Genomic DNA, 43,626 nt, shown 5'->3' with positions numbered 1-43,626 from the left:
CCGGTTTTTAGGGAAGATTACATTCATTGAATAATTACAGCTAACGTTTTTAGGATTTGCGAAGAACAGTGGAGAATTTGAACGATAGTTCAATTTCGTACGTTAAAGCAAATTGCTTTGTTATAACGAAATTAGTTGATTGTTATTGTAAAAGCAATTTTGCGGGAGGAAAAAACACAGGTTGAAAGTTTACTTTCAGCCCGTTTTTTGCAAAACACATTTTAACGGAAGTTGTAATTAATCTTTGAATAATGATATATCATTAATTAGTTTGTGTAAAATGACAAACATTTTCATTTCTTGATCTATATTATTTTTTGGATATATTTTTTTAGTAAAAAGGATATATTTACCTAAAAAATTAAAGGAAACATAAGCTTGGAATTTATAAGATTGCAGACTATCAATACTAAAAAATGGAAAGATGTTTGCTCTTGCTATTTTTTCATTTTCGTCTATAATTGTTATTAAGTTAGCTACATCTAAACTTCCTGTGTGTGCAATTTCAGATAGAGTCGAATATAATTCTTTTGTAACTCCTTTAGATTCGTTATTAACGTTTGGTGTTTTTTTTGTTAACTTGATAATTTCTTTTTTCTCAAGTTCTGAAAATCTCGTAGATGCTTCTAATTGCTTTCTTATTAATGTAGTTGCTTCAATTATATCACCATCCATTATTAATTTATTAATTAAAAAATGTGTCCTTAAAAAAGAAGCACAAATACTTATTTGATAAGATATATTATCATTTATTTCTTTGGTTGGAGTATAAAAATTTCTTGAAATTTTAAGAAATAAACCATCTATCAACATTCTAAAATCTGAAAGTTTATCAATTTTTGATTCTTCAGTTTTATATTTTTTATTTGAATTAAATCTAGAAGTATTAGATTTAGTAATAAAGTCCTCAATTTCTTCAAAATAACTAATAATAATTTCTTCAAATTCTTCTATTGAGTTTTCCATAAAATTTCTGCTAACATATTTTTTTACGAAACAATTATAGCTTTAGCTTCGTATAAATAACAAATATACAAACAAAACTAATTTATAACCATTATTGTGTAAATAAACAAAGGGTTCTATATAGAACCCTTATATTAATCTGGTATATTATGTATAAAAAAAGCCTCAGATAATATCTAAGGCTGTTTATTTTTTTTAAGTGCACCACGAATGCAAATGATTAATGGGACACTATTATATTACAAATATACAATTATTCTTTTATTAAATAACTATATCCTAATTTTTTTTCAATAATTTGTTTTATAACATCATTGTTTTCAAACTTATTGAATAATTCATGTAATCTAATTTCAAGTTCATTCTTTCTAGAAATTGAAATATTATTAAGCAGATATATTAACGCTTTTATTGCAGAATCTAAACTATGACTGTATTCATTGTTAAAAGGAGTATTAGGAATACCACTTACTCCTTCATCTATATGTAAATCATAAATAACTCCGCTATGTGCACAACTATTGCGAACAAAGACTAAAGTATCTAAAAAGTTCTGAAGTTTTTCAGGTTTCTTGAGCGAATACCGTAAAGAAATTTTTTTTCTAACATCCTGATCGATAATATGCTCATATACTTTAACTATTGATCCAAATGTATAGTATTCAAATGTTTTCCAACACGGTGCATATTTATCTTCTGGATATTTTTGATGATGTTTGCAAATTTGAATATTTTTTTTCTTAAAATTATTATTATAATGTGATTTTATATCTTTCAAATATTCTTCTGACATTATAGCAGGATCTGTGTACCAAATCGAGTTATTATTATAATGCATCGAAACCCAGTAAATTAGGTTAGTTCTAAAATTTAATTCTAGTCTGTTTATATATTTTATTAGCAAATATCTTAAATCTACGTCTAAATAATACAAGTCAATTACAGTCGAAAATTTAGTCCCTTCTACGAAATTATGATTTTCATCTATTTCGAATGGATACCAATAAAACCCTAATCTATAGTAACCAATATCTAATAAAATTTCTTTGATCTTATCATTCTCTAAGTCAAAAAACATACCTCTATCAATCAGCTTAGTAATTTGATTTTCTATACTCGTAAATGTATCAGCCATTTATTTTCAATATTTGTATTGATTAAGATTTAAAATATAAATTGCCTTTCTACCAGTTGTTTCTTCTGAACTGATCAACTCATCGTTTTTTAAGTTCCTCATAACACCAGCGATAGCAACAGAAGTTATTTCTTTTGGTACTAATTTCAACCGAACTAACTCCTCTTTTATTTCAGCAACAGTTTTACCTTTATTAAGAAAGTTAGTATTTACTATATGCTCTCTAATTTTTGATGTCAATTTTAAAGATTCTATCCTATCTTTTGGTAATTCATTGAGAGGTTTAAGAGGAATTTTAAAGTCTAATAATGTTTCTAATGGGTACTGAACGGCTTTTGCATATTCAACGTAATAATCTATATTGGTAGTTATACCTTTTTCAATACTATTGATTGTGTTTTCTGTTATAGTTGTTAATATAGAAATATCTTTTCTGGTATAGTTTAATTCTATACGCTTATTTAATAAAGACTTACCTAACTTTTCTCTATAAGCAGGTGAAACTAATCTATCTTTTCTATTATTATCACTCAACTCTAATGTTATTTTAAATTAATTAGATATAAATTTGCATGTAACAAAATATTTATCTATATTTGACTATAATTAATTAAGCGACAGTTATTAAACTCGAGTCTTGTTATCGAAAACGGCTAATTTAAGATGACGCAAGACCAATAGGGTTGTCGCTACCTCATATTTTGTATATTTGCATTCTATGGGGTGGTTTTCTCTATCGGATATTTCGTCAAAGGTTCTTAGCCGTACCTCGATTTAAATTGAAGATAGGAAATCGCCCCTCTTCATATCTCGACTCGTTCCATAAAACCCAACACAAAATGAGAACGAAACAATTTCCATTCATCCGTAAAAAACCACCAGACAAAGTCTGTTTGTTTTTTCCATTCTTTTAAAGAACAATACCCCGTATTTATAGCATTTTTAAAACACGGATCGTAAAGTAAAGGGCTGACCTTTCTTTACACGCTCTCTATCAGAGCCTCGGTAAGGAGACTTTGAAAGCATTCGTTTTATCTTTTTTATTCGCACAATAAATTTAAAACGTTTAATATCATTTTCCAAATTTATTGGGGCTACTACCTGTTTTAAGTTGTAAGTAATGAGTTATAAGTAATAAGTTGAATGTATGATGTACAGATTAGATGTTAGTTGTTTGAGTTGAGTCTAAATCAAATATATAGGATGCGATTCTGAGACAAGTCAAGAATGACAAAACTCATTGTAGAAAGTGAATTTGAATATTGAAAAAGGAATTAAAAAAATGTCATATGATTTGGAGGCGAGTGTCAAAAAGCTGAGATGCATGATTAAGATTATTCATTTTTTTTCTTGATAAAAAACACATTTGAGATTAAGAGGAGAANNAAAGTAATCAAAAAATCAAGACCGCGATTTTCGACGTTCAATTAACATTTTACGCACTAAAAAGATTAAATGATTCGCATACGCTCACTAATCTTTTTTACGCTTGTTTCAATGGATTGAAGCTCGTCTGCAAATCGTATGTCAACTCTAAAATTCGTTATTAAAAAGTGGATTTGAGTATTAATAAGTATAAAAACGTAAAACGTTAAGCGTAAAACTTATAACGTAAAAACAAACCCCTTTCCCAAAACAAAGTTGGCGCGATGTACAGGAAAAGGAGTGGTTTTTAAAACGAATGTTGAATTTTAAAAAACTATTGTAAAATTATGAAAGAGTAAACAGATTCACACTCTATCCCCCGAAGACACCATAAGAAGAAAGTAAATGATCTTCATAAAGTAATTAGTGTTAAATTTTAGTTTTCATTTATTAATGTATTTTTTAAAACTTGTCTATCGGGGGAATTTCTTTTTAAGAGGAATATATTATAAACAGGCACGCGCGCGCGAAAAAATAGAGATGAAATTCTAAATTGAATTTACGATAATAAGAAAATGATTATATGTTCATTTTTACCTTGACGCAAAAACGAACCAAAAGTTATTCATATGATTTATTATTATTTTTAAGGTATTCATGAATGCAAAGCATTACAAGACCGCGATTTTCGACGTTCAATTCTCATCTCACGCACTAAAAAGATTAAATGATTCGCATACGCTCACTAATCTTTTTTACGCTTGTTTCAATGGATTGAAGCTCGTCTGCAAATCGTATGTCAACTCTAAAATTCGTTGTTATAAGTGAATTAGAATATTGATAATAAAAAACACGTAAAACGTTAAGCGTACAACGTAAAACTTGATAAAAAACATTGTGGTTAGATAAATTAAGTGTTAAAAAGTGTTAAAATCCTGTATCGGTGTATATCGAAAATGACACTTTTCTGTATCGGTTGTGTATCCGCGCTGTATCCATTCTGTATCCATTGTATATCCGTTCCGTATGGTTTGTTCGGTGTTCGTGTATCGATGTTTAATTGTAAAATGTAGTATGTATTAAGTAAAATGTACAGATTAGATGTTAGATATTAGTATGGAGGGATTGTAGAATGTAGTATGTAAAAAGTATTAAGTATTAAAAATCCAATTGTCAAGCTGAATTACCCTTCGGTTTCGCTCAGGGTACTAGATTCGTCAGTCAGAGTGACGTTTGCAAAACGTTGTATCGAAGACTTAGACAATAAAAAAATAAATCACCTCTGTAATTCCCCTCTTGAGAGGGGTAAGGGGAGTGTGTAATTGAGATTAAGAATGAGGTTCTGAAAATAATTTACGATAATAAGAAAATGATTATTTATTCATTTTTGTCTTGACACAAAAACGAACCAAAAAGTTATTCATATGGTTTATTATTATTTTATGGTATTCATGAATGCAAAGCATTACAAGTCCGTGCTTACAAGTCGGTCAATAATGGCTACTCGCTAAATGCTTTAAATCATTCGCATATGAAATGCGAACAGTAAATCATTTTTAACGCTCTTTACGCCGAATTGACACTCGACTTTTCAGCAATGACGATTTATAAATTCATTGTTATAAACGAATTCGAATGTTTAAATAGGAATTAAAAAAATCCGACGATTTAGAATCGAAATGTAATTCAACTCTAAATTATTGGAATAAAAAAAGTTGGAGTGTCTGAGTGGAGCGAGTTGCCAACTTTATGGAAATAATTTAGTTAGTTGAATCATTGAGAGACTACTGTCGGCATCTTTTTTTGTTTCGTTTTTTTAGATGAGTAAAAAAATGAAAGGAAGAGCTTTTTCGACAAGCTAAGAATACCAACAAGATGAGATTCTGATACAAGCCCAGAATGACAAAATCTGTTTTTAAAAATGAATTTGAATATTAATAAGAAAAAAGACGTTGAGCGTATAACGTAATGCATCACGTAAAACATAATTAAAACCACCTTTATTATGCTAGAAAAAGAATATGAATTATTGAAAAAAGGCGAACCCAAAGCCTTAGAGCAAATTTATTCACGACATAAAAGACTACTTTTTTGGATTGGTAAACAAATAGTTGATGATGAATTTGTTGTAGAATGTTTGGTACAAGATGCGTTTCTGAAATTATGGGAATATCGTGAGAAAATTGAAAAACCTGAACATATCTTTTTTTTCACGCGACTTGTTTTGAAACACAGCTGTTATTCGCATTATAGAAGTTCTAAAAATAAATTTTTTAGGTCAGTGCATTCATTAGAGAGTTACGAGAATTATGAGAATTATTTGACTGTATACGATCCTTTAGAGGCTGCAGAAAACATAAAGGATAAACTAATACATGACCAACATTATGAAGAAATTAGAAAAATATTACCCTTATTAAGCGCTGAAAGAAAACATTTGATTGAACTCTGCTTGAAATATGGATTTAGATACAAAGCAATTGCCAATGCAATGGGAAAAAGAGTTTCAGAAACGAGCAAGGAGATTAAAAGTGCAATAGAGGATGTTAAGAACCTTATAAATAGTCATGATGTATTCGTGTCTAAAAAAGAAATAATTTCCGAGGAAAAGGCACCAAATCAAATGACCGAAAAACAATCGTTGATTTTAAAGCTTCGATTCGAAATGAAACAATCGTTTACAACCATTGCCAAGACATTAGAACTTTCTCAGAAAGAAGTGCACAATGAATTTGTCGTCGCTTATAAATTGACTCAACAAAACAAGTTTAAACCCCTAAATAACTAAATATGGAAAATTCTACAGTTTTTTTAACACGTAAAATACAGTTAATTGCTGATTTACCAACCCAAGAAGAACGAAAAGAAGTTGTGAGTACGCTTTATAAATGGCAAAATAGATGTTTTATAGCGGCTAATATGATTGTTTCTCATTTGTATGTGCAAGAAATGGTGAAAGATTTTTTTTATTTCTCTGAAGGAATCAAATATAAATTAGCAGACGAAAACAAAGATGATTCTGGAATACTCAAATGGTCACGGTCGACTACAATTTATCGTGTGCTCTCAAAACGTTTTAAGGACGAAGTTCCGATGTATATATTGTCTAGTTTGATCAATACGTTATACCTGTCCTTCAAGAAGGATTGTGTCAAGTATTGGAAAGGGGAACTTTCATTAAAAATTTTTAAACGAGATATAGCAATTCCTTTTAACATAGCGAGGATAAGTAAATTCTCGTATGATACAGATAAAAAATACATTTATTTTAAACTTTATAAAATTCCTTTTAAAACGTATCTTGGAAGAGACTATATTGATAATTATAAGCTATTGGAGCAAATAGTAAGTAAAGAAATTAGAATTTGTAGATCACATATTAAATTAGAAAAAAATAAAATATTTTGGGTATTCACGGTAGAAATTGAAAAAGAAAAAAATCAATTACAACCAGATATTATTGCAGAAGTTTCTTTGTCATTAGAATATCCGTTGGTTGTAAAAATAGGTAGATCTCAGCTTACCATTGGTAGCAAAGAAGAATTTCTATATAGAAGATTAGCCATACAAGCTTCTCGTAAAAGAATACTAGAAGGAGTGCCCTTTTGCAAAGGAGGGAAAGGAAAAGCAAGAAAATTAAAAATAGCAAAAAAATTAAAAAATACAGAGAGTAAATATATTCATCATCGGCTACATGTCTACAGTAGAATGTTAATTGATTTTTGTGTGGAAAAAAAAGCAGGAACGATAGTTATTGTAGATCAAGAAGAAAAAATACAAATTGCCAAAGAAGAAAGATTTGTCTTAAGAAACTGGAGCTATTATGAGCTCATACATAAAATAAAATACAAAGCTGATAAAGCAGGTATTGAGCTTATAACAGCTTAAACCATAATTTTGGAGGGTGATTTGTACACCCGTAGGGTGGGGTGATTGTTAACGCTCATCAAATGTGAAAAACATATACAAAGGGGGATTTTTAGGTTTTATTGAAACACGTTAGATGGTCCCAAGATAAAGGCAGGATAAAGGCAGGATAAAGGCAACATAGTGGCAGTAGGGTGGCAGTAGAATATTTGTAAAAGGTTTTTGATATGGGATTTACGATGTAAAATGTTTTTATGAACAATTAGATATGAGATTCTTTGAAAGTTCTGAATGACAAGGAATTTGAATATTGGAAAAGAATGACGAAAACGGTATTAAAACACACACGTTAAGAAAATGTTTGAATGAAACTTAAAAAGGTATTAGCCCGTAGGGTTTTTAAAATCTTTAGAGAAATGAGAACATATTTAGTAGAGAGTTTTACAGCCAAGTCTTTTTTCGTTAGTTTTTTTGACTATTCCCCGAAGGGCATCTGAATACCTATAATTAAAATAGATAAGCTATGAATAAAAAAATGAAAGTAATAGATTTCTCGATACCTCAAATTAACAACGAGTTGAGGTTCTGAACATAATTACGTGAATAAGAGAATAATTAGTAGTTCTTTATTTATTACTTTTTGCTTGATCAAAAAGTAATCAAAAAATCAAGTCCGTGCTTACAAGTCGGTCAATAATGGCTATTCGCTAAATGCTTTAAATCATTCACATAAAAATGTGAACTGTAAATCATTTTTAACGCTCTTTACGCCGAATTGACGCTCGACTTTTCAGCAATAACAGTTTATAAATTCTTTGTTGAAAGTGGATTTGAATATTGAAAAAGGATGAAAACCCGGCATTAAAACTCACACGTTAAGAAAATGGTTGAATAAAACGTAAAAAAGGTTTTAGCCCGTAGGGTTTTTAAAATCTTTAGTGAAATGAGAACATTTTTAGTAGAGAGGTTTACGGCCAAGTCTTTTTTCGTTAGTTTTTTTGACGAAAAAAAGTGACATAAAAGAAAAGGAATACCTGAGCCATACCATGGCTCCTCCTCTTAATCTCAAATTCTTTATTTCAAATATTTTTTTAAATGACAACGATTCGTCAAGTTGAATTTATTTCAGCTTCTCAGTATCGCGTCAGTCTGAGTGACGTTTGTAAAACGTTGTATCGAAGAATTAGACGATGATAACGAATTATTAAAAAGTATTTGAGATTTTTGAATTACGAATTAAATAGTTACTTATTTATTACAACTACTAAAAAGTCCAATAAACATATTGTCTATCGGACTTTTTAGTGGAAGTTAGTTAGGGGAGTGTATTTGAATTGTTTTAATGTCCGTGATCTCCGGAATTACTTAATTTAGCATTAACGAAAAAGGCTCCTTTTACAACAATCTGTGTAGTTGGATCAATTTCATTTACGGTTGTAATAGCTGTGTAACCCATATCTGAAGAACCTTTTACAACTTCGATTTTTTCAAAGTTCATCAATTTTTCATTTTTATGTTCTTTGTTCTTTTCGTTCGGATCTTTACTTTCTTCGTCTGTATGCTCTTCTACTTTTTTGTTTGTTTTGACAAAGATGTAAAATTTACCATCCGCTTCTACAATTGCTTCATTGGGAACAGCAGGTGTAGAGGAATTACTTAAGCTTACGGCTCCTGTAATATTCATTCCATTTATCAATCCAGATTTATTTCCTCGTACTTTGCTATGTACTGCAATGGTTTTACTTTCATTTTCGAAAGAAGAACCAATACTGTACACGACTGCTTCGTAACTGTTTCCTGGATTGTTTGTTAATTCAAATTGAATGACTTGACCAACTTTCATTTTAGGTAAATCTTTCTCGAAAACTTGCAAATCTAAGTGAATAGAACTATTATCAATGATTTCAGCGACGGGAGATGAGACATCTACATAACTTCCTATTTGCGCAATAATTTTACTTACTGTTCCACTAATTGGTGCTGTAATTACCATTCCATTTCTCAAATTTGCATTGGTTACTTTAGAAGGATTAATTCCCATCATTTGAAGTTGACGAGATAAAGATGCTTTTTGAGAACGTAATGTTTTCAATTCGGCAGAAGAGTTCTGAAGATTCTTTTTTGCACCAGCATCGTTATCAAACAATTCTTTTTGTCGTCTAAATTCTTGCTCTGCATAGGTAATTCGACTCAAAACAGTTAAGTATTGCTCTTGTGTAATAATAAATTCTGGGTTTGAAATTGTCGCAATTACTTGTCCTTTTTTGACATACGAACCTTCCTGAATTGGCAATGTTTGTATTACTCCACCAAACATAGATGCAACACTTGCCATATTGCTATTCGGAACATTCAAAAGTCCATTTGCTTTAATCATAGCCGTTAGCTCCTTTACTTCAATAGTTCCCAGTTTTACACCAACAGCCTTCATTTGTTCTTCTGTTAGCGTAGCAACTGTTTGTGGCGCTTCTTCGTGCTCAGCTTTTTTTTCCTCGATTGGTTGTTCCGTTTTTGTTTCTTTGGTACAACTACTTAGAAATAATATGGCTAACACGCTATAGATAATGATCTTTATTTTTTTCATTTTATTGATTGATGATAGAATTAATATTGACAACAGTTTGATTGACTTGTTGTATCGATTCAAGATATTTTAATTGAATATCCGTTGCGGTTTGTAAGGCAAAAAGATATTCGACATACGAAATTTCACCAGTTTTATAACCCAATTGAGCTGCTTTTACAATTTTTTCTGCATTTGGAATGGCTTGGTTTACATAATACTCATATTGTTCCCAATCTTGTTGATATTGATTAATTGAATTATCAAGTTGAATCGTTAACTGTTGTTTTTGAAAATTGGCTGTTTCTTGAATGGCTTGTTTATCATATTCCAAAGCTTTGATTTTTGCCTTTGTAGCACCAAACGTTAATGGAATTGCAACACCAAGGTTTACAGAAGTAAAACGATCAAGGCCATTGTAATACCTTTGTACTCCATTTTTTTCGTGCATTCCAATCATCGATAAACTGTTTACACCAAGTGAAAATTCTGGTAAACCTTCGGCTTTTACGACTTCTTTGTTTCGTTCTGTAATTTCCATCTGTTGGTAAAAAGCTTTGAGAGTAGGATTATTATCAATTGTAGAACCGTCTAAAATTCCACTCAATTTTAATGGAATATAATTTGTCTCTTTGGTAATTGTAAAATTCTCTTCGGTATTCAATAATACGTTTAGATTTTTGTACGCATTTGCTAAATACACTTTGTTTTGTTTCAGCAACAAATTGATTTCTCCTTGTTGTGTTTCTGCTGTATTAATTTCGATTTTCTTAATATCACCTGCATTAAATCGAACCGAAGCAATTCGAATAAATTCTAAATAAAGTTTATTTAATTGTTCGAGTTGATCATGGTTATATTCTAAATATTCGATCTGATAGAAATAGGTTCTCACTTGTTTCAACAATTCGTTTGTTGTCACTTCCTTTTGTATCTTCTTGTTATTCACTTCTGATTCTAACACTGCCTTTCGGTGTTTAAAAATCGTTGGAAATGGAATACTTTGAGAAATAGATAAACCATAATCAAATTTTGGACTCGCATATTGCCCAAGTTGTGCTTCCACATTTAATTTTGGTAATTCATTTGCGGTTCCTTTTAAAGCTTCACTTGATGAAATACTTCGTTCATTTGCTTTGATTAATGGATTATTTTCAATTGCAATTTGTTGAGCTTCTTGAATATTAATTGAACGAGTTTGCGCTTGAATAGATTGTCCCATCAAAAACATTCCGATGACAAGGAATGGAAGTGAATTTTTTGAATTCAATTTTATTTTCGGAAGTTTTGAATTAAATATTAAATATAACATTGGTAATACAAATAAGGTTAAAAAAGTAGCTGTGATTAATCCTCCAATGACAACTGTTGCTAAAGGTTTTTGAACCTCGGCACCAGCGCCTGTGGAAATTGCCATCGGTAAAAATCCTAACGATGCAACTGTCGCTGTCATTAATACTGGTCGTAATCGGATATTGGTTCCTTCCATTATTCGTTTTAGAATATTTTTTTCTCCTTCTTTTTCTAATTGATTGAATGTTCCAATTAAAACAATCCCGTTTAAAACAGCTACTCCGAACAAAGCAATAAAACCAATTCCGGCACTAATACTAAATGGCATGTCGCGAATAATTAATGCAAAAATACCTCCGATTGCACTCATTGGAATTGCTGTGAAAATTAATGCTGCTTGTTTGAATGAATGAAATGTGAAATACAATAACATAAAAATTAATAATAAGGAGATTGGTACAGCAATCATCAAACGTTGACTAGCTGCTTGCAGATTTTCGAACTGCCCTCCATAGGTGAAATAATAGCCAGAAGGTAATTTGAGTTCATTGTCTAATTTTGTCTGAATATCTTTTACAACCGATTGTACATCGCGATCTTTTACGTTGAAACCAATTACAATTCTTCGTTTTCCTTCTTCGCGACTAATTTGTGAAGCGCCTAATTTATAACTCACATTTGCCACCTGAGAGATCGGAATTTGATTACCAGAACTTGTAGGAATCATTAAATTGTTAATGTCATCAATGCTTTTTCGATGCGCACTATCCAATCGAACAACCAAATCAAAGCGTCGTTCATTCTCGAAAACTTGTCCAGCTGTTTTTCCAGCAAATGCTGTACTCAACATATCATTTACATCTTGAATGTTTAATCCATAATTTGCCATTCGGATTCGGTCATATTCAACATTAATCTGAGGCAAACCACTTACGCGTTCTACTTGGGGTGCTGTAACACCTTCAACAGATTGAATTGCTTTTGAGGTTTTATCTGCATAATAAGAGAGAGAATCTAAATTTTCGCCAAAAATTTTGACAGCTACATCTTGTCGAATTCCTGTCATCAATTCATTAAAACGCATTTGGATTGGTTGATTTTTTTCAAAGAAAACACCAGGAATAACCTCTAGTTTTTCCATCATTTCATCACCTAATTCTTCATAAGAAATGTTACGTTTCCATTCGTCCTTTGGTTTTAGAACCACAATCATATCTGTTGCTTCAGGAGGCATAGGATCTGTAGGAACCTCAGCGGAACCTGTTTTACCAACGACCATTTTTACTTCATCAAATTCTTTTAAAATTCGAGAAGCTTGCATGGATGTTTCTAAACTTTGGGTTAAGGAACTTCCTTGTGGTAAAATACAGTGAAAAGCAAAATCACCTTCTTGTAATTGTGGAATAAATTCGCCACCCATATTTCTGAATTGAATAATTGATACTGCAAAAATTGCAACAGTAATACCAACTAACCAATATTTGATTCGGATTGCTTTTTCTAATAATGGTTCATAAACTTTATGGATTTTCACCATCATTTTATCTGAAAAAGAAGCTTTGAGAGTAGGCTTTTTTGATAAAAATAAAGCACTCATCATTGGGATGTACGTTAACGAAAGAATCAATGCGCCTAGAATTGCAAAGCCAACTGTTTTAGCCATTGGTGTAAACATTTTTCCTTCTACACCAACCAAAGTAAGAATAGGAATGTAGACAATAAGTATGATGATTTCCCCGAATGCGGCTGAATTTCTAATTTTTGAAGCTGAAAGAAAAACCTCTTCATCCATTTCTTTTTGGGTTAATCGATGCGTTGATTTTCTAAGCCCTAGATGATGTAAAGTCGCTTCTACAATAATAACTGCTCCATCGACTATCAATCCAAAATCAATAGCTCCTAAACTCATTAAATTCGCACTCACACCAAAAACATTCATCATTCCTAATGCAAATAATAAGGATAGAGGAATGGCAGATGCAACGATTAAACCAGCTCTTAGATTACCAAGAAAAATAACCAATACAAAAATGACAATTAATGCACCTTCGATCAGATTTTTTTCTACTGTTTTAATTGCACGATTTACTAAATTCGTTCGATCAAGGAAAGGCTCGATGACGATATCATCTGGTAACGATTTTTGAATTGTTGGTATTTTTTCTTTAATTAGATTAACTACTTCATTAGAATTCGCACCTTTTAACATCATCACAACACCACCAACAGCATCTACTTCACCATTGTAAGTCATTGCTCCGTATCGTATGGCATGTCCTAGTCTTACATCAGCTACATCTTTTATAAAAATAGGAACAGTTCCCGTCGCATTTTTTATAGGAATTAATTTTACATCATCTAAAGAAGTTACCATTCCAATTCCTCGAATAAAGTAAGCATTTGGCTTCTTATCGATGTAAGCTCCTCCAGTATTTTGATTATTTTTTTCTAAGGCATCAAAAATATCCGATACACTAATTCCCATTGCGCGCAATCTATTCGGATCTAAAGCAACTTCGTATTCCTTCAATTCTCCACCGAAACTATTGATCTCAGCAACACCAGGCGTTCCGTTTAATTGTCTACGAACAATCCAATCTTGCATTTCGCGCAATTGTTTTGAATTGTATTTTTTCTCACTTCCCTTTTTAGGATGTAAAATATATTGATAGACTTCTCCAAGACCAGTACTCACAGGTGATAATTCGGGAATGCCAACACCTTGCGGAATGTCTTCTTGTGCTTCTTTTAATTTTTCGTTGACTAATTGACGCGCAAAATAAATATCTACATCTTCTTTAAACACTACCGTAATCACAGATAAACCAAAACGAGAAATACTTCTTGTTTCTTCGATATCAGGAATATTCGCAATACTTTGCTCAATTGGAAAAGTGACCAATTGTTCTACTTCTTGACCAGCTAGAGTAGGGCTGACCGTAATAATTTGGACTTGATTGTTGGTAATATCGGGTACCGCATCTATTGGCAATTTTGTTGCGCTCCATACGCCCCAGATAATCCACAATACAGTCATAATTCCAATAACAATTTTGTTTTGGATACTAAATTTTATGATTTTATCTAACACAGATAATTTGATTAATTGCATTAACATTACCCACTTATTATCAAAATAAATGAGCACAGAAAAGTGTTGACTTCAATTTTATATCAATTGAAATCAATGTGTAGACGAAAAAAGAAATCGTCTCGTTAAGCAATATTTATTTTAGGAGGTTGCCAGATATCGGCATACAATTGGTTTTGAATTGTATTCTTTTTGAATTGTATTTTCTTGGAAGTATTTGGTTCAAAAACTTTAGGAGTTTTTAGTAATCGTGTAAATTTCATTGATGAAATTGTAATTTGACAACAATTACAAACGCACAAAGGACTACATTGATCTTTATGATCTGAATTATCTTTCTCACTATGCACCATAGAAACTTGCGTTCTATTAGTATTTGTGTCTTGACATGGCACAAATGATAGAACATTAACATATAATGCAATTATGAGAATTATAAATTTCATTGTTACAAATGTATAAATATTTTTTTGACTATAATAATTTTACGATGTTAAGATATATTGAAGTTAAGATTGAAAATTTCTATGCATTGATATTATGTGAAATGTAGTTTTATCTTGATACAGATATAAACTTAAAAGCTAGAGGATTCTCGAAATCTCTTTACTCATTAAAAATAAACGAATCAATTTTTATAATATAATTAATAACTATTTAATTTACATTCTATATAAAATAAATTGATTGATTGATAAAACAATTTGATTTTTAATTGATAAGACAAATTACTATATTTATGATATTTACAAAACAAAAATTATTAAACATAAAAAAATAGTATTCATGGAGAATCAAGGAGGTGATATTTCAAAATGCCCTTTCCACAATGGTACAATGTCAAAACCAGTGGCAGGAGAAGGAACACAAAATCAAGATTGGTGGCCAAATCAATTAAAAGTTGATATTTTACGTCAACATTCAAATAAATCGAACCCAATGGGGGAAGATTTTAATTACGCCGAAGAATTTAAAAAATTAGATTTAGAAGCTGTTAAAGCTGATTTAAAAGCTTTGATGACTGATTCTCAAGATTGGTGGCCAGCAGATTTTGGGCATTATGGTCCATTTTTCATTCGTATGGCGTGGCATAGTGCGGGTACATACCGTGTGCAAGATGGTCGTGGTGGAGCAGGTGAAGGACAGCAACGTTTTGCGCCGCTTAACTCATGGCCAGACAACGTTTCGTTGGACAAAGCGCGTCGTTTAATTTGGCCTATCAAACAAAAATATGGTAATAAAATTTCGTGGGCAGATTTAATTATCTTAACAGGAAATGTAGCATTAGAGTCGATGGGATTCAAAACGTTAGGTTTTGCTGGTGGTCGTGCTGATGTTTGGGAACCAAATATGGATGTTTATTGGGGTTCTGAAAAAATATGGTTAGAAGAGAGTGGTGGTGCAAATAGCCGTTATTCTGGTGATCGCGATTTAGAAAATCCGTTGGCTGCGGTACAAATGGGATTAATTTACGTGAATCCAGAAGGACCAGATGGTAATCCAGACCCTTTGGCTTCTGCACGCGATATTCGTGATACGTTTGCGCGTATGGCGATGAATGATGAAGAAACATTGGCGTTGATTGCCGGTGGTCACACTTTCGGAAAAACACATGGTGCGGCTTCGGCTGATCATGTAGGACCAGACCCTGAAGCTTCTGATTTGGAAATGCAAGGTTTGGGTTGGAAAAACTCGTACGGAACAGGAAATGCAGGTGATACAATTACATCTGGTATTGAAGTAACTTGGACAAGTAAACCAACAGAATGGTCAAATTTATTTTTAAGTTATTTATTTGGTTTCGAATGGGAATTAACAAAATCTCCTGCAGGTGCTCATCAATGGGTAGCAAAAGATGTAGGCGAAATTATTCCACATGCGCATGATGCTTCAAAAAAATTAAGACCAACGATGTTGACTTCGGATATTGCGTTACGCATGGATCCAGCTTACGAAAAAATTGGACGTCGTTTCTTGGAACATCCAGAAGAATTTGAAGATGCTTTCCGTAAAGCGTGGTTCAAGTTAACTCACCGTGATATGGGACCACTTTCTCGTTATTTAGGTGCAGATGTACCGAATGAAGTATTCACTTGGCAAGATCCAATTCCAGCTGTTACGCATGAATTAATTGACGAGGCTGATATCGCTGATTTGAAAGCGAAAATTTTAGCTTCAGGATTATCTGTTTCAGAATTGGTTTCTACAGCTTGGGCTTCGGCTTCTTCTTTCCGTGGATCGGATAAACGTGGAGGAGCGAATGGTGCGCGTATTCGTTTGGAACCAATGAAAAATTGGGAAGCAAATAATCCAATTCAATTGAATAAAGTCTTAACAGCTTTAGAAAATATTCAACAAGAATTTAATTCAGCGAATTCGTCAAAACAAGTTTCGATTGCCGATTTAATTGTCTTAGGAGGAAATGCAGCGATTGAAAAAGCAGCAAAAGATGCTGGAAAAACAATTACAGTTCCGTTTGCAGCAGGTCGTGGAGATGCAACGCAAGAGGAAACAGAGGTTGAATCTGTAGCGTACTTAGAAACAATTGCAGATGGGGTTAAAAACTACCGCAAAAACACAAGAAGATCTGTTTCGACAGAAGAATTGGTGATTGATAAAGCACAATTGTTAACGTTGACTGCTCCAGAATTGACAGTTTTAGTTGGTGGAATGCGTGCGATGAATGCGAATTATGATGGTTCGAAACATGGTATTTTCACTGATCGTCCAGGTCAATTGACAAATGATTTCTTTGTGAATTTATTGGATATGGGTACTGTTTGGAAAGCGACAGATGAAACGAAAGAAATCTACATGGGATCTGATCGTAAAACTGGAGCACCAAAATGGACAGGAACTCGTGCGGATTTAGTATTCGGTTCAAATTCTGAATTACGTGCCGTAGCAGAAGTTTATGCACAAGCTGATGCGCAAGATAAATTTGTACATGATTTCGTTGCCGCTTGGAATAAAGTGATGAATGCAGATCGTTTTGATTTGAAATAAATATATGATTAAATAAAAAAAATGAGCGTCCATTGTGACGCTCATTTTTTTTATTTTTGCTTTACGCTTTGCTTAGAACGGATATCCAATGGCAATATTCAAAATTAAATTATCTTTTCGCCATGCTTTATCTCCGAAATCAATCTTATCAAATGTCCATCGATCATTTTTTTCATAATATGGGACACGAAGCGGTGTTGCTAAATCTAATCTTAAAATTAAGATATTAAAATCTAGACGTAGTCCTAAACCAGCTCCAACTGCAATTTCATTCATAAACTCTTTTGAAAACTTAGCACCTGGACGTGTTTCATCTTCGTTAATTAACCAAATGTTTCCAGCATCAACAAACAAGGCAAGGTTAAGAAAACTGAATAATTTTTGTCTAAATTCTGCATTTACTTCTAATTTAATATCACCCGATTGATCATAAAAGAAATTTGCATTTTGGTTACGTGGATCATAACTTCCTGGTCCTAATGTTCGCGCTCTAAATGCGCGAATACTGTTGCTTCCTCCGACAAAGAATTGTTTCGAGTAGGGAACAAATTCTGAATTTCCGTACGGATAAGCGATGCCACCAATAAATCGTGTGGCAATTGATGATTTATCTGAAAATTTGTGATAAAAACGGAAGTCATGTTCTATTTTTGCATATTGACTAAATGGTATTTTGAAAATTTCTTTTTCCTTGTCTTTTTTCGCATTTGCACCTGTTATTAATCCTGTTAAATTTCCAGCCAAATCAACTAATCCTCGGTAATAGAATGTACTTTTTCGAGGTAACATTGTTGTGGTATAGGTATAGGAATATTGTGGTCCAAAAATTAATTGTTTGTCGACAACGCGTTTCAAACTTGGGTTGATGATATTTCCAATTGAATCGTAAATCTTGCTGTTGTATTCATCTGTCACTTTTTCTGGAAACAATAAAGTTGCACTAAAAATCTTTAAATTATGTTCTTTTTGCGCATTCTCTTTCCAAACGTAACCAAAAGAAGTATTGAAGTTATGAAGCGTATATAATTTCGATCTGTTTTGATATTCGTAACCAATCTCAATATTGGTTCTCGGTACAAACGCACTCGATGAGTGAAATTTGAAAGGCGCAACAATTCTTGGAATAGAAAGCTGCGTATTGAAACCAGCTCTAAAAATATTATTAGCATCTTTTTGTCCGCCCAATTGCATATCAAATGCTCCATATAAAGCCATTTTAAGCTGTTCTGCACCTTTGAAAATATTTCGATGTGTCCAGTTTAAATTTAATTCACCACCGCCGTAATTCGCCGAATTTGTTCGTCCTAAAACTTCTAATCTCAACGACTGAAATTCACGTGGTGTTAAGGTATAATACACATCAAATTTATGGTTAACCGAATCAGAAATCACGAAATCATTTTTCACAAATTTGAATACCCCCAAATTAATTAATCGATTAAGGGTTAAATTATGATCTGCTCGGTTGTAAATATCTCCCGTTTTAAAATATAAGACACGATCAAAAACTTTTGGTTTGAAAATCTTTTTAGAATCGACCATGTAAAATCCATTTTGCTCATATTTCGATAACGAATCGTTGTTCATGGGCATTTTATAGATTCCTTTTCGCGCTTCTCGAATGTTATAATCAGGGAAAACAATTACTTTATCAATGCTATATTGTTGTTTGGCTTGCTCTGGTGTCTTATCTTTTAACTTTACAAAAAGTTCGACATCTTGCTTATTCGTAACTGTACTATCCGCTTGAACAATGATGTTATCGGGATGAAAATAATAGTAACCATTTTCTTTCAAACGATCATCTATTCGTTCTCGTTCAGCTTTGATCACATCCAAATCGAAAGGTTGTTTATCTTTCAGTAAGGTATTTGCTTGCGTTTTTTTAATTTCTTTGTTGACGGCTAAAGTGGTATCTTTTGGGAAATTAACTTGGTTGATGTAATAACGTTTGCGCGTTTGCAAGACATAATGTACTTCCGCTTTTTTGTTTTTACCTATTGTATCATCTTGTGCTTTGGCATTGAAATATCCTTTGTTTTCTGAATAATTAATCAGAATTTTTTTATTGAATTCGATGTCTACATCACCCAATAAAACAGGTTTTTGTCCTACTTTATATTTTAACCAATATTTCAATCCTTTTTGTTTTTTCGGTTCACTTGTGATGTTGTAAATGTACAAGCGAGGGCGAAGTCCCAAAAAGCTCGAATTAGGTTTTGGAATAATATTTTTTTCGAGATTATCTTTTAATTCAGCTTTATCAGTTTTACTCAACGAATCGCCTTCTATTGTTAATTTAGAGCCCGTGTAAAGCATTTCACCTTCTTCCAGAAAACGTGTATTGCTACAAGAAGAAATACCTAAAATAGAAATTGAACAAGTTATAAATTTGATATAGGTTAAAATTGATTTTTTCATGGTTTCACTTCTTGATTTTGTGTATTTCTATTTGCTCTGTTCGTTCTATTTTTTCTTCTTTTCTCGAAAATCTCTTTGAATTTGTCATAATCTAATGTGATGATAAATCCAACGCCTGTTTCTACAATTTGTCCTTGTAATACGACTTGGTATTCATCTTTTCGATAAGCTCTCAACATGTATCTACCATCACGCGATAAACTATAATCAATTGTAATATCACCCGCAATATTAGTCATGTTTTCATTTTCTCGCGCATCACCATCTAAACCAAAATTACTTCCAACCGAAACTTTCAATCGGTCATTTAGCAATCGTTTGCTTACTGCAACATTCAGGTCTGTTCGTGTATTTTTAGATCCCGAAGAATAATCGTCTTGTGTATCTAATCCCAAATCGATATCAATTCCTTGGATTAAATCATCCGCCAAATTATTCAACTGTTGCGACAAAATATTACTCACACTTTGTAACGCCATTGTTTCTGCTGAAACACTTGTTTTACTTTCGAACGGATTCTCGCCAATAAAACGATTCAGTAACAATAATGCAAACACTTGTTTGTTCATTTCAGCTTCATCATTTTTCAACTGATCCAATTTAGATTGTGTATTTTCAATCACCGCAGTTGCAATGGATGGATTGTCTTTATCCATTGAAATATTGAATTTAATATCAGGTTTTAATAATTCACCTTTCAAAATTAACTCGGTATTGAACGGGATTCGTTGTTTGTACATGTTCATTTCAGAAGAAGAATAGCCCGAAATTTGTTGTTCGACCAAATCAATAGGAGCGGCTTTTGTTTTGTAAATTGCCATGATGTCTAAATTGGCTGTAGTTGGCTCGCCTGTCCATGTAATGGTACTTCCTTTTTGGATATCAAAACGACGTTTCAATAAACTCACTGAAAGTTCGTACGCACCTTTTTCTACTTGATAAACGCCAACCAAAGTCATTTTCCCTGAAGGATCCATTCCGCCCGTCAACTCACCTTCCCCTTGTATTTCGACAAAATCTCCGTTTGCTTTGTCGATGATAATAGACGTTTTGGCTTCTTTGCTAATTTCAATATTGACACTTACATCCAAACCTTTTATTTTAGATTCGGCTTTTAATTCATTTGTTTTAATCGTTTCTTGAAGCGCCACTTGATCTTGATCGATGAACTCGACAATTCCTTCGCGTTCTTGTAAAGAAGGTGAGGATTGAGGTAAAACAAATGTGAAATTTGTATCATCAGTCACGGTTAAGCTTCCGTTTACTTTCGGTAAATCTAAGTCACCTTTTATCGTTAAGTTTGCATTAACAGCTAACTTTCCGTACATGATGGCGTCGTTTGATTTTTCTGAATTTACCACATTGAAATCTCGTGCATTTGCTGTTAAATTGAAGGCAAAGTCACGATACGTTTCGGTTAAAATTTCTCCTCTTATCGTTAATGAATTACCATCGTTGTCATTAATTTTGAATTTATTGAACTCAATTCCTTTGTTCGTGAAATCAATCGCGTCATCAATTTTTCTGAAATTACTTCCCGTTTCAGCAATCGTTAAACCAACTTGATTAAATTTGACTTGACCTAAAATGTTCGGCTTATCCATTGTTCCAGCGATTTTTAGATTTCCAGAAATATAACCTTCTGTGTCTTTGATTTGATTCATTGTAAATCCTTGCACCGATTTCATTTCTAATCGATTGATATCTAAAGCTAAATCAAACGCACTTTCTTTGGTGTTATAATCTCCAAAAATCTTCATGTTGTTGCTGTTTCCATCTAAGGTAATGTCAGCGTTAATCGTGGTTGGAGAAGTGTTTTTTACTTTTGCGATAATATTTCCAATAGGATTTCCGAAAGCTTTTAAATCTGAAACGGCCAAATCAGCATTGAATGTCATTTCTTTGTTTAAATCTCTAATTTGAGCCGTTCCGTTGATTGTTCCTTCGGCAGGTAAATCATCTTTTTTAATGATTTCTGCAATGGTTTCAATTTTGAAATCTTTGATGGTAATATTCAGTGGGCTTGTTCCTTTTTCCGATTCAGATTGCAATAAAATTTGACTTCCATTGTTCATCAAACTGAAATTATGCGCGACAATTCCGTCTTTTCTCAACTGAATTAAATTTCCTTCACCAACTTGCCATTGATCGTAGTTTAAAACTAATCCATTCGGATTTAGACTAATTTCCGTTATATCATTCAGTGTTTTTAGATTTCCACCCACCAAAAATTGCGTCGCATCTTTCGCATCCTTTGTTGAAACATTATAATTGATGACATTATTTGTAATATCACCATTCAAATCAATTTTTTGCAATTGAAAACTTTCACTTTTTAACGCATCCACATTCAACGAATACAACAAGGCTTCATTTTGGTTGGATAGTTTTAAAACTCCGTTGTTAATTGTATTTGTTCCGTACGTTAAATTCGGGATTTTTCCATCTACATTAAGTCGTTTTGAATCGGCATCATAAGTTGCGTCAAGTGTTATGGTTTCGAAACTTTTCAAATCTGGAACAAATCTTCGAATTAACTCATCATCTTTAATTTTTGCATTCAAAGTAAAGAATTGATGAGATTCTATTTTTTCGTCTTTATTTGGTTTCTGAAATTCATAATATTGGTTAATAGTTGAAGTTAGCGAACCAAAAATTTGTGTCAATTTAAATTTTCCTTTCATATCCAAATCGGCCAATTGCGAAGTCAAATTAATTTGATTCGAATCAGCAGTTGAAGTCGCAATTAAGCTTACTTCTTGCATTGGAAAAATATCTTTTGTATTGGATAATGCAAAGTTTTTTAGATACAAAGAACCATTTAAATTATCTGGATTTAGATCAGCAAAATTGGCATCAATTTCTCCTGCAACAATCATTGGTTCGTTGTAAAAACCAAGTTTTTGAACATCTAATTTGACAATATTTCCGTTCAATTTTACATCAGATAAATCTTTTTTGTACACGCCAGAAGCTGTCAAATTAAGATTCGCTTTTGGATCTTTTGAGAAAACATGCGCATCAAACGCTCCATGATTCACTTTTGCATCGAGTGCAATATTTTGATAAGTATAGTTGTTGTAATAAGCTGATGAAACGGTTCCTGAAAGCTTTGTAACCATTTTTTCTGGGTTGAAACTTGTTCCAATAGCGTTAATTTTTCCTGTTATTTTACCTAAATCTTTGTTGCTAATAAGCGTTCCTATATCCAAATTTTGTAGATCTGCTTTGACATTATATTTCTCGGCATCCTTTTTTTGCATGTCCACAATTGCATCAATTTTCGCATTTCCCAACGTAGAATTGATTGCCAATTGTGTATTGATGATTTCGGTTGTTCCTTTCGCTTTTCCTTTGACAGAAAGCTTTGAAGGGATTCTAATGTTATTTGGAATAGTATTTTTCGGAACTAAATTGTAAATGGTTTTAGATGATGTCGAGAAGTTTTTGATGTTCAAATCATAAAATAAATTCTTCGGATTCATCGCATTTTTCACTCTTCCAGAAGCCGAAAGTTGTAAATCATCTAAACCAGAAACTTGGAGATTATTAATCAATAAATCGTTTATTTTTCCCTTTACATTGGTATTAACACTCAGAATGGCGTTTGGATATTTGTCGAAAGGCTTCGTATTTCTAAGCGTTGGAACAAGATTTAGAATATCTGCAAAACCAATTTTTGAGTTTTTGATATTCGCATTTACCAAAACATTTTCTGGATGAGAAGTTAACTCATTAATCGTATTGTAACGCAAAATAACTTCGTCACGAAGAACAGTTCTTGGTGTTTGTAAATAAAGGTTTTTCAGATAGGCTTGTGTATCTGCGTACAAGAAATTTGTTGTCAATTTCTGAATATTCAATCCTCTTGATTCCTTTATTTCAGCACTTTTTACTTGTCCAACAAATGTGTTATTTTTCATTTCGAAATCGCGCAAATCAAGATTTAATTTAGAAAAATCCAAATGATTAAAATCCATTCCTTGTGCTGTTCGACGTTCAGCAGTATTGTTGTATTTTACTTTTACATTTTCTAATTTCGTTTCATTCAAAACCAAATTCATTGGGGTTGAAGAAGTGGATGAAGTGGAAGTAGAATTGTTCGAAGAAAGGAATAAATTTGCTTCGATATCAGCGTCTTTTAATAAGATATTTTCGATGTCGAAAATTGAATTTTCAAGATCAAGTTTATTGACTTTCGTTTCGAATTTGTTTAGGTTAATTTTGGCAAAAGTCTTCGAATTTTCGTCACCATAATAAACTTTGATATCATTCAAATTAATCTTATTCAACCCAATTTGCAATGGAGTTTGTTTTGCATTTGGATCAATTTTATCAACATTATTTTCTTTGATTTTATTAACCATTTTTTGATTAAAATCAACCAACAAACCATTCACCAAAATATCATCAACCGCATAAGAATTTTGTTGTAAATCAAGCTTTTTAACCCTGGTTTTGAAATCTTTGAATTTTACTTTTGCAAACATTCCAGAAATATTATCGCCATAATCGATATCAAAATTGGTTAAATTAATTCCTTTCAATTCAATTTTCATCGGCTTTTGATCATTCAAAGAATCTACTTTTTCTTCTACTTTTTTCGCAACTTCTTTTACAATATCTTGTTTCAATTTTAGCTTTAAACCGTCTAAATTGATATCGCCAATTCCATACGAATTTTGCTCTAAATCGAATTTTTTGACACGCGTATCAAACGAATTTAGATGAACTTTGATGTTATTTGCCGCTTGATGATCATTGAACGAAACATTAATATCATTCAGTTTTATTTTATCTAACGAAATGATAAATGGCTTTGAAGGACTTTCGTCTTTTTCGTCTGTTACAAAAGCATTGATAATATAATCGAAATTGAATTTCCCATCTGGTTTACGGATAACATTGGCATGAACGCCACTCAAATCAATAGATTTTATATCTGCTTTACTTTTGGTTAATTGCCAAATATCTAAACCAACGTCAAACTTTTTGACCGATAAAAGCGTGTCAACATCTTGTCCTTGTAAGTAGAGATTTTCCATCACTAAACTGTTTGGAAAATCGACATAAACACGATCTAATTGTACTTTTGTATGTATTTTATTTTCGAGGTAATTAACTAATTTATTTTTTACAAAATTTTGTACAGCAGGAAACTGTAAACTAAAAATTGCAATTGTTAATAACAAAATTATTGACAATATAGAAATTGAAAAATATTTGAGTATTTTCTTTAAGTTGAATCTCAATTGGTTAGATTTTATTCGTTTTGGATCGTGATTATATAACAATTTTCCTACAAGGATAATACCAAAAATATTGTTTTATAATTACTTAATAAATGTTTTGAAGATAAATATTTTTACCTAACTAAATTGCTTTCGAGTAAACTATTTTTGAATTGTTTTTCGTAGAAATAATAATCTTCCGAAGTATTTGGCATTATATTTTGCAAAACAACCAAACTAACTTTTGATTTCGGGAAATAGATATTTATCGCAGAAAAACCATCTCCTAATCCCGTATGTCCAATGTAATTGATGTTGTTTTCGGTTATATTTCTGATGTTATAGGCATAACCTTGCGGTATTTTCCCAAAAACATCGTGTTGCGAAAGAGTAGAAGGTGTGATCAAAAGTTGATATGTTTCGGGTTGTAGAATTTTACCATTGTGTAATAAATTATTCCATTTTACTAAATCATTAGCAGTAGAAATTATTCCATCTGCAGGTAAATCTTCTTCCGTAATCACTGTTTGATAATTTGGAAGAAGAGAATCATTTCGATAAAAGTATCCTTGTACTAATTGATGCTTTTCGGTTTTGGAATAAACAAAAGTTTCATTCAATCCAATTTCTTTGAACAAATTTGTAGCCAATTCTCGGAAAGTTTTATGTGTTACTTTTGTCAAAATTTTACCTAAAAGAACACACGAATAATTTCCATATTTAAACTCTGTTCCAGGTTTGAACAACAAAGGTTTGTTGATATCTTGGATTCCATGCGTATGATTAAGCAATTGATGTACAGTAACAGAATCTGCCCACGATTGAGTGATTTCTGGTAAATATGTTTTAATCGATTTTTGCAAATTGATATTCCCTTTTTCGACTTCTTTCAAAATTAAAACTGACGTAAACAATTTTGAATTTGACATAATTTCAAATTGATTTGATTTATTTAGTGCAATTTTCTCTTCAAAATTCTTAAATCCGTGTACTTTTTCATAAATCGTTTTACCATTTTTGGAAACGATCACAACTCCATTAAAAGGAAATGAATGTTTTGAAAGGATAATTTTTTCGAAGTCGAGTTTTAATTGTGCGTTTTTTTGCGCGAAAATTGGTTCACAAATAAGGCAAATTAATCCTAAAGTCAAGATTTTTAGAAGAGTTTTCATTTTTGTGTTTTGGTTGATGTAAAAGTAAAATATAATCTGTTTTGAAATTGATAATATTTTAAAATTCTCTTAAAACTTTTTAATTTTCATTGGTGAAACAAATATTCTTTTATTAAATTTGAGTCAAACAATTGAAGCTATGAGAAGAATTTTTTTTGAAAAAGATAGCCACAAAGACTACTTATTTGTTATAATTGATCACGAAAGAGAATTGGATCAAATTTATAAAGTGGATAATTTTACTGACGAAACTGGACGTGAATATGTGTACACCTTGATTGGAGAACGCAAAAAACTGAATGCAGATTTGTTAAAACCGCATGTTGTTGCGCTAGAGAATGGAAGTTATACAAATTACAATGGAGAGGGAATTGTAACAGATTGTCACGCTTGTTTAGAAAGTATTGTGGATAATAGAGGATTGAATCGAGAACAGGAAATATTTGTTTATGTTCGAAATAAATAGAAATTAGAAAAGGCTTTGAAATTTTACTCAAAGCCTTTTTTTATGAGATTTCAACTTGATTGAAAATTAATTTTTGAACCACTTCGTCCAAATGTTCTTTGTGTTTTGCTACATAATCATTGGCAACATCCAATAACGTTTTAATATTGCTGTTGGAAACATTTCCTAAATCCAATGCAGATTCTGGAATTTCAGGATTAAATCGATAATAATTTTGTTGATATTTTGGTTTCAATAAAGCGAACATGCTTCTCATTTCCTGATCGACCATATCAACGCCGGTTGAAATAAAAATGTCTACCAAAGGATCTACCCATTTCGATTTTGAAATTCCTGTTAAATGTTCGTGTTTATAAGATTTTGCACGCGAACCATTTCCGAGAGAAATGATAATAAATTCTTGTAAAGGTGCTGTTCCATTATACTTTAATTCATCTTTGAAGTATTTATTGAAATTTATTTTTTGCGTTTCGATAAAACCAACAAAAGTCGGATTGTTTGCAAAAACTCCACCATCAATACAACTAAATTCTTGATCAGCGAATGATTTTATTTTTGCAGGTTCAAAATAAGTTGGTGCAGCTGATGAAGCACGACAAATATCTTTTACATAAAAATTTCGGAAAGGAGAAATTCCATCAATTGAATTGAAAATTTTTGGTTTTTGATGCTCAGTATCATAAGAAACTATCGCGCAAGGACGAATCAAATCTTTTAACTCTGCCTCTCCAAAAACGATTTTTAATTGCTCTTCCAATACAAGCGTTGGTAAATTATCTTTCAGCACACTCAACGGATTATTGAGAATTGTCCAGAATGTTTTTGAGAAAATATTTTTCCCTTCGCCTAAATAAATATTCAACGCATCTGTAATCGAGTGTTTTGCTCTTTTTGGATTTTCGATAGAAGGAGATAATAACAAAGAAGCGATTAAAGCACCAGTACTTGTACCTGCAATAAAATCGACATAATCGCCTATTTTAGCATTTTCGTCATGAATTTCCTTTAATTTATCTTCGATGTATTTTAAAATGACACACGATATAATTCCTCTAATTCCTCCGCCATCCAAAGAAAGTAAGACAATTTTTTTCTCTTTAAATTCCATTTTTGATGTTCTATTGTTTAAAGTTAAACTTTTCCTTTCAAATATTCTTTATTTTTACACTTGATAATTTGTTTCAAAATGACCAAAAAACTTTTCCCAACATACGATATCTGTAACCTGAATACCGAAAAAAATAGTAATGAGTTGTTTTCCATCGATCGTTTTAGAGGTTATGTTGATAGTAATCCACATTTGCAGGAAGTTCACAGTCATAATTATTACCATTTGGTTTATTTTACAGAAGGTAGTGGAGAACATTTGATCGATTTTGAGAAGTTTGAGGCTAAATCTAGGACAATGTATTTTATGAAACCTGGACAAGTACACCAATGGTATTTTAAGGAAAAATATGATGGGTTTGTCGTGAATTTTTCTGATAATTTTTTTGATTGGATTGGAATTAATTCTTCTATTTTACAAAAGTTTCGATTTTTACAATCTATTTTGGTAAAAGATCATGTAGTCGAAATTTTGCCAGATTTACAAGAAAAAATTGCAAATTATTTTGAAGAAATGATTCAAGAAAATCATCAGGATAACCAATTCTCGAATTTAAAAATTGGTTTTCATTTGATGAATTTATTCATTGATATCGAACGTAGTTTGGAATCTGTAAATGTCAAAACAAATGATTATCAATCTGTATTGTTGCATAATTTTCAGTCGCTTATCGATCAAAATTTCAAGACTAAAAAATTGCCAAAAGAGTATGCTGAATTGTTGTACATCACACCCAATCATTTGAACGCGTTGTGCAAAGATATTTTGGGAACATCGGCAGGTGAATTAATAAGAAGTCGCATTGTTTTAGAAGCAAAACGATTACTTGTTAATAAAGAGATTTCTGTTACTGAAATTGCTTATTTACTCAATTTTCAGGATGCTTCTTATTTTGTAAAATTCTTCAAAAAATATACTGAGTTTACGCCAGAACAATTCAGAAAACAATATTATTTTTAACTTTTGACATTCTTTTATTTGTTGGTATAGTGAACTGAAATATTAAAATACACTTTTACGGGATTTCCATTAACCAAAGCAGGTTTTATCTTTGTTGACTTTTCTTCTTGTTCTCTGTTTATTCTATAAAGGATTTGAGTAGAAATTCGAGCTAATGTTTCGTTTCCTTGGGACGTTATATTGGTAAAATATCCATTTTCGTCAATAATAAAATTCAATTTTGCAAAATAATCACTAGATCCGCGTAATATTTTATCCAATGTCATTTTTGATAATTTATCAGAAACCTCTTCGTTAAGTTTATTTTTAAAGCATTCTAAATAACTACCTGATTCATCTTTACAATCTGGATAAACAGCAAATTTATCTACATTATTAGAATTGTAGATGTTTTGAGAAAAAGTGAAAACAGTAATCAATAAAGTAAAGAAGGTTAATAATTTTTTCATAAGTAGGTAGTTTAGATGTATATTAGTAAATCTTTATGAATTAATGATTTATATCAATCCGTAAATACTACCATAAATACCATAAATAGTGCCAGATTCTAGAGGTGTTCTGGTGGTAAATTTGTATACTAATATCAAGAGTAATATGAACGAGTTGAACAAAACTGATTTTGAGAATAATTTAGCTGCCGAAAATGAGAAATTTAGAACTGAAGTAGCGACGTTTACAAAGTCAGGAACACGAAAATGGGTGTATGCAAAGAAACCTTCGGGAAAATTTACAAATTATAGAACAGTTGTATACTCTATATTGCTGATTCTGTTAGTTGTTATTCCTTTTATAAAACTACCAAATGGTAACCCCATCTTTAAATTTGATGTTTTTAATACAAATTTTATCTTATTTGGTTATCCATTTTTTACAACAGATTTTTTCTTACTTGCTTTTGGTATGATTGTAAGTGTGGTTTTTGTCATACTTTTTACTTCTGTTTATGGAAGACTTTTCTGTGGGTGGGTTTGTCCTCAAACTATTTTTTTAGAAGGAGTATTTAGAAGAATAGAATTTTGGATAGAAGGAGATCGAAATAAACAAATACGATTAGATAAACAAGATTGGAATGAAGAGAAAATTCTGAAAAGAGGAGGCAAATGGTTTGTCTTTTATATTGTTTCGTTTTTAGCAACAAACATTCTTTTTTCTTATATAATAGGAATGGATGTCTTGATACAAATGTATAAAGAAGGTCCTACTGAACATGGTGGGAAGTTTTTAGGATTATTTATTTTTAGTGTATTATTTTATTTCGTATTTGCGTGGTTTCGTGAACAAGTATGTACATTGGTTTGTCCTTATGGGCGTTTACAAGGGGTTTTACTTGATAAAAAAACAATGCAGGTTTCTTATGATTATCTTCGAGGAGAAGGAAAAAATGGTCGAAGTAAATTTAGAAAAGGTGAAGATCGCGTTGCTGTTGGAAAAGGAGATTGTATCGACTGTGGACAATGTATCGCGGTTTGTCCTACAGGAATTGACATCAGAAATGGTTCTCAATTAGAATGTATCAACTGTACAGCATGTATGGATGCTTGTGATGAAATAATGGTAAAAATTAATTTACCTACAGGTTTAATAAAATATGCATCAGAAGAAAATATTGCACAAGGAAAACCATTTAGAATAAACGGACGATCAATTGTTTTTTCACTCATTTTAGTCGCAATGATTTCTGCTATGACAATTTTTATGTTGAATAGAAGTGATGTTGAAGTGAAATTTCTACAAGTTCCAGGAAAAGATTATGTCGTAGAAGGAGATTATATCATCAATACAATGCAATATAGTTTGATGAATAAAACGAACAAGCCTTATAAATTGGTGGTGAACGTAAATGGTTTTAAAGGTGGAAAAACGGTGTTATTGGTAGAACCTGATAAATTTATAAAGATAGACGAAGGTGAATTAAAACAAGGTTTAATCGATATTAAAATACCAAAAAGTGAACTTAAATCTTATAAAGTACCAGTTATTTTAGAATTGAAAGATTTGAATGGAGAAACCATCGATCATTATACGATTAGTTTTATGGCGCCTTTTTAGTTAAATAAGACACTATCTAAAATTTTGTGTAAATAGATTTCAGATGGGTTTGACTATTTTATAGTTGAACCCTTTTTTCAAAAATAGTTAAAAATTGATTTAAAATTATCCCCCAATTATGAATAGGTTGTGTCCACTTTTTAGAAATTTGCATTAAGGATAGATAAACCGACTTTTTCAGCGCGTCGTCCGTTGGGAATACCATCTTATTTTTGGTGTATTTACGCACTTTTCCGTTCAAATTTTCGATAAGATTGGTGGTGTAAATAATTTTTCTGATTTCAATGGGAAAGTCAAAAAATACAGTCAATTCGTCCCAGTTATTTCTCCAAGATTGTATCGCGTAAGGATATTTTTGATTCCATTTTTCGGCGAATCGGTCTAATTCATGAGCTGCCATTTCTCTATTTGTCGCATTATAAATCAATTTCATATCTGAGGTAAACTCTTTTTTATCTTTCCAAACCACATATCGAGCCGAGTTTCTAATTTGATGAACTACACAAATTTGTGTGTTCGCTTGAGGGAAAATATTGGTGATTGCCTGAGTAAATCCGTTCAAATTATCGGTTAAAGTAATCAAAATATCTTCAACTCCACGAACTTTCAAATCAGTCAGCACACCTTGCCAAAAAGCAGCAGATTCGTTCTCTCCAAGCCACATTCCAAGGATTTCTTTGTGACCTTCACGATTTAAACCAACGGCTAAATAAATCGTTTTATTGATTACTTTTCCACCTTGACGTACTTTGAATACAATACCATCCATCCAAACAATGCAATAAATCGATTCAAGAGGACGATTTTGCCAATCCAATACTTGACTATTCACTTTATCAGTAATGATGGAGATCGCTGATGTAGAGAGTTTGTAGCCATATAATTCGTAAAGTTCCTGCTCAATATCCGAAACACTCAGACCTTTTGCGTAAAGCGAAATCACCATGTTTTCAACGGAAACGGATTTGGATTGATGTTTTGGAACGATAATGGGCTCGAAACTACCTTCACGATCCCGAGGAACCTCTATTGTCGTTTCTCCATATTCACTTTTTAAACGTTTTGAAGTAGTGCCATTTCGCGCATTTGGATTGTCACTTTTCTCATTTTTGGAATAGCCTAAATGAGCTTCAAGCTCCCCATGAAGCATGGCTTCTAATAAGTCTGAATGTAATTCTTTTAATAATTTACTTAGGTCTTCTTGGGTTTTGATCCCCTCTAAATGACCTTGATCTTGAATGAATTGTGCTACAGTTTTTTTCATAATAAACTGTGTTTTATAAATTTAATAAAATAAATAAGGTGAGTTACTAAAAACCACCTTATTTTATATTTACACAGTTTTTGGGATACTGCCTTAAATTAACAAAAAACGTCTTACATTATGTAAGACGTTTTTTGTTTATTCTAATTATTCTTATCGAGATTATTTCTTTCTCAATACTTCGTTTTCAAATTTGACACCATTCCAACCGTTCTTCATAAATTGACGAATGTTGTTGTGGTCTGTTCCTTCTGGCGTATCTAAAACCGCTTGATAATGTTCTGCAAATAATTTTAAGGTATCATCTTCCGAAAAATTATTCAATTTTGCGAACGCAAAAACTTTTGCACTTCCTTGGTTTTGATCAACAGCATTTTCCTGATTTCCATTTACAAATGCAGAAGCTGTATAAGTATAATTTTCTTCGATATGTGCGATAACATCAGCAAAATTTGCTTCGTTTTGGTTTAATTTTTCTAAAATCATTGTATCTTTTTGTCAAAAATAAGAACTTATTTCGAATACAATAAATCATTAAGTATGTTAAATTTTTTATGTCATCAAATTGTTAACGTATGTTTAACAACTTTCTGTCTATTAATTAATTAGATTTATAATTATTAACAAAATAAAAATAAATTTTATGTTCGAAAGAAGGCAATTTAATTATGAAACGTCAAGTGTTGCGCTAAGCGAGCTTGCCAAAAAAGGATATCAAGAAGATTTTAATTTATTAGAAAGTTATTTGATTGATCATCCGCATGATTTTAAGATTATTTACATCTATCGTTACGAAGGAAATTCGAGTCCAGAAGATGAATCGAGTGTTTATGGAATCGAAAAAATATCGACTGGAGAAAAAGGTGTTTTAGTTGCAGGTAATTTAGGATTTGTACAAACTAATTTAGCATCGATACTTATCCAATTAGAAATTGAGGGCAGAGTTAGAATTCTGAACAACTAAAAACAAAAGCATGAATCAACTACTAAATATTACCATTAAAATATAAAAAAGCGTTACCAAGATTATTGATAACGATTTTTTTATGTTTTCGAATAAATTTTAAATCTCTAAAAGAAGTTAATCGTTTTCTATTTTTAGTAATTGTCTATATTCAGAAAAACGATGCTCGCGAATATGTCTTATAAAAGGTTCTGTTTTGAAATATAAAACTAAACATGGAGAAATATTTTTATATTTTTCTACAAACTCAAACGAAACTAATTCGCCATTATTTATTCGTTGTTTTATTTTGTTGTGATAAGGATACATTTTCCTTTTTATAAACTATTACTTCGCTTTTCTACACAAAACCTTGAACGGAATAGAAAAAGCACTGTTATATTTTGATTTTAAACGACGAATATCTCTCGAAGCTGATGCTCTTGTGAAATAATCTCCAACCAAAACACGATAATCTGGCGAGAAATAAGCAGTCTGAGCCGATAAATGTGGATAAGAATTAGAAAATTCATTTCTTACTTTCTCCGCATCTTTTCTATCTTTTGAATAATAAATCTGAATTTTGAAACCACTTACTTGTGGCGTTCCCGCACAAGGATCATTAGATTGTATAACTGTTTTTTTCTCTGTCGGTTTCTTTACAGTAGTGGTATAACTACAAACAGCATCTTCTTTTGCTTTTAATACATTATTTATTCTACTATCAATTTCCATATTCAATGTACCATTATTGATGATTTGAACAGTATCAATTTTATCTTGAGCAAAAACACAAGAAGAAAAAGTAATAAGGAATAAAAAGATAAATTTTTTCATAAGATGAAATTAATTTGTGCAAATATACTTTTTACAATTAAGTTATTAAATTTTATAGACTTTTATTTTCTTACAACGAATATTGTTCCAATTTTTTTATGAATACTAATTAATGATGATAAAACTATAAAATTGATTGGCAGATTCTAATAAAAAGAACTTTGATTATTTTTAAAATTATGTTAAATAGCAATTTTTCTTGTTCTAAATCTTTTCTACAAAACCAAATAGATAATATTTATAGACCCATATTTTTTAACAATTAATTTAGAAACGTTTTAAATTAAGCTCAATGACAAAGTTCAGTATGTAAACTTTATGATTTTATTAAGTATTGAAGCTATTTTTGCTGTTAGTTAAGTGTTCAAATAAAAACGAGTTAAAAGAAACAACGAACTGAGATTATTTAAGTAAATGAAGGCAAGATTTCTAAAAAGAATACGTTTATGGAGCTGCGCGATAATACTATCGACGTTCTCCTTAGCAAATGCCCAAGATGCAGGTAAAGGTTACGAATTATTCGAAGCCAACTGTACTGCATGTCACCAGATTGATGGTAAATTAATTGGGCCGGAATTACGTAATGTTGAGAAACGCGTACAAGAACAAGCTGGACTTGGAAAAGAGTGGTTACACGCTTGGATTAAGGACAACAAAGCTTTACGTGCGTCTGGAGATGCGTATGCAAACAAAATTTTCGCTGAGTACAATAACACTGAAATGTTAGCTTTTCCTAACTTATCTGACGGTGATATTGATAATATTCTAGCGTATACTGCCGATCCTGATGGTGGTAAAAAGGCTTTTGATGATGCAAAAGCTGCAAAAAAGAAAGAAGCTGCTGCTGCTAAAGCTGCTGCTGCCGGAAACGGAGGCGGTGCTGGAACAGGAGTTATCGCAGTTGGATTTGTTGTATTAGCAGCATTATTATTGTGGATTTTGGTTCGCGTTAATGCATTAGTTAAAGCAACTGCAACTGATGATTTAGATTCTAAAGAAGAAAAAGCTGCTTTTTCTTTCGCAAACTTCTTCCAAAAATACCAAAAAGTTGGTGGTGTGTTAATCGCAGTATTAGCATTCTTTGCATTGTACAACGTGTATTGGGGATTAATGGGAATTGGTGTTGATAAAGGTTACGAGCCAGAACAACCAATCTATTTCTCTCACAAAGTTCACGCAGGTGTACAAGGTATCGACTGTCAGTACTGTCACAGTTCTGCTAAATACGGTAAAGTGTCTGGAATTCCTTCACCAAACGTATGTATGAACTGTCACAAAACAATCAAAGAATACAAAGGAGATTACTTCGAAGAAGAATTAATCACTTCTGGTAAATTCGCTGATGAGGAGGCGGTTAAGAACTTCTATACAGGAGAAATCCAAAAAATGTATAAAGCGATTGGATGGAATCCAGAAACGAACAAATACGATGGTCCACAAAAACCAATCGAATGGGTACGTATCCACAATATGCCAGATTTCGTATTCTTTAGCCACGCGCAACACGTTGTAGCAGGAGAGAAAGCGATTAAGAAAGCAATTAAAGATGGAACTATTCCAAATGCTAAAGAATTGAACATTGGATCAGGAGACCAAGTTTGTTTCGCATGTCACGGACGTGTTGATGAAATGAACGAAGTAAAAATGGCGAATGATTTCACAATGGGATGGTGTATCGAGTGTCACAGAACTACTGAGGTAGATATGGACAACGAGTATAACAAAGAATATTACGCAGAACTACACGAAAAACTGAAAAAACAGTACGGTGACGCAACTAAGATTACAGTTGATGCTATCGGAGGTTTAGAGTGTGGTAAATGTCATTATTAATATAAAAAAGAGAGGAGTATAAATGGCTTCGAAGAAAAATTACTGGAAAAGTTTTGAGGAGTTAACTGACAATACATTAAATGAAAAGTTAACTACCAACGAATTTGCAGAAGAAATTCCTGTAGATAATTTCTTAGGGAATGATAACGCCATGGAGAATAGTCAAACTTCACGACGTGACTTTTTGAAGATTTTAGGGTTCAGTACAGCTGCTGTTACTTTAGCAGCCTGTGAAGCTCCAATCGTAAAATCTGTTCCTTATGTAGTGAAACCAGAAAACATTATGCCTGGTGTACCTACTTATTATGCATCAACAGTTTTTGATGGATACGATTACGCGAACGTATTAGTACGTACAAGAGAAGGTCGTCCTATTAGAATTGATGCAAACAAAGGCGCAAAATATTATGGTTCTACAAATGCACGTGTTCAGGCATCTGTATTATCATTATACGATTCTGATAAAATAAAATCACCTTTAACAAACGCAGGTGATAACTTCAAAGCAACATCTTGGAAAGAGCTTGATGCACGTGTAACAAAAGCATTAGCATCAGTAGGAGGGAAAAAAGTAGTTATTTTAACTTCTTCTTTACCTTCACCAACAACTAAAAAGTTGATTGCTGAGTTTGCAACAAAATATCCAACAACTCAACACGTTGTTTATGATGCAATTTCTTCTACGAATGCATTAGACGCAGCGCAAGAAGTTTACGGAAAAAGAGAATTGCCATTCTATGATCTTAAGAATGCTGAATTAGTTGTTTCTTTCAACGCAGATTTCTTAGGTGATTACAATGGTGGTGGAATGGAAGGTGATTATGGTGTTGCTCGTAAACCAGGAGCAAACATGATGCGTCACATCCAAGTAGAATCTGTTTTATCTTTAACAGGAGCAAATGCTGATACACGTTATCCATTAAAACCAACTGATACTGAAAAAGTATTGGCTGAAGTTTATAATAAATTAGCAGGTGGTTCAGCTTCTTCTAAAGAAGCATTAGCTATTGCTGCTGAATTAACAGCAAAAGGTTCTAAAGCTGTAGTAATGGCAGATGGTTCGAAAGAAGCATACGCAATTGCATTTGCAATTAACCAATTATTAGGATCAGCTGCAGTTTCTGATAAAGCTGTTTTATTAAAAGAGTCTAACGACGCTGTATTTAATCAATTTGTTGCTGAAGCTAAAGCTGGACAAGTTGGAGTTTTATTAAACTTCCAAACAAATCCAATTTACAATGCTAAAAATGCAAAAGAAATTGAAGGAGCTTTTAAAAACATTGGACTTAAAGTTGGTTTAGATGAAAAATTAGACGAAACTGCATCAGTAATGGACGTTATTGCTCCAGTTACTCACGGTTTAGAGTCTTGGAATGATTTCAACCCATTAACAGGTGTATATTCATTACAACAACCAACAATTCCACGTATTTTTGATTCTCGTCAATTCCAAGATTCATTAATCGCATGGATGACAGGAGTTACTAAAGTTACAGAAGTAGAAGATCCAAATGATCCAATTATGGTGATGGCGGTTTCTGCAACAAGACAAAAAGTTTCTCCATATTACTTATATGTAAAACAAAACTGGGAATCAGCTATTTTACCAAAATTAGGTGTAGATTTCAACAAAGCATTATACAATGGTTATAATGAAGCGACTGAAACTTCTGCATTTAATGCTAACACTGGTGTTGCTGCTGCGGCTGCTACAAAATTAGCTGGAGCTAAAGCAACAGAATGGGAAATTCAATTCTATTCTAAAGCTGGTTTAGGAGATGGTACACAAGCAAATAATCCTTGGTTACAAGAATTACCAGATCCAATTACACGTAACTCTTGGGATAACTATTTAACAGTTAATCCAAATGATGCGGAAAAATTAGGAATCAAAATTCAAGATAACTATAACGTTACAAACGGAAGAATGCAATTTGACGGTGAGTATGTAAACTTAACTGTTAATGGAGTAGTTTTAGAAAACGTTCCAGTATTCATTCAGCCAGGTCAAGCAATCGGAACTGTAGGTTTAGCTTTCGGTTACGGTCGAACAAAAGCTGGTAAAGTTGCAAACAATGTAGGGGTTAATGCTTTCGCATTATACACTGGTAACGTAGGTGCATCTAATGTTAAGATCGAGAAATCTTCTCGTTCAGATAAACACGAATTTGCTAACATGCAACAACAACCAACATTGATGGGACGTTACGAAATCGCAAGAGAAGTTTCTTTAGCAGATTTCATCAACACAGATCGTCAAGAATGGAATCCAGTTGCGAAGATGCCAACATGGAGAGGAGATTCTCCAGTAGGTGAAGTTGACTTATGGGCTAGTTTTGATCGTTCTACAGGACCTCACTTCAATTTAACAATTGATATGAATTCTTGTACAGGATGTGGAGCGTGTGTAATTGCTTGTCAAGCAGAAAACAACGTGCCAACTGTTGGTAAAGAGCAAATGCGTATGTCGAGAGATATGTATTGGTTAAGAATTGACCGTTACTACTCTGATGTTACTTACCAAGATAAAGATGGAAAATTAACTCAAAAAGTTGCGTTAGAATCTGATCCAGATAACGAACCACAACAATATACACGTTTAATTAAGCCAGAGGCTGAAAATCCAGATGTGATTTTCCAACCATTAATGTGTCAACACTGTAACCACGCTCCTTGTGAGACTGTGTGTCCAGTAGGTGCAACATCTCATGGTCGTCAAGGTCAAAACATGATGGCTTATAACCGTTGTGTTGGTACTCGTTATTGTGCAAATAACTGTCCTTACAAAGTACGTCGTTTCAACTGGTTTAACTGGGCGAATAATGACAAATATGACTTCCACATGAACAATGATTTAGGTCGTATGGTACTTAACCCAGACGTTGTTGTACGTACACGAGGAGTAATTGAGAAATGTTCATTCTGTATCCAACAAACTCAAGCTGCAATCTTAAAAGCTAAGAAAGAGAACAGAGTAGTTAAAGACGAAGAGTTTATGGCTGCTGCTGCTTGTGCTGCTGCTTGTGGAACAGGTGCGATGAAATTTGGTGATATCAATGATGATAAATCTGAAGTAAGAGCAGCATCGAAAGATAAACGTTCTTATGTTTTATTAGAAGAAATTGGTACAAAACCAAACGTTATCTATCAAGTAAAAGTTAGAAACAGAAAAGAACAAGCTTAATTAAATTAGTAAAGAATTAATAAGGTAAACAAATATGTCACATTACGAATCACAGGTAAGAGAACCCCTTATTTTAGGACATAAAACCTACCACGATATCACAGTAGACATTGCTCGTCCAATTGAGACGCCAGCAAGTAAATTGTGGTGGACATGTTTCAGTATAGCAATGGTTGCATTCATCTTTGGTGTTGGAGCAATTGCTTATACAGTAGGAACTGGTATTGGTGTATGGGGATTGAATAGAACGATTAACTGGGGTTGGGATATCACCAACTTCGTATGGTGGGTAGGTATCGGTCACGCTGGTACGTTAATCTCAGCCGTTTTATTATTATTCCGTCAAAAATGGAGAATGTCGGTTAACCGTTCTGCGGAAGCCATGACAATCTTCGCCGTTGTACAGGCAGCGTTATTCCCTGTAATTCACATGGGTCGTCCATGGTTAATGTACTGGGTATTCCCAATTCCTAACCAATTTGGATCTTTATGGCCTAACTTTAACTCACCATTATTATGGGACGTATTCGCGATTTCTACGTATTTCTCTGTATCAACAGTTTTCTGGTTGATGGGATTAATTCCTGACTTCGCTATGGTACGTGACCGTGCAACAAAACCATTCGCTAAGAAAATCTACGGAATCTTATCATTCGGATGGGGTGGTGGAGCAAAACACTGGCAACGTTTCGAAGAGTTATCTTTGGTATTAGCTGGTTTATGTACACCGTTAGTATTCTCGGTACACACGATTGTATCTTTTGACTTCGCAACGTCGGTAATCAAAGGATGGCACTCAACAGTATATCCTCCATATTTCGTTGCTGGAGCTATTTTCTCTGGTTTCGCGATGGTACAAACATTATTAAGTGTAATGCGTAAAGTTTTACACTACGAAGATTATATCACACGTAAACACATCGAGTATATGAATATTGTAATCGTTGTAACAGGTGGTATGGTTGCAGTAGCTTACTTAACAGAGTTATGGATCGCTTGGTATTCAGGATCTCGTTACGAAGACTTTACATACTTCTCTCCAGGAGCAGCAACAGGACCTTATTGGTGGGCATTCTGGGCGTTAATTATCTGTAACGTTTTAGTACCAGGATTATTATGGATTCGTCCAATCAGAAGAAACTTCTTCTGGACATTCGTTATCTCTATCGTAGTTAACATCGGTATGTGGTTCGAGCGTTTTGATATTATCGTTATCAACTTATCTCGTGACTATTTGCCATCGAGCTGGACAATGTTTATGCCTTCATGGGTAGACGTAGGTATCTTCTTAGGTACTATGGGATTCTTTTCTGTGTTATACTTATTGTACGCACGTACATTCCCAGTTATTTCACAATCTGAGTTAAAAACTATTTTGAAATCATCAGGCGAAAGCTATAAAAAACATCATACTGAAGATGAGCATCACGAACACTAAAATCGTTTATGGTCTTTACGGAGACGATGATGATTTATTAAAAGCAGTAAAATCTATTCGTAAACAAGGTATTACGATAGATGAAGTATATACACCTTTCCCTGTACACGGTTTAGATAAAGCCTTAGGATTAAAGAAAACTCGTATTTCTGACCTTGCTTTCTTCTACGGTGCATTTGGTACAACGTTAGCATCTTTGATGACATGGTTTATTATGAACCATGACTGGGCTCAAGATATTGGAGGGAAACCATCTTTTTCTTGGGGTGAGAATATGCCAGCTTTCGTTCCTATTATGTTCGAGTTGACAGTATTCTGTGCAGCTCACTTTATGTCATTAACATACTTAGTGCGTAACAAAATGTACCCAGGAGCTAAAGCTAAAAACCCAGATCCACGTACAACAGATGATAAATTCTTAATCGAAATCAGAACAGCTGATGTTGAGAAAATCAAAAATGTATTTGTAGAANNTGTAGAAACTGGTGCTGAAGAAGTAACTGTAAAAGGTGATGTAGTCGTAGAACCAAGTGTTAACAATTTAGTACAAGAAGCATAATGAAAAAGATAGCATTACTTATAGGATTAGGAAGTATTATTATCACTTCTTGTTCTGATAAAAAACGTCACGCAAGTATCGTATATATGCCAGATATGTATTATCCTACGGCATATGATCCTTACGAAAAGGCAACTTTTGGTTACCCTCATGACGAAGAAAACTCTGAAGTTCCTGTATTAAGTAAAAATCATAATATGTCTGCATTAGAATCTGTAGAAGGTGCTGTTGCAAGAACAGATGGTGATATTTTACCATGGACTTTCAAAAACAATAACGCTGGTTATGCACAAGCAAAAGCAGTAACTGTTTCTCCTTTGAATGCCGCTAACAAAGCTGCAGACTTAGAAAGAGGTAAGTTATTGTTTGGACAAAACTGTGCAGTTTGTCACGGTGACGCTGGTGATGGACAAGGATCAATCGTAAAATCTAAAGCTTATTCAGGTGTTCCTAATTATAGCGAAAGAGATGTTACAGTAGGTTCTGTTTATCATGTAATTATGTACGGAAAAAATGCGATGGGTTCTTACGCATCTCAATTGACTCCTGCAGACCGTTGGAGAGTTGCTGAATATGTAATGAGTTTGAAAGGTGCTACTACAGCTGCCGCTGCTCCAGCTGGAGAAGCAACTGCTGAAGCAAAACCTGCAACAGAAACTGAAACAGCAACTAATAAATAATAAAATAAGTTAATTATTATGCAATATACATTTTCCCCAAGATTAAAAAATGCATCACTTATCTTAGCTGTTATAGGTGTTGTACTTTACGGGATAGGATTTTTCTTACATCAACAAGATGTTGCTAATTCAACTGAATATATTAACGGTTTGATTGAAGCTCACCCAACTCAATTTTTTGGTGACTACATTTCAGATTCTTATGCATCTATGAACACAGATCATGCTGGACACATGGAGCATTTGACAAATTTATTGAAAAACAGACCTTGGGCTGCTTTCTATGTACCAGCTTATTTATCGTTTGGTATTGCAGCATCTGCTTTGTTTTTCTTATGTATTCAATTCGTAGCTAACGCTGGTTGGTCTATGGTAGTATCTCGTGTTATGGAGGCTATCGCATCATTTTTACCAGTTGGTTCTGTACTTGTAGCTATCATCGTTTTAGGATCTTATTTTCACATGAATCACTTATTCCACTGGATGGATGCTGATTTAATAAATCCTGATAGCGAGAAGTATGATATCTTCATGGCGAACAAAGCTCAACTTTGGTTAAGTCCTAACTTCTGGTTAGTACGTTGTGTTATTTACTTAGTAGTATTATCTTTAATGTTACCAGTAATTAAAAACGCAACACGTAAATTAGATGAGACAAACGGAGACTTAAAAGTGTACGCTCAATTGTACAAAAAATCAGTAATTTACTTAGTGATTTTCGCAATTTGTTCTGCAGCATTTGCTTGGGATTTCGTGATGTCTTTAGATCCACACTGGTTCTCTTCATTATTTATGTGGTACGGAATGGTTTCATATTTAGTTTCTGCGGTTTCTATTATGGCAATTATTTCTATCTACTTAAAAAGAAAGAACGCATTACCATTATTTAATGATAACCATTTACATGATTTAACAAAATACATGTTTGGTTTCTCATTATTATGGTCATACTTATGGTTCTGTCAATTCATGTTACAATGGTACGCGAACATTCCTGAGGAAGCTCAATACTTCCAACAACGTATGGCGCAATACCCATTATATTTCTGGATGTTGATCATTAACTTAGTAGCTCCATTCTTGATTTTAATTTCATCAAGCATGAAACGTCGTTACCAAATCGTTTTCGCGATGGGATTCGTTATCATCTTTGGACACTACTGGGATTTCTACAACCAAATTATGCCAGCAGCTGTTGGACCATTCCACAACTTTGGTTTAATGGAAATTGGAGCATTAGTTGGAATCGGAGGATTATTTACATTCGTAGTTATGAATGCAGTTTCTAAATTAAACCTAGAAGCAAAAGGTCACCCTTACTTCCACGAATCAAAAATTTATGAATATCCTTTCTAATTAGAAAGATGTTATAAAACCTAAAAAGCTCGATGCATTTGCATCGAGCTTTTTTATTTGATTAATAATTTGTAATATTTTTATTCTTGAATTGTTCTACGTTTTATTTCCAAATCAACCAAGAAATGATCGACATCGTCATCTGTTGATAAATTTCCAACCACGTAAACACCTTTATCTCCGTTTTGATTATTGATTATACCATAAACCGAAGATTCGTCATCAGGATCAGACATTCCTTCGTAACGATAAATACACACGATATCAAAGATTTCAGGAGCTTGTTTTAATTGATCTTTTTCGATATTATAGTCAATCGTAAAACCATTTTCTTTTAGTTCGTCTAAGGCTTCGTTTGTTGTTTTGTAGCGGTATTGGATTTTTTCTTTCATAATTTTAATAGTTTAATTATTGAGTCTCAAATACTATTCCAATCAGTATATTCATTAAAATATAGTAAAGTCTTTTTTGGTAAGGTTATTGTTTTATTTCAAAGTGAATATAATGAATATGATTATGAAACTAATACTATTAAAAAAAATTAACTTGATTGCAGTTTTTGCTCTTGCTGCTTTATTTTTGGTTTCGTGTGATGGATCTACAACTATATATGGATTAGAGCATCAGCATAAACACAAAAAGAAGTATAAGAAATATCCGAAGTACGAAGTAAGATATGATGACCATCGTAGCTTACCACCAGGTCAACACAAAAAAGTACACGGTGATAAATCTTCAAAAAGATATGCACCAGTTCAACAAAAGAAAAATAATGGGAAATATTATAAAAAGAAAGGGCATCATAAACATCATAATGATTAAAAAAGAAAAGGATTGAA

Annotated in this window: 30 protein-coding genes; 14 read left to right on the top strand and 16 right to left on the bottom strand. The window is 32.5% G+C overall.

Annotated features, from left to right (window positions below):
• Nucleotides 1–237: 237 nt before the first annotated feature.
• The 3 genes from B4L98_RS03375 to B4L98_RS03365 form a co-directional block, all read right to left on the bottom strand.
• The gene (locus B4L98_RS03375; protein ID WP_291063252.1) at nucleotides 238–966 is read right to left on the bottom strand and encodes a hypothetical protein; all 729 of its coding nucleotides are present in this window, start codon (nucleotides 964–966) and stop codon (nucleotides 238–240) included.
• A 253-nt stretch (nucleotides 967–1,219) separates the two neighbouring features.
• Nucleotides 1,220–2,101 (bottom strand): Abi family protein, encoded by an 882-nt coding sequence (locus B4L98_RS03370; RefSeq protein WP_291063254.1) that lies wholly within the window; start codon nucleotides 2,099–2,101, stop codon nucleotides 1,220–1,222.
• A 6-nt stretch (nucleotides 2,102–2,107) separates the two neighbouring features.
• Entirely contained in the window at nucleotides 2,108–2,635 is a 528-nt protein-coding gene (locus B4L98_RS03365) for a hypothetical protein (protein WP_219035428.1), read from the bottom strand.
• A gap of 2,836 nt (nucleotides 2,636–5,471) precedes the next feature.
• On the opposite strand from B4L98_RS03365, the gene B4L98_RS03360 reads away from it, so the two are divergent.
• Both B4L98_RS03360 and B4L98_RS03355 read left to right on the top strand, forming a co-directional pair.
• Nucleotides 5,472–6,254: an RNA polymerase sigma factor gene (locus B4L98_RS03360; RefSeq protein WP_291071083.1), complete on the top strand. Its 783-nt coding sequence runs from the start codon at nucleotides 5,472–5,474 to the stop codon at nucleotides 6,252–6,254.
• 2 nt (nucleotides 6,255–6,256) lie between these two features.
• A complete protein-coding gene (locus B4L98_RS03355; protein WP_291052291.1) occupies nucleotides 6,257–7,354 on the top strand; it encodes a hypothetical protein in 1,098 nt (365 codons plus the stop codon).
• A 1,318-nt stretch (nucleotides 7,355–8,672) separates the two neighbouring features.
• On the opposite strand, the gene B4L98_RS03350 is transcribed toward B4L98_RS03355, so the two are convergent.
• The 3 genes from B4L98_RS03350 to B4L98_RS14670 form a co-directional block, all read right to left on the bottom strand.
• On the bottom strand, nucleotides 8,673–9,917 hold the full coding sequence (locus B4L98_RS03350) for an efflux RND transporter periplasmic adaptor subunit (protein WP_180906104.1): 1,245 nt from the start codon (nucleotides 9,915–9,917) through the stop codon (nucleotides 8,673–8,675).
• 1 nt (nucleotide 9,918) lies between these two features.
• Entirely contained in the window at nucleotides 9,919–14,280 is a 4,362-nt protein-coding gene (locus B4L98_RS03345) for a CusA/CzcA family heavy metal efflux RND transporter (RefSeq protein ID WP_291077534.1), read from the bottom strand.
• A gap of 125 nt (nucleotides 14,281–14,405) precedes the next feature.
• Nucleotides 14,406–14,726, bottom strand: coding sequence for a DUF6660 family protein (locus tag B4L98_RS14670; protein ID WP_280061562.1), 321 nt, complete (start codon nucleotides 14,724–14,726; stop codon nucleotides 14,406–14,408).
• Nucleotides 14,727–15,066: 340 nt separating this feature from the next.
• Here B4L98_RS14670 and katG point away from each other — a divergent pair, with 340 nt between their 5' ends.
• The gene (gene katG, locus B4L98_RS03340) at nucleotides 15,067–17,286 is read left to right on the top strand and encodes a catalase/peroxidase HPI (protein ID WP_286474491.1); all 2,220 of its coding nucleotides are present in this window, start codon (nucleotides 15,067–15,069) and stop codon (nucleotides 17,284–17,286) included.
• Between the two features lie 72 nt (nucleotides 17,287–17,358).
• Here the strand turns inward: katG and B4L98_RS03335 are convergent, their stop codons facing one another.
• From B4L98_RS03335 to B4L98_RS03325, 3 genes are all read right to left on the bottom strand, one after another.
• Nucleotides 17,359–19,707: a BamA/TamA family outer membrane protein gene (locus tag B4L98_RS03335; RefSeq protein WP_291077530.1), complete on the bottom strand. Its 2,349-nt coding sequence runs from the start codon at nucleotides 19,705–19,707 to the stop codon at nucleotides 17,359–17,361.
• On the bottom strand, nucleotides 19,704–24,911 hold the full coding sequence (locus B4L98_RS03330) for a translocation/assembly module TamB domain-containing protein (RefSeq protein ID WP_291077528.1): 5,208 nt from the start codon (nucleotides 24,909–24,911) through the stop codon (nucleotides 19,704–19,706). Before B4L98_RS03330 ends, B4L98_RS03335 begins: the two co-directional genes overlap by 4 nt.
• A gap of 161 nt (nucleotides 24,912–25,072) precedes the next feature.
• On the bottom strand, nucleotides 25,073–26,110 hold the full coding sequence (locus tag B4L98_RS03325) for a serine hydrolase domain-containing protein (RefSeq protein WP_291077526.1): 1,038 nt from the start codon (nucleotides 26,108–26,110) through the stop codon (nucleotides 25,073–25,075).
• A 139-nt stretch (nucleotides 26,111–26,249) separates the two neighbouring features.
• Between B4L98_RS03325 and B4L98_RS03320 the strand changes: the two genes are divergently transcribed.
• A complete protein-coding gene (locus B4L98_RS03320; protein ID WP_125349744.1) occupies nucleotides 26,250–26,576 on the top strand; it encodes a hypothetical protein in 327 nt (108 codons plus the stop codon).
• A 40-nt stretch (nucleotides 26,577–26,616) separates the two neighbouring features.
• Here B4L98_RS03320 and B4L98_RS03315 read toward each other — a convergent pair whose 3' ends face one another.
• The gene (locus tag B4L98_RS03315; RefSeq protein WP_286514548.1) at nucleotides 26,617–27,684 is read right to left on the bottom strand and encodes a patatin-like phospholipase family protein; all 1,068 of its coding nucleotides are present in this window, start codon (nucleotides 27,682–27,684) and stop codon (nucleotides 26,617–26,619) included.
• A 78-nt stretch (nucleotides 27,685–27,762) separates the two neighbouring features.
• Here B4L98_RS03315 and B4L98_RS03310 point away from each other — a divergent pair, with 78 nt between their 5' ends.
• Nucleotides 27,763–28,644: an AraC family transcriptional regulator gene (locus B4L98_RS03310; RefSeq protein ID WP_291077523.1), complete on the top strand. Its 882-nt coding sequence runs from the start codon at nucleotides 27,763–27,765 to the stop codon at nucleotides 28,642–28,644.
• 14 nt (nucleotides 28,645–28,658) lie between these two features.
• On the opposite strand, the gene B4L98_RS03305 is transcribed toward B4L98_RS03310, so the two are convergent.
• The gene (locus tag B4L98_RS03305; RefSeq protein WP_291077521.1) at nucleotides 28,659–29,093 is read right to left on the bottom strand and encodes a hypothetical protein; all 435 of its coding nucleotides are present in this window, start codon (nucleotides 29,091–29,093) and stop codon (nucleotides 28,659–28,661) included.
• Nucleotides 29,094–29,238: 145 nt separating this feature from the next.
• On the opposite strand from B4L98_RS03305, the gene ccoG reads away from it, so the two are divergent.
• Nucleotides 29,239–30,693 (top strand): cytochrome c oxidase accessory protein CcoG, encoded by a 1,455-nt coding sequence (gene ccoG, locus B4L98_RS03300; RefSeq protein WP_286501947.1) that lies wholly within the window; start codon nucleotides 29,239–29,241, stop codon nucleotides 30,691–30,693.
• Between the two features lie 58 nt (nucleotides 30,694–30,751).
• On the opposite strand, the gene B4L98_RS03295 is transcribed toward ccoG, so the two are convergent.
• Together B4L98_RS03295 and B4L98_RS03290 are read right to left on the bottom strand one after the other, a co-directional pair.
• Nucleotides 30,752–31,957: an IS256 family transposase gene (locus B4L98_RS03295; RefSeq protein WP_291047042.1), complete on the bottom strand. Its 1,206-nt coding sequence runs from the start codon at nucleotides 31,955–31,957 to the stop codon at nucleotides 30,752–30,754.
• A 162-nt stretch (nucleotides 31,958–32,119) separates the two neighbouring features.
• Nucleotides 32,120–32,443: a HopJ type III effector protein gene (locus B4L98_RS03290; RefSeq protein ID WP_180906117.1), complete on the bottom strand. Its 324-nt coding sequence runs from the start codon at nucleotides 32,441–32,443 to the stop codon at nucleotides 32,120–32,122.
• Between the two features lie 157 nt (nucleotides 32,444–32,600).
• On the opposite strand from B4L98_RS03290, the gene B4L98_RS03285 reads away from it, so the two are divergent.
• Nucleotides 32,601–32,921, top strand: a complete 321-nt coding sequence (locus B4L98_RS03285) for a hypothetical protein (protein ID WP_291077517.1) — start codon at nucleotides 32,601–32,603, stop codon at nucleotides 32,919–32,921.
• A gap of 117 nt (nucleotides 32,922–33,038) precedes the next feature.
• Here B4L98_RS03285 and B4L98_RS03280 read toward each other — a convergent pair whose 3' ends face one another.
• Together B4L98_RS03280 and B4L98_RS03275 are read right to left on the bottom strand one after the other, a co-directional pair.
• Nucleotides 33,039–33,230, bottom strand: coding sequence for a hypothetical protein (locus B4L98_RS03280; protein ID WP_291047040.1), 192 nt, complete (start codon nucleotides 33,228–33,230; stop codon nucleotides 33,039–33,041).
• Nucleotides 33,231–33,248: 18 nt separating this feature from the next.
• Nucleotides 33,249–33,737, bottom strand: a complete 489-nt coding sequence (locus B4L98_RS03275) for an SPOR domain-containing protein (protein WP_291077515.1) — start codon at nucleotides 33,735–33,737, stop codon at nucleotides 33,249–33,251.
• Between the two features lie 414 nt (nucleotides 33,738–34,151).
• Here B4L98_RS03275 and B4L98_RS03270 point away from each other — a divergent pair, with 414 nt between their 5' ends.
• The 6 genes from B4L98_RS03270 to B4L98_RS03245 all read left to right on the top strand — a co-directional run bounded on the left by B4L98_RS03270 (nucleotide 34,152) and on the right by B4L98_RS03245 (nucleotide 42,787).
• Nucleotides 34,152–35,570: a c-type cytochrome gene (locus B4L98_RS03270; protein ID WP_291047038.1), complete on the top strand. Its 1,419-nt coding sequence runs from the start codon at nucleotides 34,152–34,154 to the stop codon at nucleotides 35,568–35,570.
• A gap of 22 nt (nucleotides 35,571–35,592) precedes the next feature.
• Complete coding sequence (locus tag B4L98_RS03265) at nucleotides 35,593–38,754, top strand: TAT-variant-translocated molybdopterin oxidoreductase (RefSeq protein ID WP_291052301.1); 3,162 nt, start codon at nucleotides 35,593–35,595, stop codon at nucleotides 38,752–38,754.
• Between the two features lie 34 nt (nucleotides 38,755–38,788).
• Nucleotides 38,789–40,192 (top strand): NrfD/PsrC family molybdoenzyme membrane anchor subunit, encoded by a 1,404-nt coding sequence (gene nrfD / locus B4L98_RS03260; RefSeq protein ID WP_038336919.1) that lies wholly within the window; start codon nucleotides 38,789–38,791, stop codon nucleotides 40,190–40,192.
• On the top strand, nucleotides 40,173–40,751 hold the full coding sequence (locus B4L98_RS03255) for a DUF3341 domain-containing protein (protein ID WP_414646664.1): 579 nt from the start codon (nucleotides 40,173–40,175) through the stop codon (nucleotides 40,749–40,751). Before nrfD ends, B4L98_RS03255 begins: the two co-directional genes overlap by 20 nt.
• Complete coding sequence (locus B4L98_RS03250; protein ID WP_286486256.1) at nucleotides 40,751–41,431, top strand: c-type cytochrome; 681 nt, start codon at nucleotides 40,751–40,753, stop codon at nucleotides 41,429–41,431. The genes B4L98_RS03255 and B4L98_RS03250 overlap by 1 nt, the downstream gene beginning before the upstream one ends.
• Nucleotides 41,432–41,449: 18 nt before the next feature.
• Nucleotides 41,450–42,787, top strand: a complete 1,338-nt coding sequence (locus B4L98_RS03245; protein WP_114999477.1) for a hypothetical protein — start codon at nucleotides 41,450–41,452, stop codon at nucleotides 42,785–42,787.
• A gap of 80 nt (nucleotides 42,788–42,867) precedes the next feature.
• Here the strand turns inward: B4L98_RS03245 and B4L98_RS03240 are convergent, their stop codons facing one another.
• The gene (locus tag B4L98_RS03240; RefSeq protein ID WP_180906125.1) at nucleotides 42,868–43,179 is read right to left on the bottom strand and encodes a hypothetical protein; all 312 of its coding nucleotides are present in this window, start codon (nucleotides 43,177–43,179) and stop codon (nucleotides 42,868–42,870) included.
• A 124-nt stretch (nucleotides 43,180–43,303) separates the two neighbouring features.
• On the opposite strand from B4L98_RS03240, the gene B4L98_RS03235 reads away from it, so the two are divergent.
• Nucleotides 43,304–43,609, top strand: a complete 306-nt coding sequence (locus B4L98_RS03235) for a hypothetical protein (protein WP_291060162.1) — start codon at nucleotides 43,304–43,306, stop codon at nucleotides 43,607–43,609.
• Nucleotides 43,610–43,626 lie beyond the last annotated feature (17 nt).

Origin of the sequence: Empedobacter sp. UBA5528, from assembly GCF_002426075.1 — a bacterium.
Lineage (GTDB): Bacteria > Bacteroidota > Bacteroidia > Flavobacteriales > Weeksellaceae > Empedobacter > Empedobacter falsenii_B.
Note: the sequence above shows the minus strand (reverse complement) of the source record. Positions and strands in the feature narration are given on the sequence as shown.

Bases quoted from the DNA above. Each gene is read 5' to 3' on its own strand.
- B4L98_RS03305 (WP_291077521.1), bottom strand. From the start codon at position 29,093: ATGAAAAAATTATTAACCTTCTTTACTTTATTGATTACTGTTTTCACT.
- B4L98_RS03270 (WP_291047038.1), top strand. From the start codon at position 34,152: ATGAAGGCAAGATTTCTAAAAAGAATACGTTTATGGAGCTGCGCGATA.
- B4L98_RS03265 (WP_291052301.1), top strand. From the start codon at position 35,593: ATGGCTTCGAAGAAAAATTACTGGAAAAGTTTTGAGGAGTTAACTGAC.
- B4L98_RS03350 (WP_180906104.1), bottom strand. From the start codon at position 9,917: ATGAAAAAAATAAAGATCATTATCTATAGCGTGTTAGCCATATTATTT.
- B4L98_RS03290 (WP_180906117.1), bottom strand. From the start codon at position 32,443: ATGATTTTAGAAAAATTAAACCAAAACGAAGCAAATTTTGCTGATGTT.
- B4L98_RS03375 (WP_291063252.1), bottom strand. From the start codon at position 966: ATGGAAAACTCAATAGAAGAATTTGAAGAAATTATTATTAGTTATTTT.
- nrfD (WP_038336919.1), top strand. From the start codon at position 38,789: ATGTCACATTACGAATCACAGGTAAGAGAACCCCTTATTTTAGGACAT.
- B4L98_RS03335 (WP_291077530.1), bottom strand. From the start codon at position 19,707: ATGAAAAAATCAATTTTAACCTATATCAAATTTATAACTTGTTCAATT.
- B4L98_RS03285 (WP_291077517.1), top strand. From the start codon at position 32,601: ATGTTCGAAAGAAGGCAATTTAATTATGAAACGTCAAGTGTTGCGCTA.
- B4L98_RS03280 (WP_291047040.1), bottom strand. From the start codon at position 33,230: ATGTATCCTTATCACAACAAAATAAAACAACGAATAAATAATGGCGAA.
- ccoG (WP_286501947.1), top strand. From the start codon at position 29,239: ATGAACGAGTTGAACAAAACTGATTTTGAGAATAATTTAGCTGCCGAA.
- katG (WP_286474491.1), top strand. From the start codon at position 15,067: ATGGAGAATCAAGGAGGTGATATTTCAAAATGCCCTTTCCACAATGGT.
- B4L98_RS03370 (WP_291063254.1), bottom strand. From the start codon at position 2,101: ATGGCTGATACATTTACGAGTATAGAAAATCAAATTACTAAGCTGATT.
- B4L98_RS03235 (WP_291060162.1), top strand. From the start codon at position 43,304: ATGAAACTAATACTATTAAAAAAAATTAACTTGATTGCAGTTTTTGCT.
- B4L98_RS14670 (WP_280061562.1), bottom strand. From the start codon at position 14,726: ATGAAATTTATAATTCTCATAATTGCATTATATGTTAATGTTCTATCA.
- B4L98_RS03325 (WP_291077526.1), bottom strand. From the start codon at position 26,110: ATGAAAACTCTTCTAAAAATCTTGACTTTAGGATTAATTTGCCTTATT.
- B4L98_RS03275 (WP_291077515.1), bottom strand. From the start codon at position 33,737: ATGAAAAAATTTATCTTTTTATTCCTTATTACTTTTTCTTCTTGTGTT.
- B4L98_RS03315 (WP_286514548.1), bottom strand. From the start codon at position 27,684: ATGGAATTTAAAGAGAAAAAAATTGTCTTACTTTCTTTGGATGGCGGA.
- B4L98_RS03245 (WP_114999477.1), top strand. From the start codon at position 41,450: ATGCAATATACATTTTCCCCAAGATTAAAAAATGCATCACTTATCTTA.
- B4L98_RS03320 (WP_125349744.1), top strand. From the start codon at position 26,250: ATGAGAAGAATTTTTTTTGAAAAAGATAGCCACAAAGACTACTTATTT.
- B4L98_RS03295 (WP_291047042.1), bottom strand. From the start codon at position 31,957: ATGAAAAAAACTGTAGCACAATTCATTCAAGATCAAGGTCATTTAGAG.
- B4L98_RS03355 (WP_291052291.1), top strand. From the start codon at position 6,257: ATGGAAAATTCTACAGTTTTTTTAACACGTAAAATACAGTTAATTGCT.
- B4L98_RS03310 (WP_291077523.1), top strand. From the start codon at position 27,763: ATGACCAAAAAACTTTTCCCAACATACGATATCTGTAACCTGAATACC.
- B4L98_RS03250 (WP_286486256.1), top strand. From the start codon at position 40,751: ATGAAAAAGATAGCATTACTTATAGGATTAGGAAGTATTATTATCACT.
- B4L98_RS03240 (WP_180906125.1), bottom strand. From the start codon at position 43,179: ATGAAAGAAAAAATCCAATACCGCTACAAAACAACAAACGAAGCCTTA.
- B4L98_RS03360 (WP_291071083.1), top strand. From the start codon at position 5,472: ATGCTAGAAAAAGAATATGAATTATTGAAAAAAGGCGAACCCAAAGCC.